This is a genomic window from Pseudomonas sp. 2725, assembly GCF_050434585.1.
In the GTDB taxonomy this organism is placed as follows: Bacteria; Pseudomonadota; Gammaproteobacteria; order Pseudomonadales; family Pseudomonadaceae; genus Aquipseudomonas; species Aquipseudomonas jessenii.
The window spans coordinates 282,430-336,731 of the sequence record NZ_JBNDIV010000008.1 but is presented as its reverse complement, the minus strand read 5'-3'; the positions used below and the strand labels follow the sequence as shown (position 1 = coordinate 336,731).

The window sequence follows — 54,302 nt, the reverse complement described above, 5'->3', positions numbered from 1 at the left end:
AACAACTATCTGTCGCCAATAGCCATGGAGCAAAAAGCGGCATAAACACCGTAACCGGTGTCCGGGATTACTTGACCAGTTCAGCTTGCTCGCGAAGGCGGAGTGCCAGTCGACATCTCTGTTGAATGACACAGCGCTTTCGCGAGCAAGCCCGCTCCTACAGGGGTCGGTCATGGCATTTCCGGCAGTTCCTGTGGCCGCAGGTCAAAGACCAATACTTCAGCATCCACGCCATTGCTCAAGGTCAGTACCTGTTCTTCGCGAACCCGCACACCGTCGCCTTCCTGCAACAACACACCGTTGAGTTCAACGCTGCCCCGAGCCACATGCACATAGGCGTAGCGGTTGGCGGCGAGCTCCAGGGTGGCGCTTTCCTTGCCGTCGATCAGGCCGGCATACACCCGTGCATCCTGACGCACCTTCAGCGAACCCTTGGCGCCGTCCGGCGAGATGATCAGTTGCAGGCGCCCGCGTTTCTTCTGGGGGCTGAAATGCTCTTGCTGATAGCGCGGTTTGGCGCCGCTGACGTCGGGCACGATCCAGATTTGCAGAAAGTGCACCGGCCGGGTTCCGGAGTGGTTGAATTCACTGTGGGCCACACCGCTGCCTGCGCTCATCAGTTGCACGTCGCCGGGGCGGATCACGGAACCTGTGCCCAGGGTGTCCTTGTGTTCCAGGGCACCTTCAAGCACATAGGAGAAAATCTCCATATCGCGGTGCGGGTGCTGGCCGAAGCCTTTGCCGGCGGCGACGCGGTCGTCGTTGATCACCAACAGGTCGGAAAAACCCTGCTCTTTCGGGTTGCGATAGCTGGCGAAGGAAAAGGTATGGAACGACTTCAACCAGCCGTGATTGGCCAGGCCACGATCCGAGGCTTTGCGAAGAGTCAGCATGATGAAATCTCCTTTGGGGACGTGAATTCGTCCGAGTGAGGAGAAGGTTAATGGTTACTGGTTGATTCAATAAGTAGGTTGAAATTGAAATACTGTCTCTTTCAGGTTGACAGTATTCGGGCACGAATCAGTTATTCTTTTCCGATGCCTGGCCTGTGTTTGTCCATAATGCACAGTACCGAAACCTGTGGGAGCGAGCTTGCTCGCGATAGCAATTTTCCAGTCACCTCATCTGTCGAATGTGATACTGCCATCGCGAGCAAGCTCGCTCCCACAAAGGGATAGCGCTCGACAAACCGACCTTATTTGATCCCAGTGAATTCCAATCCATGAAAACCGTGGCAATGGTGCTGTTTCCCGACTTTCTCCTGCTCGACATGGCCGGGCCCATGGAAGTGTTTTCCATCGCCAATCGTTATCTGAAACCCGAAGATCACTATGTGCTGACGACCATCGGCACCGAGCCCGGCGCACTGCGGGCGTCCAACGGGGTGAGCGTGCACGCCGACCGGCACATCGATCAGGCCTGCGAGGGTTTTGATTTGCTGCTGGTGCCCGGTGGTCCCGGTGCCTACAACGAAAAGCATCCGCCATTGCTCGACTGGCTCAGGCACAACGTCAGCCGGTCCGCCGGTTATGGCTCGATCTGCACCGGGGCGTTCGTGTTGGGGCATGCGGGTTTGCTCGACGGCTATCGCGTCACCACCCACTGGCACTACACCGAGCGGCTGATCAAGGGCTTTCCGAAGGCGACCGTCGAGACCGATCAGATCTTCGTTCAGGACCGCAACCTGATCACTTCCGGTGGCGTCACCGCCGGGATCGACCTGGCCTTGTCGGTGGTCGCCCAGGATCATGGCAAAAAAGTCGCCCAGGACGTGGCCAAAGTGTTGCTGGTGGTCATGAAACGCCAGGGCGGGCAAGCGCAGTTCAGCCCGTTGATGGCGGCGGTGGCCCCTCACGAAACGGCGATTACCCGGGTGCAGAACCATGTGCTTGAACATCTCGATGAAACCTACAGCATCGAGCGAATGGCCGGTCTGGCCAACATGAGCCCGCGTCATTTCGCCAGGGTGTTCGCCCGGGAAGTGAACATGACGCCGATGGAGTTTCTGCAAAGCGCGCGTATCGATTGCGCCAGGAACCTGCTGGAAACCACCGAGTTGCCACTCAAGACCGTGGCCTTCAAAAGCGGCTTCGGCAGCGTGCGGCACATGCGTTTTCTGTTCAGTGAAAAGCTCGGCCTGACTCCAACCCAATACCGCGAGCAGTTCAGCTAGCTCGTATGTCCGTCGTGCGCACCGCAATGGCCGTGACGCTCCCCCCGCGGCAGTTGTACCGTCACCGAGGCCTGCCAAGATACCGCTGAACTCATTGCAAGGACGGTGCAGAGCCTGGGCTGGAAGCCAGGCTTGCAGCGAGTGACAGCCCATGAACAGCCTCAGAGATATAAACAGCGAAGCGGTGCTGCAATTCGGGCCCTACGCTTTCCACCTCAGTCAGCGACTGGTGCTGGAGGGCGATCGACCGCTGCGCCTGGGCGGCCGCGCCCTTGACGTGTTGCAGGTGCTGGTCGAACACGCAGGCTCGGTTGTCAGCAAGGAAGAGTTGATTGCGCAGGTCTGGCCGCGCTCCGTGGTCGAAGAGATCAACCTGCGGGTACACATTGCCGCCCTGCGCCGAGCCCTGGGCGACGGCCAGAACGGCCAATGCTACATCGTCAACATTCCCCAGCGCGGTTACAGTTTTGTCGCCCCGGTACAGCATTCGCCGCAGCCCGTCTCGTTCCCGAGCGAGACCGTAAAAAAGCCCCTGCACAACTTGCCGGCGCGGCTCACGCCGATCACCGGGCGCGATGCGGTTGTCGGCAGCCTGGTGCGGCAGTTGCCGGTGCGCCGATTCATGACCCTGGTCGGGCCTTGCGGGATCGGCAAGACCACCGTGGCGCTGCGCGTGGCCGAACTGTTGTTGCAGCACTATCGGCACGGCGTGTGGCTGGTGGACCTGGCGGCGATCGATGACCCGGCGCAAGTGACCGACCACCTCACACGAACCCTTGGGCTGGAGGTCGGCACCACGCTGGAGGCGCTGGCGCAGCGGCATGCCTTGTTGGTTCTGGACAACTGCGAACACCTGCTCGAACGCTGCCAGACGTTGATCGAAACACTGCTGGCTTCGCTGCCTCGTCTGTCGATCCTCGCCACCAGCCGCGAGCCGCTCCAGGCAGCGGGCGAAACCGTATTGCGTCTGCCACCGCTGGCGGTGCCGCCGGTGTCAGCGCTGCGCAGTGTTGACGAGGTCATGGGCTATTCGGCGGTGCAGTTATTCGTCAGCCGTGCCCGGGCTCGTCAGCAAGGGTTCACCCTGCGCGAACAAGACCTCAAGACTGTACGGGAAATCTGCCGGCGCCTCGACGGCCTGCCGCTGGCGATTGAATTGGCGGCGGCGCAAATCGATGCGCTGGCGCTGGTGGGGTTGCAAGCGCAACTCGATAACTGTTTTCAATTGCTGTCCCAGGGCCGCCGCACGGCCGTGCCCCGGCACCAGACGCTCAAGGCGGCGCTGGACTGGAGCTACGAACGTTTGACTGCCGTGGAGCAAACCGTGTTGCAGCGCCTGGCGGTGTTCAAAATGGCCTTCACCCGGGACGCAGCGATTGGCGTGATCTGCTGCGACAGGCTGCCCGCCGCCGACCTGGTCAAGGTGATGGAAAGCCTGGCCCTCAAGTCGCTACTGACCCTGGAGCAGGGGAGGGAAGTGGCCCGTTACCGCTTCCTCAACACCACCCGCACCTATGCGCTGGAAAAACTCGAACTCAGTGGTGATTTGCGCGCCCTTGAAATGCGTTATGCCGGTTACGTCAGTCAAACACGCTGGCCCTCAGGCGGGCAGGTGGCATTGCAGCTCGTCGAGTAGCCGGCGAACGGTCATCAAGTCTGGCGTGGCGAAACCTTCGGTGTAGCGCTGATAGATCGGGGCCAGCAATTGATGCGCCCGCTGGGGATCGCCCTGACGCTGCCACAACTGCGCCAGTGAGGTGGCGCTACGCAGCTCCCAGGCCAGGGCACCCTGGGCCTTTGCCACGTCGAGTGCCTTGAGCAGCATGGTTTCGGCCGTCGCGGTCTGGAGCGGGCAATCGGTTGCCAGCAACGTCCTGGCCCTGGCCCGCAGTATCTCTGCCGTGCTCCAGTCCGAAACACCGCTTTGCGCACGTTCGAGCAAATCATCGTCGACACAGGTTGAATCCAGCGTGACCATGATGTCCTTGATCAAACCGACGCTTTGTCGGCCGATTGGCTGAACATCGGTACCGCCGATCACCCGCGCATAGTGTTGCGCCCAGTCATGGAACAGCAGGACCGAGTGCTTCCGCGCTTGTTGCAGCAGCAGGCGCAGGAGTTTGCGGGCGCTGCGGGTATCGCCGTTGTAGTGGGCGATCAGGCAGCCGGCGAGCGCCAGGGTGTAGCAGATCGACGTGCCGTGGTTGATCTGCAATGCGATGTCCAGCGCCTGGCGGGCAGTGCGCCAGGCCTGTTCCGGCTGGCCTTGCAGCCAGAGGATGCGCGCGTGGAGGGTCAGCGCCGCCACACTCTGGTCGTATTGCACGCCAAAGCCATGGGTGAAACGGTTGAGATGACCGCTGTGGGCCATGCGTTGCAGCACTTGTTCGGCATGCTCCCCTGCCTGATGCTGGTTGCCGGAGAAGTGCAGGGCGAGCACCCGCAATCGATGCATGCTCAGGGACATCAGGGCGTCGTCATGCAGCCCCAGGTGATCGAATTGCCGACTCTGTTCCAGGGCCATCTGGTATTGGCCGCAGCTGAGATTGACCGCCAGGTGCCCGGAAATCGCCCGCAACTGACCGGCCACATCGTTGAGTTGGCTGGCCAGGGCTCTGGCGCTGACGAAGGCGCCAACGGTTTCGCTGCTACCTCCTTGAACGTGATAACAGGCACTGCCCAAAGCCAGCTTGAGGGCCATCTGCAAGCGCGGGCAAGGCTCGGCAGACTGCTCGAGCAAGGCCAGCGCCTTGCGCACATAACCGCCGTGTTCCTTGAGCAGTGACAACTCCTGCCACAGCGGCGTGGACGTCGCGGCCAGGCGTATCGCCAGTGCCTGCGGCCCTTGCCCGTGCAAACCCCAATCGAGGGCTGCACGGATGTCCTCCAGGGCCCGGCCATAGCGTTCGAGCCACAAGCCGGTGGACGTTTTCTCCCAGTCGTCCTGCGCCTGTTGCATCGTTGCCAGGCAACGCTCGGCATGCCGCTCCCGCGTCCCGGGCAGGTCGGTGGTTTGCGCAAGTTTTTCCAGGGCATAGCTGCGGGTGGTATCGAGCAGGCGGTAGTAAACATCCTCGTCGCCCACCTCCACGTTCAACAGGGACTTGGCGACCAGTTGGGTGATCGAGCCGAACACCTCGCGCGGTTCGATGTGTTCGCCGACAATCACCGCCGCTGCGGACTCCAGGGTGAAACCGCCGCGAAACACACTCAGTCGGCGCAGGCAGGTCTTTTCGCAGGCGCTGAGTAGCTCGAAGCTCCAGTCCAGTGTCGCGCGCAGGGTCTGATGACGTGCCGGGGGCGTCTGGCTGGGCTGGGTCAACACCCGGAAGTTGCTTTGCAACTGCGTCAACAAGCCGGGCAATCCGAAGTTGCCCACTTGCGCCGCCGCCAGTTCGATGGCCAGTGGAATGCCGTCCAGTCGGTGGCAGATGTCGATCAACAGCGGCAGTTCATCGTCCGTCAGTTCAAAGCTGTCATGGCTGGCCATGGCCCGCTCGACAAACAGTTGCAGGGCGGAAAAGGTCATCGCCTGGGCGCAGTCGAGGACGGCGATGGGCGGAGGGCAGTCGAGTGATTCCAGGCGCTGGACGAATTCGCCTTCGGCCCGCAGGCTCTCGCGGCTGGTGGCGAGAATATGCACGTGCGGCGCACTGCGCAGAATGGTTTCGCAGAGATGGGCGATGGCGTCGACCAGGTGCTCGCAGTTGTCGATGACCAACAGCATTTGCCTGTCGCGCAGACAGTCGGCAATACCGCTCAGGGGGGCGTCGTTGTGCAGGGCCAGTTCGAGCAACGTCGCCAGATGACCGTCGATCATCAGCGGGCAGTTGATCGGGGCCAGGTCCAGCAGGCGAATGCCGTCCCGGTAGCGACCGATCATTTGTTCGGCGACCCGCAAGGCCACGGTGGTCTTGCCGATGCCGCCGGGACCGACGAGGGTGATGAAGCGCTGGCGTGGCAGTTGCACCACCAGATTGTCGACCAGGGTCTGCCGGCCGATCATTCGCGTGCGGCGCACCGGCAGGTTATGCCGGCTCGGTGCGCAAGCCTCGGGCGCTGGCGGTTGCTCGGCCTGCTCCAGTGAGTGCGGGGCGACGAAGCTGTACCCGCGCTGGGCCACGGTGACGATGTAGCGCTGGCCGGCCTGACCGTCGCCGAGCGCCTTGCGCAACGCGGCCATGTGCACCCGCAGGTTGATGTCTTCGACCACGCTGTTGGGCCAGACCCGGGCGATCAGTTGCTGCTTGCTGACCACGTTGCCGGCGTGCTCAAGCAGGATCAACAGGATGTCCATGGCGCGCCGCCCCAGGCGCAAAGGCTGGTCGGCCTCCATCACCAGGCGTTGTCCGGGGTAGACCCGGTAGGGGCCGAAATGCACAGCCTGTTCGGGGGAAAGGGTCAACGAGTCGCTCCTGCTGCATCCGTCTGGTACGCGGTTTTCGAGCATATTCCTCAGGTTTTTTACGGAGCGCAATGCGTCGCTTGGGTGACTGAAGGGGCAGGCCTTGACTCTAGCGTATCGGCCAGCGGCTGTCGGCCCCGTGATCGTTGGGCGCGACAGATGGACAGCGTCTGCCGGGGCTTTTTGCGCGCCTGGGAAAATTAACAACGTTTAACTCGTCCTGCGTCCGGTCTGCACCCAAAACTATCTTCCTGTAGGAGCGAGCTTGCTCGCGATGGAGTATCAGTCGACACCAATGTGGCTGACACACCATCGCGAGCAAGCTCGCTCCTACAAGGGATTTCAACCCATCTCAAGGACAAACCAATGAGCAACGTGGTGGTGGTCTATCACAGTGGCTACGGGCACACCCGGGTCATGGCCGAAGCCGTGGCCGGTGGCGTGGAACGGCACCTTGGCAGCACCTGCCAGTTGATCCCGGTCGAAGAGGTAGACGAGCACTGGGAGCGGCTGCACAACGCCGACGCTATCATTTTCGGCGCGCCGACCTACATGGGCAGCGCCTCGGCGGCCTTCAAGGCGTTCATGGAGGCCACGGCGGCGTTCTACCTGACCCAGCCCTGGCGCGACAAACTCGCGGCGGGTTTCACCAATTCCGGCTGCCTGTGCGGCGACAAACTCAACACCTTGCTGCAAATGGCGGTGTTCGCCGCCCAGCACTCGATGATCTGGGTCGGCCTCGACCTGCTGCCGGCACGCTCCAGCACCGGCGCGTTCAACGGCCAACTCAATCGCCTGGGCAGCTCACTGGGTGCCATGGCCCAGTCGAATGTCGAGCAATCCCCCGACGATGCCCCTCCGCCCGAGGATCGCTGCACCGCCGCGCACCTGGGCGAGCGAGTGGCGCGCCTGGCCGATCGCCTGCGCCACTGACCCTTTTGATTCACCCCCAACCCTCGTTAAGGAGGCATCACCCATGAGCACTTTCATTACCCGCGATGGCGTCGAGATTTACTACAAGGACTGGGGCACCGGTCAGCCGATTGTCTTCAGTCACGGCTGGCCACTGAACGCCGACAGCTGGGAATCGCAGATGATCTTCCTGGCCTCCAAGGGCTATCGGGTCATCGCCCACGACCGTCGCGGTCATGGGCGTTCCAGCCAGCCGTGGTCGGGCAATGACATGGACCATTACGCCGACGATCTGGCGCAGTTGATCGAGCTGCTCGACCTGCAAAACGCCGTGCTGTTCGGCTTCTCCACCGGCGGTGGCGAGGTGGCGCGTTACATCGGTCGCCACGGCACCGGCCGCGTGGCCAAGGCCGGGCTGATTTCCGCGGTGCCACCGCTGATGCTCAAGACCGAAGCCAACCCCGGCGGCCTGCCGCTGGAAGTGTTCGACGGCATCCGCCAGGCCTCGCTGGCCGACCGTTCGCAGCTGTACATCGACCTCGCCAGCGGCCCGTTCTTCGGCTTCAACAAGCCTGACGCGAAACCGTCCCAGGGCATGATCGACTGGTTCTGGATGCAGGGCATGATGGCCGGCCACAAGAACGCCTATGACTGCATCAAGGCGTTCTCGGAAACCGACTTCACCGAAGACCTGCAGAAGTTCGACGTGCCGACGCTGGTGGTGCATGGCGACGCGGATCAGGTCGTGCCGTATGAAGCGGCGGGCGTCTCCTGCGCCAAACTGGTAAAGGGCTCGACCCTGAAGATTTACCCGGGCGCCCCTCACGGTTTGACGGACACCCATAAGGACCAGCTCAACGCTGACCTGTTGGCGTTCTTGAAAGGTTAAAAAGCCGGATCAAGGGATCGCAGGTTTCGCCAGCGCCTACACGTGCATACCCGTAGGCGCTGGCGAAGGCTGCGATCTTTTGCTTTTAAGGCCATGCACCGCCTGACAGCGCCAGGCAAACGGATTGATGCCTTCGCTGCGGGTGAAGATGTGGCAGAAGTGCGCCTGATCGCAGAAGCCGCATTCGAGGCTGATCTGCGTGAGGCTGAGGTTGGTGTACTGGATCAATTGCTTGGCCAGGGCAATGCGCTGCTGGCGAATCCAGTCCTGTGGCGAGAGGCCGGTGCTGCACTTGAACGCGCGGGAGAAGTGACTGCGCGACAGGGCGCAGGCCTGCGCCAGTTCAGTAACTTCCAGGCTGTCGCCCAGACGTTCGAGGATCAGTTGTTTAACCAGCTTTTCGCGCTGCGGGCTGAGGCAGCCGGTGCTTTTCTTTGGCACCGGCGTGAATGACGCGGGGGCGGCATTTTGCTGAACGTGAGCCATGGCGAATGTCCGTGTCGGTAGGCTTCATTCTTGGACCCGAAGGCTCTGGCTTACGAGTTAATCGTTGTTAATTTCTCGCTCACCGCGGGAAGTCTTGGGTAAAGTCAGACACAATTCTCATCCTCGCGCCCGGCCGAACACACACAAGGAACCTGTGCCTATGAACCGTAACGATCTGCGTCGCGTCGACATGAACCTGCTGGTGATTTTCGAGGCCCTGATGTTCGAAAAGAACCTGACCCGAGTCGCGGAAAAACTGTTCATGGGCCAACCGGCGGTGAGCGCCGCGCTGGGGCGTTTGCGCGATCTGTTCGACGATCCGTTGCTGCTGCGCAACGGACGCGGCATGGAACCGACGGCGCGCGCATTGGCGATTCTCAAGGAATTGCAGCCAGCGATGGACACCATCTCCGGTGCGGTCAGCCGGGCCAAGGAATTCGATCCTGCGACCAGTTGCGATGTGTTTCGCATCGGGTTGTCGGACGATGCCGAGTTCGGTTTGTTTCCACCGTTGCTGCGTCAGTTGCAAGAGGAAGCACCGGGCATCGTCGTGGTCGTGCGGCGGGCCAATTACTTGTTGATGCCAGCGCTGTTGGCGTCGGGGGAAATTTCGGTGGGTGTGAGCTACACCACGGATCTGCCGGCCAATGCCAAGCGCAAGAAGCTGCGCGATATCCCCTGCAAAGTGCTGCGCGGCGACACCCGGCCGGGGACGCTGACCCTGGATGAGTACTGCGAGCGGCCCCATGCGATGGTGTCTTTTTCCGGCGACCTGAGTGGCAACATCGACCTGGATCTGGCGAAGGTCGGGCGTAGTCGTCGTGTGGTGCTGGGGGTGCCGCAGTTCAGTGGGTTGCGGGCGTTGCTCGCCGGGACCGAGATGATTGCCACTGTGCCGGATTATGCGGCGTGTGCGTTGGTCGAGGGCTGTGGCTTGCGCGCTGAGGATCCGCCGTTCGAGATTGAGGCGGCGCAGTTGTCGATGGCCTGGAGCGGGGTGCATGACAATGATCCGGCGGAGCGGTGGTTGCGGTCGCGGATCGGTCAGTTCATGTCTGTGGCTTTGGATGTTTCTTAGGTGTTGACCTTGGCGGCCTCTGGGCCGACCAGGTTCTTTGTTGATTGAGTACATATCCGTTTCTTCGGTAACGGCGGCTGGCGGTTTCGCCCTTACGGCGAGTCCCTTTTGTCAAACGACACAAAAGGAACCAAAAAGTCTCGCCCCTTACGTACGGCCCCTCGCTGAGGCTCGGGGTTCCTTCGCTCCGGCATTCATCCGGGGGCATCGCCCTCCGGTTGGCTTCGCTGGCACCTACATGCGATGTGTTCGACTGCGTCGAACGGCGCTGCGCGCCAATCCCCGGATAAACACCTCCACTCAGCCTGCCGAGGGGGCGGGTGGATCAAGATCAAAAGCTGCAGGCGAGCTAACGCTCGGCCTGATGAGTGGTGAGAAGCGACGCGGTGGTGCGGGATGCTCTGCTTTTTGCTCTTCTGTGGGAGCAAGCTTGCTCGCGATGGCGGCCTGACAGCCGACCACTTTCTTACGAGTGTACCCAGCCCAACTGTAGGGGCGAGCCTGCTCGCGAAGGCGGCCTGCCAGCCAATCAATTTCTTGCTGATGTACACCGATCAAATTGTGGGAGCGAGCTTGCTCGCGAAGGCGACCTGCCAGCCGCCCAATCACTTGCTGATGTACACCGACAAATTGTGGGAGCGGGCTTGCCCGCGAAGGCGACCTGACAGCCGCCCAATTACTTGCAGATGTACACCGATCAAATTGTGGGAGCGAGCTTGCTCGCGATAGCGGTGTATCAGTCCACACCAATGCCGGATGTAATGCCGCCATCGCGAGCAAGCTCGCTCCCACAGGGAATGTGCAGTGTTCTGAAAGCCCTGTTTAAAAGCGGTCAGCCTCTATTCCTGAAAGCCACACCGCCTTGCGTCGTTGCCTACAACTACGCCAGAATCCGCCGGCTTGTGAGTCTTGGCCCTGATCTCTATCGTTCTCCACGTCGCTGCCCATTCAGCGATCGGGTTTAGCAGCTCGGTAAATTTCAAGGCTCGCCAGTGTCACCTTCAGATCAGTTCGATCTGCAATTTGGTGGCTGTGCGTGGGGCACTTCGGTGCGCCGGGTTCCTTGATCCCTGGTCTGCTAACCCGCGTACAGCCGCCACCCAATTCGTTTAGCAGCGACTTGTGGCGGCTCCATTGATCAAGGAGCTTGACCATGTTCAAACCCACCCCCAATCCCCCGAAAGCCCCGGCACCACCACACAATCCCAGCACGATGTTTCTCATCGCCCCCGACATCAACACCGAAACCCTCTTGGCCCACGCCTGCGAATCCCTGGCCTCGGCCAGCATCATGGCCAGCGATCTTGCTGGATTTCTGCAAAGCCCTCATCGCAATGCGCTGCTGGGGATTGCGCAGATCATCATGTTGGGTGAGCTGGCGGTGAATCAGGCGTTGGATAATCTCGACCCGCAAGACTAGTCCAGTAGCAGCAAGCAACGAGTAACCCTGTGGGAGCGAGCTTGCTCGCGATGGACGTCAACGATAACGCGTGTTGACTGATTGATCGCGTTGTTCAGACGTTTTTCGCGAGCAAGCTCGCTCCCACAGGGATCTGTGTCGATGGGCCGTTCTCGGTCCACACCGGCAAACAGAGCACGTACATTCAATTTTTCCTCCCCCCGTCCCGGCACTATCGAATCCTGTCCCGGCGCATCGACGCCGGTGGTTTTTCATTTGTGCGGGTAGGCCATGGACACTTCGCGAAGTGATGATCGGGCGCAAGACTGGGGGCTGCTGTTCCTGCGGGTCAGCGGCGGGTTGTTCCTGTTGTGGGTGCATGGCTTGCCCAAGCTGCTTCACTACAGTGCCGAGCTGCAAAACATCGAAGACCCCTTCCACCTGGGCACGAATCTGACGCTGATGCTGGCGATTTTCGCCGAGGTGGTGTGCCCGCTGCTGATCGTCGCCGGGTTGCTGGCGCGTCTAGCGTGTTTGCCTATTCTGTTTTTGCTGTGGGTGTCGATGTTGATCGTGCATCCGCAGTGGACGCTCTTCGAAGGCCAGTTCGGCTGGCTGCTGCTGATCGTGTTCACCAGCATTTTCATCGCCGGGCCGGGACGCCTGGCACTCAATGTCCGTTTTGTCGGAGCCTTGCGTTATGTCTGAATCCAATCGCCGTGAGCCGGCAAGTCCGGGGCCTGATGAGGTGGTGACCCTGATCGTCAAGCACCGGGTCAAGGCCGGTTTCGAAGTGCCTTATGCAGCCTGGCTGCGCAACATCGTCAAGGTGGCCGCGCAGAACGTCGGGCACTTGGGCGTGGATGTGGTGCGTGGCAAGAATGCCGGCCTGGACACCTACACCTGCGTGCTGCGCTTTTGTTCGACCGAGGCGATGCAGCGCTGGCTCGATTCACCGCAACGCCAGGAACTGGTCGATGAAGCCGCGCCGATGCTGGCCGATGGCGACCAGACCGAAGTCAATCCGGTCAACGAGTTCTGGTTCTCGCCCCAGGCCGAGGCCAGTACGCCATCGCCGCGCTGGAAGCAGGCCGTGGTGACGCTGCTGGTGATCCTGCCGCACACCTTGCTGGTGCCGCTGCTATGGGGGCCGTTGTTGCGGCTCAACGCCTTGCTCTCCAATTACGTGGTGGCCACATTTCTGATCACCCTGACCATCGTGCTGTCGGTGGTTTACATCTTCATGCCCATGGCGACGCGTCTGTTCGCGCCCTGGCTGTCTCCCGCCACATTGCACGAGGAACCGTGATGAACGCCGATCTGATTCTGTTCAATGGTCAATTCCATACCGTTGACCGCACAAAACCGCTCGCCAGCGCCGTGGCGATCAGCGACGGGCGTTTTGTCGTGGTCGGCAACGATGCCGAAGCCATGGCCCTGCGGGGCTCGAACACCCAGGTGATCGACCTCAAGGGGCGTTGCGTGATCCCCGGGCTCAACGACTCACACTTGCACCTGATCCGTGGCGGCTTGAACTACAACCTGGAACTGCGTTGGGAAGGTGTGCCGTCACTGGCCGATGCCTTACGCATGCTCAAGGAGCAGGCCGACCGCACGCCGACCCCGCAGTGGGTGCGGGTGGTCGGTGGCTGGAACGAGTTCCAGTTCGCTGAAAAGCGCATGCCGACCTTGGCGGAGCTCAATCAGGCGGCGCCAGACACGCCGGTTTTCGTGCTGCACCTGTACGACCGCGCCTTGCTCAACCGCGCCGCGTTGCGTGTCGCCGGCTACACCCGTGATACACCGAATCCGCCAGGCGGCGAGATCGTGCGTGACGCCAATGGCGAGCCGACCGGCATGCTGGTGGCGCGGCCCAACGCGATGATTCTGTACTCGACCCTGGCCAAGGGGCCGAAGCTGCCGCTGGAGTATCAGGTCAACTCGACCCGTCAGTTCATGCGCGAACTCAATCGCCTGGGCCTGACCAGTGCCATCGATGCCGGCGGCGGTTTCCAGAATTACCCGGACGATTACCAGGTGATCGAGCAGTTGGCAAAGGACGAGCAACTGACCGTGCGCATCGCCTACAACCTGTTCACCCAGAAACCGAAGGAAGAGTTGACCGACTTCAAGAACTGGACCGGCAGCGTGAAGCTGCACCAGGGCGACGATTTCCTGCGGCACAACGGCGCCGGGGAAATGCTGGTGTTTTCGGCGGCGGACTTCGAAGACTTCCTCGAACCGCGCCCGGACCTGCCGCAAACCATGGAAGCCGAATTGGAACCGGTGGTTCGCCATCTGGTCGAGCAACGCTGGCCGTTCCGTTTGCACGCCACCTACAACGAATCCATCAGCCGCATGCTCGATGTGTTCGAGAAGGTCAATCGCGACATTCCGTTCAACGGCTTGCCGTGGTTTTTCGACCACGCCGAGACCATCACCCCGCAGAACATCGAGCGGGTGAGGGCGCTGGGCGGCGGCATCGCGATTCAGGATCGCATGGCGTTCCAGGGTGAATATTTCGTCGAGCGTTACGGCGCGAAAGCGGCCGAAGCCACGCCACCGATCAAACGCATGCTGGCCGAAGGCGTACCGGTGGGTGCCGGTACCGACGCCACGCGGGTGTCGAGCTACAACCCGTGGACCTCGCTGTACTGGATGGTCAGCGGTCGCACCGTCGGAGGTATGGAATTGCACGCCGAAGGCCTTTCACGCCTGACGGCGCTGGAACTGTTCACCCACGGCAGCGCCTGGTTCTCGTCGGAGCAAGGCAAGAAGGGCCAGATCAAGGTCGGGCAACTGGCTGACGTCGCGGCCCTCAGTGCGGATTTTTTCAGCGTCGATGAAGAGGCGATCAAGTGGATCGAGTCGGTGTTGACCGTGGTCGGCGGCAAGGTGGTGTACGGCGCCGGTGACTTCGAGAAGCTCGGGCCGGCCAGCGTGCCGGTGCTGCCGGACTGGTCGCCGGTGGTGAAGGTGCCGGGCCACTGGCGCCCGACTTCGCCGATGCAGGCCCAGGTTCACCATTGCAGCGGCCCGTGCGCGGTGCATTCCCACAGTCATGAACGGGCGCGCCTGTCGAACGCGCCGGTCAGCGATTTCGCCGGTTTCTGGGGCGCCTTTGGCTGCTCGTGTTTTGCCTTCTGACTCTTTTAAAAAAGCGCCGGCCCAACAGGTCGGCGCTGCCTGCAACAACCATCCACCAAGGAGTTTCCAATGAGCAACGTTCCGTACAAACGCCTGAACAAAGACGATGCTGTGGTATTGCTGGTCGACCACCAGACCGGTCTGATCTCGCTGGTACAGGATTTCTCGCCCAACGAGTTCAAGAACAACGTGCTGGCGCTGGGCGACATCGCCAAGTTCTTCAAACTGCCGACCATCCTCACCACCAGTTTCGACAGCGGTCCGAACGGTCCGATCGTGCCGGAGCTCAAGGCGCAGTTCCCGGACGCGCCGTTCATTGCACGCCCGGGCCAGATCAACGCCTGGGACAACGAAGACTTCGTCAAGGCGATCAAGGCCACCGGTCGCAAGCAACTGATCATTGCCGGTGTGGTGACCGACGTGTGCGTGGCGTTCCCGACACTGTCAGCCATTGCCGAAGGCTTTGAGGTGTTTGTGGTGACCGACGCTTCCGGCACCTTCAACACCACCGTGCAACAAGCGGCCTGGGCGCGCATGTCGGCCGCCGGTGCACAACTGCTGAACTGGTTCTCCGTGGCCTGCGAGCTGCAAGGCGACTGGCGCAACGACATGGAAGGCCTGGCCAACCTGCTGTCCGAACGCCTGCCGAACTATCGCAACCTGATCAACAGCTACACCAAATTTACCGCTAAGTAAGAAGTACACCTGTGGGAGCGAGCTTGCTCGCGATGGCGGCGTATCAGTCGACACACATGTTGACTGACAGAAAGCTATCGCGAGCAAGCTCGCTCCCACAGATTTTTTGTGTGATCACTTGATCAGCGACTCTGCAACCAACTCAAAAACCCACCTTTCCTGACCGCTACCGGTTTGGCCATCAACGCCATCCGGCTGTTCTGCTGGCGCACCGCCTGCAGCTTGTTCAACGCCCGGTCGACTTCCCGTCGTTGCGCCATGCAGTTGCGGGTCAGTGATTTGTCGAGGCGGTAGATGATGCTTGAGGTCATGGCGGTGAACCGTGCCTGGGACGGCGTGTCGGCGAGGATGCTTTGTTCGCCCATGACTTCACTCGGCCCCATGCGCCCGGCTTCGATCTGCGTGCTGCCGTTGGGGACGGTGGCGCTGACCACGCCGGTGGCGATGACGAACAGGCTGTCCGGTACTTCCTCCAGATCCAGCACCACCTCACCGGCCGCGTATTGCTGCGCCACCATGTTCTGGGCCAGGTGATCCCGTTCCTCGGCGCTCAGGGAGCGGAATATTTTCACTTCATCGAGCAAGGCCCGTGCACGGGTCGACGGCTCGATCACGCCATCGGGTTGCCGGGAAATGCCTGCCGCTTCGAGGTGCCGATGGGCCAGGTCGAACAGTTGATTGCGCACTTCACCCTTTTTGCCCAATTCGGCGATGAAGCCGCTGGCCACGTATTCGGACATGGTTTCGCCGGCCTCCTTGAGCACGGCTTTCGGCGCCGGATCGAGCAGCAGACTGCTACTGCCCTGAAGGGTGCGGTCCAGGGCATCGAGTACCCGGCGCGGGCGGATGTGGTTGGGCACCTGAATGCTGATCGACACGCCGTGCATATTGAACGGGCGGCTGAGATTGACGATCTTTGCCTTGGCCGCCACCGAGTTCGGCACCACAGCGGTGCTGCCGGCGCTGGTCAGCAGGTGGGTGGCACGCCAGTCGATGTCCAGCACCTTGCCTTCAATACCGTCGATGGAAACCCGGTCATCGACCTGATACGGCTTGGTGGTATTGAGCACGATGCCGGAGAACACGTCGCTCAAGGTGCTCTGCAATGCCAGACCCACCACGATGGCGACGACGCCGGAGGTCGCCAGCAAACCTTTCACCGGCAGCTCCAGCACGTAGCCGGCGGCGGCCACCACGGCAATCAGGAACACCAGTGCACCGATGACATCCTGCAACAGCCGGCCGCTATGGCCGATGCGCCGCATCAGGGCCAGGCCGATCACTTCGGTCAGCACCCGCGCGGCGTACAGCCACCAGAGAATCCCCAGTGCCGTGGCCCCCAGTTGTGCCACGCGATCATCGGCAAACAACGGCGCCTGCAACGGGCTGACGCCGGCGTTGATGAGCACCGCGCTGAACAGCACAAACAGCGCCAGGCGCACACCGACCCGGCTGACGCGATGCTTGAATGGCGCGAGGTGCCAGAGCAGGGCGTCGATGGCCAGCAGCAGGGTGCTCAGTGAGAGCAGGTGACCGAGGAGAAAGGACATGGGGAAACTCCATTTAAATGCTTGCGGCAAACAGATTGCAGATCCTTCGGGGAAGGTGATTTCAGTGCGGTGAACGAAGATTAATGGTGTGTCAGGAAGAGAAAAAGCGGCTATAACGTGTTTGACTGTCAACCGGGAAGTGACAATGAACCCCTTCGAAGATATGCGTATTTTTTGCCAGGTCATGGACTCCGGCAGCTTCACGGCGGCCGCCGATCAACTGGGGCTGTCCAAGCAGTTTGTCAGCCGCCGCTTGATGCAACTCGAAGAGCGCCTGGGTGTGCGCTTGCTCAATCGTTCGACCCGGCGCCTGGATGTCACGCCGCTGGGGCAGAGCTATTACGAGTCAGCCTTGCGCCTGCTCAGCGAAGTCGAACAAGTGGAGCAGGGCATCGCCGGCCAGACTACCGAGCCACGGGGGACCATTCGTGTGAGTGCGCCGCTGTCGTTCGCGCTGGCGCATCTGGGCTGCCTGTTGCCGGTGTTTTTGCAGCGCTATCGCGACGTGACGGTGGAGATGGATTTGAGCGATCGTCCCGTGGATTTGCTCGGTGAGGGCTACGACCTGGCGCTGCGCATCGGCACACTGGAAGACTCGACACTGATCGCCCGACGCATTGCCTCCATTGAGCGGGTGTACTGCGCAAGCCCGGCGTACCTGACCGAACGCGGCACACCGCTCAAGCCTGAAGATTTGCACGGTCACGACTGCCTGCCGTACGGCCATGGTCGACAGGTGCAATGGCGGTTTGCAGGGCAGGGCAAGCCATTGAGCGTCAATGTCAGCGGGCGGATGCGGGTCAACAACGGTGAATTGCTCAAGGACGCGGCGATTGCCGGGCTGGGGATCACGTATTTGCCGACGTTCATTGTTGGCTCGGCGTTGAAGGATGGACGGCTGGTGGAAGTGCTGGAGGATTTTCGGCCGGAGCCGCTGACGTTGTCGGCGGTCTATCCGCAACACCGGCAGAGTTCGCGGCCGGTGCAGGCGCTGGTTGAGTTCTTGCGCGAGGAACTGGATCAGTCTGAGGGTGGGTTGTAGAGCGGCGGATTGCCTGACTCACATCGGCCACTGTGGGAGCGAGCTTGCTCGCGATGGCGTCCTGTCATCCAACATTGAAGTCGTCTGACACTCCGCCATCGCGAGCAAGCTCGCTCCCACAGGGTTTTGTGTTGCATGGGAATCAGTGGGAATCAGCTCCTTTTGTCATCACCGGGCTCGGCATGGACACCACGGTCATCACCGGGCTCGCCATTGGCATGAACGCCATGATCGTCGCCGACTTCACCGGACCGATGAACGCCATGGTCGTCCCCAGGTTCATCATGGGTGCCGCTGCGTCCTGAGGACGAGACCGATCCGGAGTGGCTCGAACCGCTGTTGGCACTGCCATGGCCACTGTTGCTGCCATGGTCGCCACTGTGGCCGCTGCCGCTGCCGCCGCCGCTGCCGCCGCCGCCGCTGCCGCCACCACCGCTACCACCACCGCCGCCACCGTGACTGCCGCCACCACCACTTCCGCCACCACCGCCACCACTACCCCCATCCTTGGCCTGAGCGCTGGAAACTCCAGACAGACTGTCCGGAATCAATACGGTAGACGCCGACAGAACCGCGCCAATAGCTACTGCCAGTAAAAGCTTATTGATGAGCATGTCGTTCTCCGTCCTGTAATTCAGATTGGAACCTTCATGAACAGTGCAATGTGCTGATTTTTCCCCGTGGGAAGTTGATGAACAGTTCAGCGCACCGATTTATTCGGCGGGAACATTGAAAAAGAGTGCAGCGTTCAGCCGGACCCGCGTCTGAAGGGTCAGCTTCAAAGAGTCAGTGAATGCTCGAGGCCAGCTCGAAAATCGGGATGTACATCAGGATCACGATCACCCCGATCAACAGACCGATGAAGGTCATGAGCAAGGGTTCGAACAGCCGCACGAACCATTCGATCCAGCGGCTGATTTCTTCGTCGTAGAAGTCGGCGCTGCGCTCCATCATCTGCCCGAGGTTGCCGGACTGTTCGCCGGCTCGCAGCAGGCGCAGGGACACGGGGGTCACCAGGTGATTGAGTTCCAGCGCGGCAGAAAGTGATTGCCCCTCGCGCACCCGGTCGCAGGCCTGGTCCAGGCGTGTGCGGGAGGCGACGGTGAGCAGGCCACGGACCATGCCCATGGCGGTGACCAGGGGAATGCCGCCTTGCAGCAGAATCCCCAGTGAACGGTAGAAGCGCGCCAGTTCATACATGAAGATGCGCTGGTGCACCGCAGGGAGTTTTTCGATCAGGTGGTCCAGCCCCCGACGAAAGGCCGGCTGGCGCTGGAGCAGGGTGAGGGCGACGATGATGGCCAGCAAGCCACCGAAGAATTCACCCTGGTGGGCGTGCAGGAACATGCCGCTGCTCATCAGGATCTGCGACATCCAGGGCAGGTTCGACCCCAGCCCTTCAAACACCAGGCTGAAGCGCGGCACGACATACCCCATCAAAAACAAAACCACGCCACCGCCCACCACCAGCAACAGCAAGGGGTAGATCGAAGCGCTGATGATCTTTTGGCGAACCTCGTCCATGCGTTGGCGATAGCTGACATAGCGGCCCAGGGCATCGCCTACGGCGCCAGTCTTTTCACTGGACTGCACCAGCGCCACGTACAGCGGGGGGAACACGGCTGACAGCTGGCTCAGGGCCTGGGAAAACGATTTTCCCTCGTAAAGCAGGCGGACCAACTCGTTCAAGGTCTTGCGGGCCTGTGGCGCGTTTTCCTTTTCCGCCAGGCTTTCCAGGGCATCGATCAACGGCAGGCCGGCATTGAGCAGAGTGGTCAGTTCCTGGCTGAACAACACCAGGTTGAACGTCTCGCGCTTGTGCAGGCGCAATGCGCGCCAATGGCGCTCGGCGTGCAGGCTGACCACTCGCAGGCCCTGGTCTTCGGCGATGCGCCTGGCTTCGCTGTGCCCCGGTGCCTCGACGGTCATCGAGACCACACCGGCCTTGCCGACAGCCTTGAGATGAAAGCGCATGGTCGCCATTCCCGTCAGTTCCAGTTGGTGACTTCGGCGTTCTCGCCTTCGCCACCGGGCTGCCCGTCCTTGCCCATGGACAACAGGTCGTACTCGCTGTTCTCACCGGGATAGCGATAGGCGTAGTTGCGGCCCCAGGGGTCTTGCGGGAGTTTTTTCTGCAGGTACGGGCCGGTCCAGCGCGGTTCGTCGGCGGGGGCGGTGACCAGCGCCTGCAAACCCTGTTCGGTGGACGGGTAATGGCCAACCTCCAGACGGTAAAGGTCCAGTGCCTTGCTCAAGCCTTCTATCTGCGCCTTGGCCACTTTCACTTCGGAGCGGCCCAGTTGGGCGAAATACTTCGGCGCCACGATGCCGGCCAACAGCCCCAGTACCACCAGCACCACCAACAGTTCGAGCAAGGTGAACCCGCCTTGGGTTCGCCGGGCATAACACAGTCGCTGATTCATGATGACCTCATAACAGTCGGCAGCAGAGTTGCCATGTAGTTGCATGCAATTGCCATGCTCACGGTTGCTGACCCTTGCGCGCCCCCCTTGCTACGGGCCTTCTCGCTTACGGCACAGTGCTTGCGTATGGCTGGTGCACGACTGGCCATTGGGGCAATACCCCCAATTTTCGGGGCCGGAAAGGGGAGGTATAACAATGAAGACACTCACCGCCGGATTGCTGGGTTTCCTTGTGTTGGCCAGCGCCGCACAGGCCGATGTGTTTGTTTCCGTGGACGCCAATGGCGGCTACGTCCTGTCCAATGTCCACCGCCCCGGACGCCACTATGAACGGGTGATTCGTGAGCCCGATGCGCCGGTGGTCAGCCTCGATCAGCAACCGCAGATGATCGCCGCGCAACCCTATGCCGAGCTGGTGGCGGCGGCGGCCACGGCCAACGAACTGCCGGCGGCGCTGCTGCACGCAGTGATCAAGACCGAATCGAGCTACAACGCCCGCGCCACCTCACCCAAGGGCGCACGCGGGCTGATGCAATTGATGCCCGCCACCGCCCGCGAAATGGGGGTGACCAATGTCTACGACCCCAAGGCCAACATCCAGGGTGGCGCCCGCTATCTCAAGCGCCTGATGACGATGTTCGACAACGATATCCGGCTCGCCGTGGCGGCCTATAACGCCGGCCCGCAAGCGGTGCTCAGCCGGGGCAACGTGGTCCCGCCGTTCGCCGAAACCCAGCGTTATGTGCCCAGTGTGCTGAACCAATATCGACGTTTGCAGGGGTTGCCCGCGGATGCGCCGCTGTGATCGAACATCCGGGGAAATTTCCCCAATAGTGGGGAATAGTGGCCCCGGCGAAAAAGGGGGGGATTGGGTGGGGAATATCCCCCGGCCTATCAAGTCGTGATCATAACAAGCTGATTAATAACGTATTTTTTTGTGGCATGCGGATTGCTCCGGTCGATTTGTCGAGAAGTGTTCCCCGATAACCCGCAGCGAGGCCCGAGTCCATGATCGGCATATCCCACGCTTGGTCCTTGATTGATTTGCTTACCCCCCCTGTGGGAGCGAGCTTGCTCGCGATGACTGCTTTCCAGTCGCCAACGATGTCGACTGTCAGTCCGCTATCGCGAGCAAGCTCGCTCCCACAACGGGGCGGGTAAGACAGGTACAGATCGGTAAAGAGGAATGTTGCTGAAAACAGGACCAACCCTTGTCCGGCGTCGTGCCGGGATTTCGGGTCAGTCCCGGTGATACCCACTAACGAGGAAACCGACATGGACCGATTCGCGCATTGCGGCCTGCTGACGTTTTGCCTGTTGGCCTTCGGTATCGACCAGGCGCTGGCTCACTCGGCGGACGAGCACACCGGGCACGACACGGCGGCCAGCACCGCCAGCCCGGAGAACGCCCGGATCAGATTTGCCGACGTGGCCTTACTGGACCAGAACGGCAAGGTCGTCAACCTGGAAAAAGACCTGGTCAGCAACAAAATCGTGGTCATGGGTTTCATTTACACCCGTTGCACCACGGTCTGCCCGGTGATGTCCTCGATCATGGGCAGGGTACAGAAACATTTGGGCGCGCGGGTCGGCACCGAGGTGCAATTGGTGTCCATCAGCATCGACCCGCAGCGTGATGATCCCCAACGCCTGAACGACTACGCCCGCACCTTCCAGAAAGGGCCGGGCTGGAGCTGGCTGACCGGTTCGCCGCAGGCGGTCGATGCCACCCTCAAGGGCCTGGGTGTCTACAGCGGCAACTTCGAGAACCACTCGCCACTGATTCTGGTGGGGGACGGCAACAACCGCTACTGGACCCGCTACTACGGTCTCACCGAACCGGCGGAGCTGGCCCGGGCCGTCGAGAGGCTCAGAGGCGAACGCAACGCCCACGCCAAGCACACCGCCATCGCCATGGAGCACCAGCCATGAGCGCCTTCGACAGGAAAACCTGCTTCCCCGACATACCCGTGCAGGACCAGAACGGCAGCACCTTTATCTCCCTTACCAGTGATCCGCTGCGCAACACGCCAGCGGTACTCAAGGCTTGCACCTTGAAACAGGGCATCGATGGGCCCCACTGGTTTTTTCTTACCGAAGACAAGGTGCAAATGGACCTTGTATGGGGGCGCATCGACCAGATCGTGCCGACCCCCTTGCAGCACTCCACACGGTTGATCGTCGGTGACGCGGCGAACAAGCGCTGGAGCAAAATCCGTCCCGCCGCCATTGCCCAGCGCTTACAGTTGCTGACAATGCCCGTGGCCTGTCGTTGAGCCACGGCCATGAATACTGCCCTCGTCCTTGGCCTGCTGCTCTTCGGCAGCATCGCGCTCACCGCCCAGGCGCTGCCGCTGAGTCTCAGCGAAAGTGCCGGTAAACGGTTGTACCACGAAGGTGTGTCGGCCAGCGGCGAACCGATCATGGTCCGGGTCGGCGCAGAGGGCGTGCTGCTGCCGGCCACCCGCCTGCCGTGCGCCAATTGTCATGGCGAGGATGGCCTCGGGCGCCCGGAAGGCGAGGTGCGACCGCCGGACCTGCGCTGGTCGCGACTGGCCAGCAGCCAAGGCCAGCAGCACATCAACGGCCGCAGTTATCCGGCCTACAGCGAAATCACCCTGGCGCGGGCGGTGCAGGAGGGGCGCGACCCGGGCAACAATCGGCTCGATCCGACGATGCCACGGTTCGTGTTGTCGATGATCGATCAACGCAACCTCACGGCGTACCTCAAACACCTGGCCGAAGACCGCGTTCCGGGACTGGCCCCCGACAGTCTGCACCTGGGTACGTTGTTGCCGGGTTCCGGCCCCTTGGGCGAGGAGGGCATCACGGTGGCGGCGGTGCTCAATGGCTGCGTGGCGCGCATCAACGAGGCGGGAGGAATTCATGGCCGGCAGTTGCGCCTGACCATCCTCGACCCCGGCGCCGACCGCGCCAGTGCCGAAAAGGCGCTGGACCGGTTGATCAATGAAGAGCAGGTGTTTGCCCTGATCGCACCGATGGCGCCGGCATTGGACCTGAACTTCGCCATGCGTCTGGAACAGGCCGGCATTCCCCTGATCGGGCCGCTGTCCTTGCAGGGCACGCTCCACACCAGCCCGCAGATATTTGAGCCACTGCCGGGCCTTCGCGACCAATTGATCGCCCTGGCCAACTACGCCAGTGCGAGCCTGCGGGTGCTTCAGGGGCCGACGCTGATCGCCTATCCGGACGAACCCGGCCAACGGCTGGCGGCGCAGGAACTCAGCAAGTACTTGCAGGGGCACGCCTGGCAAAAGGTGCGCCTGCAAGCCTATGACCCGGCCGGGGATGATTTTCCCTTGGGGTCGCGTTCGGTGTTTTACCTGGGCAGCAGCAGCGGCTTCAGTCGTCTGGCCGAGCGCTTGCAAACGGCGGGGCAGGTGCCTTACCTGTTCGCCGCCTCGAACCAGGTGGCGGGCAATCTGATGCAGGTGCCCAGCGGATTTTCCCGACGGGTATTCCTGGCCTATCCGTTCGTGCCAAGCGACTGGACCCAGGCCGGGCGCCTGGCCTTGACCCAGTTGCGCGAACACCAGGGCCTCGGTGGCCAGCATGCGGTGCTGCAAGTGGGCGCGTTCAGTTCGATGATGCTGCTCAGCGAAGGCATGAAGCAGGCCGGGCGCAATGCCAGTCGCGAGAAGCTGGTCAGGGCCCTGGAAGGCTTGCGTGACTTCGATACCGGGCTGACACCGCTGATCAGTTTTGGTCCGGGCCGGCGCCTGGGCTTGAGCGGTGCCCATATCGTCACGGTGGATCTGCCGGACCAGCGTTTCTATCTTGTCGCGCCCTATAAACCCATTGCTGCCACGCCCTGACCGGAGGCCGATCATGAAACTCGATACCGCCCGGTGCAGACGCTTCCACTGGCGAAACCGCAGGGCTACGCTTAACCGGGATGAGGGCGTCGGCGCCATTGCGCTCGCGCAATCGAATCGAACGGATTGCCGATCAATAGGGGGTTTCCCCAACAGTGGGGGGAAAAGTCCAGTGCCAATCACGTCGCTTTCCCCGTTTTTGGGGGATGGAACTGCGCTACGAAAAGGCATTGTTTTTTAAATTCAAGGACATGAAGTCCTCAAATTACCGGTGCCCAGCCTGGCATGAAGTGTGCGTTAGTCCTGTCAGGACGCGCACTCCGTCAGGTTCAAAATCCGGACCTGCGGTTTCAAGGAGTCCACCTTGTTGAATAAAGTACTGGTTGTTGATGACGAACAGTTGCTGGCGCAGAACCTCCAGGATTACCTGCAGGCGCAAGCACTGGAAGTCCGGATTGCCCACGACGGTGCGAAAGGAATCGCTGAAGCCGATGATTTCGCGCCCGATGTGATGGTGTTCGATTACCGCTTGCCCGATATGGAAGGCTTTCAGGTGCTCGATGCCGTCCGCCAGAACAGGAAGTGTCATTTCGTGCTGATCACAGGGCATCCAACCGCAGAGGTTTGCGAGCGGGCCCGGCAACTGGGCGTCAGCCATATCCTGTTCAAACCGTTTCCATTGGCGGAATTGGCCCGTGCCGTGCTTGATCTTCTGGGCAGGCAACGCGAACCCAAAGTGGGGGTGAGCACTTCCGAAGGCTTTGTCGAACGACGCCAGAGCAGGACCGAGAGTTTCCCGCTGCAGTTGTACGACGGTAGCTGGGTGCTGGCAGATCGCCGAAAAAATACATCGGCCTCCAAGGCGCCAGACGACGAACAGTTGCTCACCGGGGAGTAGTGGCGCGACAAGACGTTCCGGCCTCCGCCGAATGGCTCGCCGCGCCGACAGGGCCCAAAGCCCCGGGCGTAGGAGAGCAAGCCATGGACCGTCTATCCTTTGCCGTAGAACCGGCGCAACCGGAATGTTCACCGACTCGTTTTACCAGTGAGCAACTGGCCCAGGCCCGAGCCCTGGCCACCAGTTCCGGCGAGCGGATGCTGGACGCCCTGGGGCGGCTGTGCGCACTAGCTCCCATGCCTTTCATTCAATGCCTCGGCGTAACCCTGCACTACCCGGTGCTCGACACCGACAGCCTGTTCAATTCCACGCCGGTGTTCGACCGGGTGACCCTGGCCCAATGCCTCAAGCGCGAATTCACCCTGTTGCGTCACAACGATGCGGTCATCGGTGTGTTCGCCGACCCCTTCGACAGTGCGCGCCTGGCCTGGATCGATGAGTGCCTGCAAGGCGCGCCGCTGTACCTGGTGCATGCCGATGACCTGAAGGCCTATCTGGCGCGTCACGAAGAAAGCTTCCATGCGGTGGAGTCGCTCAACGCCCAGAGCGACGCCGGCGCCGAAACCGATAACCTGCAAAGCCTGTCCCTGACCAGCATCAGCGAAGATTCCAGCGTCGTGGTCAAACTGGTCAACTCGACCCTGTACGACGCGCTGAAAATGCACGCCAGCGACATCCACCTCGGCACCACCGGCAGCGGCCTGGTGATCAAGTACCGGATCGACGGCGTGCTCAACAACATCAGCAAAATCCAGGGCAGCGAGTTCGCCGAGCAAGTGATTTCCCGGGTCAAGGTCATGGCCGAACTGGACATCGGCGAAAAACGCGTGCCCCAGGATGGTCGCTTCAAGATCGGCATCAGCGGCCGGCAGATCGACTTCCGGGTGTCGATCATGCCGAGCATTTTCGGCGAAGACGCGGTGCTGCGGGTACTCGACAAACAGGACCTGGCGGACAAGGTCTGTGGCGTGCAGTTGCAGGCCCTGGGCTTTGAAGAAGAAACCCTGCGCCAGCTGCGCCGGCTGGCCGCCGAACCCTACGGCATGGTGCTGGTGACCGGGCCGACCGGTAGCGGCAAGACCACTACCCTGTACGCGATGATCACCGAGATCAACCACGGCGTGGACAAGATCATCACCATTGAAGACCCGGTGGAATATCAACTGCCGGGCGTGCTGCAAATCCCCGTCAACGAGAAGAAAGGCCTGACCTTCGCCCGGGGCCTGCGCTCGATCCTGCGCCATGACCCGGACAAGATCATGGTCGGTGAAATCCGCGACCCGGACACCGCACAGATCGCCGTGCAATCGGCGCTCACCGGTCACCTTGTGTTCACCACCATTCACGCCAACAACGTGTTCGACGTCATCGGCCGTTTCACCCAGATGGAAATCGATCCCTACAGCCTGGTCTCGGCACTCAATGCCGTACTGGCCCAGCGTTTGATCCGCCTGGTCTGCACCAGTTGCAGCAGCCCCTACAGCCCGACGCAAGAAGAGCTGGAGGTCTCGGGGCTTGATCCGCAAAAGGTCGCTCACTACCGGTTCGTCCACGGCAAGGGCTGCGGGCATTGTCGGGGTACCGGTTATCGCGGGCGTAGCGCAATTGCCGAGTTGCTGCACCTGGACGACGAATTGCGGCAAATGATCGTCGAGCGCCAACCCATTTCGAAAATCAAGGCGCACGCCTGTAAACGTGGCTTGCGCCTGTTGCGCGAGTCGGCGCTGGAGATGGTGGAACAAGGCCGGACGACTCTCGAGGAGATCAATCGTGTCACTTTTATCTCGTGAGCAATTTGTCGCCGTGCTCGGCGCAAGCGGTGTTGGCCTGGGGCAGCGGCAAGGCGCTGCAACCCACTGGCTGGGCAGCGTCGGCTACATTGACGAAGGCTTCCAGGCCTGGACGGTGGCCCTCGATACCCTCGACCGTTTGTTGGCCGAACACACCGTTGCCAGGGCGGAACTGACGGTGGTGATCTCCGGGCACTTCAGTCGCTATTGCCTGGTGCCCTGGAGTGAGCAGATCAGTAGCCCGGCCGAATTGCTCGGCTTCGCCCAACTGTGTTTCGAAGACCTCTACGGTGCCCCGACACAACCCTGGAGCCTGGTGCTGTCGGCCGAACCCGCCGGTTACGACCGCATCGCCACCGCGCTGCCACAGGACTTGCTCGAACGCCTGCGCGCCCTGGTCAGGGATCGCGGTTTGCGCTTGCGTTCGGTACAGCCGTACCTGATGACGGCGTTCAACCATTTCGATAAAAGCTTTGAGGCCGGGGATTTCCTGTTCGTGGTCGCCGAACCGGTGCGCAGCGTGTTGCTGCTGGCCAGGGAAGGGCGCTGGACCTCGGTGCGATCGGTGGGCAGCAGCGACAGCGATGCGGCGCTGACCGCGTTGATCGGTCGTGAACACCAGTTGCAGGCTTCCAGCAGCGAACGGCCGTTGAATGTCTACCTGCATGCACCGGCGCGCATCGATTCGCCTCCTGACGTGCCTGGTGTGCATCTGCGCACCCTCGAAGAAGACCGGACAGCCGTACGCGATTGCCTGTACCTCATGTCTCGGGCGGTGGCCTGACATGCGCCCCCTGATGCTCGACTTTCAGCCGCGCCGCCGTGCAGGCCCCTTGGGCTGGAGCCTGCTGGCCGGTGGCGTGGTGCTGACACTGACCTGCCTGCTGGTGCAACAGCACCTGAGCCACCAGGCCGAACAACAGCAAGGTCATCTGCAAATCACACAGCGAGTGCTCACCGGCGATACCGGCAGCAAGCTCAGCCTGACCCCGGCGCAAATTCGCGAACAGGCGCATAACCTGGCGGAAATGCGCAAGGTCTCCCAGCAGTTGCGCCGCCCTTGGGAACGCCTGTTCGCCACCCTCGAAGCCATGCCGCGGGACAACATTGCCCTGCTGACCCTGACCCCGGACGCCCGCAAGGGTCAGGTGCGGATCAGCGCCGAGGCGCTGGACCTGGACGCCATGCTCGATTTCCACCGCCGTCTCGAAGCCAGCGACGAGCTGTCCGACGTATCGCTGCTGAGCCACGAAATTGTCGCCAATGTGCCGGAACACCCGGTGCAGTTCAACCTGTCGGCTACCTGGGAGATCGGCGATGCAAATCCATAAATTGATCGTCCACGAATACCTGCAAGGCCTGGGCGTTCCGGGGCTGGCAGGGATGGCCATGCTGGTGCTGGCGCTGAGCTATGGCCTGGTGGGGTTGCTGCCGGACTGGGAGTCGCTGCAAAGCCTCAGCCAGCAGACTCGCGAAGCCACCGAGTACCTGGCCAAGGTCGAAGACGGCAGCGTGGCCGCGCCGGTGGTGCCGCAGCGCCAACTCGACGATTTTCGCAGCAAGTTGCCGTCCCAGCCCCAGGCCACCGTGGCCATCGACAAGATCTACGCCCTGGCCGCCCAGGAACGCATCACCTTGTCCCGGGGTGAATACTCCCTGGGCGTGGACCCCAAGACCCACCTGGCCCGTTATCAGATTCTGCTGCCGGTACGTGGCAGCTATCCGCAACTGCGGCGTTTCCTGCACGCCTTGCTCGGCCAGTTGCCGGCGGTGGTGCTCGAGGATGTGGAGCTACAGCGCAAGAACATCGCCGATACCGACCTGACCGGGCGGATCCGCATGACCCTTTACCTGTCGAGGTCATGATGAATACCAAACGAGTGTCGGGTTGGGTGGCGTTCTTCGGTGTAGCGGCAGCGCTCGCCTGGCTCCCCGAATACTTCAATCAGGCCGGCGACAGCGACCTTGCGGTGGCAACCGTGGCTACGCCAGCCAAGGGCAAGACCCCTGGCGCATCGACGGCTGCATCGAGCGCCGCTGCGCTGGCGCCGATCAAGGACCTGAGCCCGGCAGGCGACCTGTTCGCCGCCCGTAGCTGGATAGCGGCGCCGGCCCTTGGCACCGTCACTGAACAACCGGTAGTCGTTACTCCTGTGGTGCAAGTCCCCACTGCACCACCGTTGCCCTTCCAGTTTGTCGGCAGGCTGGATGACCGTTCCGATCTGCAGGTGTTTTTGCAGAGCGGCGAAAAAATATACGTCGTGCGCAAAGGGGATGTCATCGACGAAACCTGGCGGATCGAGCGGATTTCCGATAAGGAACTGAGCCTGGTCTACCTGCCTCTGCATTTGGCGCAGACCTTGTCTGTGGGGAGTACGGAATGAACAAATCCCGTTTGCTGATGAGCCTTTGTCTCTGCGCGGGGCTGGCCGCATGCAGTTCGGCGCAGGTTGCCAGGGATGAAGCTTCGGCCCTGATCGAATCGGGCCAATATGAAGCCGGTCTGGCGCGCATCGAAGAAGGATTGCGGGAAAACCCTCGCGATACCGAACTGCACATGGCTCTCAACAGCGGACGGGCCCGCGCCGTGACGGCGCTGCTGACCCAGGCCGACATGGACCGCACCCAGCGTAATTTCGCCGGGGCCCGCATGACTTATAGCCGGGTCTTGAACATCGAACCGAACAACCGTCGTGCCCAGGATTCCCTGCGCCAGCTCGACTACCTGCGCAGCATGGATGAGAAACTCGAACTGGCCCGTGGCGACCTGCGTCGCGGTGACATCTACGGTGCCGACCGCCAGGTCAGACAGATTCTCGAACTGGACCCGAAGAACGAAGGCGCCCTGGAACTGCAAGGCAGCATCCGCCTGGTGCAGAGCCGCAACGTGGTGCAGTACCCACAACTGCGCACGCGCCTTGACCGACCGGTGACCCTGGAATTTCGCGATGCCAACCTCAAGACCATTTTTGAAGTGCTGTCCCAGGTCGCCGGCCTGAACTTCATCTTCGACAAGGACCTGCGCCCGGACATGAAAGCCACGATCTTCGTACGTGACGTGCGTATCGAAGACGCCGTGGATCTGCTGCTGCAACAGAACCAGCTGCATCAGAAAGTGGTCAATGAAAACACCGTGCTGATCTACCCGGACTCGCCGCAGAAACTCAAGGATTACCAGGAGCTGGTGATGCGCACCTTCTACCTGACCAGCATCGATGCCAACACGGCGTTGAACATGATCAAGACCATGCTCAAGACCCGCGATGTGTTCGTCGATGAGCGCCTCAACACCCTGACCATGCGCGATACCGGTGACGCGGTGCGCATGGCGGAAAAACTCCTGCAATCGCAGGACCAGTCCAACCCGGAAGTGGTGCTGGAAGTGGAAGTGATGGAAGTCGCCCGCCAACGTATTCTCGACCTTGGCTTGCAATGGCCCAACACCTTCGGCGTGGTCAACAGCGACGGATCGGCGGTGACCCTTCTCGATCAGCTCAAGGGCATCAACTCCGGCCGCATCACGATCTCGCCATCGCCCCAGGCCAAGATCAATGCCCAGGACAAGGACATCAATACCCTGGCCAGCCCCGTGATTCGGGTCAGCAACCGCGAACAGGCGCGCATCCACATCGGTCAGCGCGTGCCGATCATCAGCGCCACCTCGGTGCCTTCGACCCAGGGCCCGGTGATCACCGAAAGCGTGACCTACCTCGACGTCGGTCTGAAGCTCGAAGTGCAGCCCATCGTGCACCTGAACAACGAAGTGGCGATCAAGATCGCGCTGGAAGTCAGTAACGCCACGCCGCTGACACCGACCGCTCAGGGCACCATTCCGGTCCAGGTCGATACCCGCAACGCCCAGACCACCTTGCGTCTGCATGACGGCGAAACCCAGATCCTCGCCGGTCTGGTGCGCGACGACCACGGCGCCACCGGCAACAAGATTCCCGGCCTTGGCGACATTCCCGGCCTGGGTCGCCTGTTCGGCAGCAACAGGGACGACGTCATCAAATCCGAACTGGTGCTGTCGATCACCCCGCGGATCGTGCGCAATCTGCCGTACCAGAGTCCGTCGGACATGGAATTCCCGACCGGTACCGAAACCAGCATGCACATTCAGGCACCGGACCGTTCGATGAGCACCACGGTTCAGGTCAACCCCATGACCGCCCCGATCGCCACCACCGTTACCGTCGGGAAGCCTTGATCATGAACGCCTCGCAACGCGGTTTTACCCTGGTCGAAGTCGTGGTGACGCTCGCCCTGGTCGGCCTGCTGGCCGGCATGGCCGCACCGCTGACCGAGACCGTGGTGCGTCGGGGCAAAGAGCAGGACCTGCGAACCGCGCTGTACCAGATCCGCGATGCCATCGACGCTTACAAACAAGCCTTCGACGCGGGCTACATCGAGAAGTCGCTCGATAGCAGCGGCTACCCGCCGAACCTGCAAGTACTGGTCGAGGGTGTGCGTGACACGCGCAGCGCAAAGGGCGCCAAGTTCTACTTCCTGCGGCGCATCCCCCGTGACCCGCTGGCAGCCGTCAAGCGTGACGACGAGGGCGGCTGGGGCCTGCGTTCCTATGACAGTTCGGCTGAGAACCCGCGCGAGGGCCAGGACGTCTTTGACGTTTACTCCAAGGCCCGCGGCAAGGGCCTCAATGGCATCGCCTACCGAGAGTGGTGAGCATATGCGTCGGCAAAAGGGCTTTACCCTGATTGAACTGATGGTGGTCATGGCAATCATCGCGACCCTGATGACGATCGCCTTGCCACGCTACTTCAGCAGCCTGGAAGCTTCCAAAGAGACCACCTTGCATCAGAGCCTGTCGTCCATGCGCGAGGCGCTGGATCATTACTATGGAGACACCGGGCGTTATCCCGACTCCATCGAACAGCTGGTCGAACTGCGCTACCTGCGCAACCAGCCGCTGGACCCGATTGCCGAGCGCAAGGACACCTGGGTCATAGTCGCGCCACCGGATGGCGTGGCGGGCGGGGTGGCCGATATCAAGAGTGGGGCCAGCGGGAGGGCGCGTGATGGCAGCCTGTATTCCGAGTGGTAAATCTTCGAACCAGGACGGCTTCACCTACCTGGGTGTGCTGTTTCTGGTCGTCGTGCTGGGCATGGGCCTGGCCAGTGCCGGCGAGTTGTGGGCCACCGCTGCGCGCCGTGATCGCGAAAACCAGTTGCTCTGGGTCGGTACGCAATATGCCCAGGCGCTGCGCAGCTATTACCGCAGTTCGCCCGGTATGGCCCAGTATCCAAAAGAACTCAAGGACCTGTTGCAGGACGAGCGTTTTCCGTCGGCCAGGCATCATCTGCGGCAGTTGTACCCGGAGCCGATGACAGGGGGCGAATGGGAGCTGATGCGTGATTTTGACGGGCGGATCAGCGGCGTGTACTGCCCGTCCGAGCAGAAGCCGCTCAAGCAAGAGAATTTTCCCAGCCAGTGGTCGGACTTCAAAGGCATGGCCAGCTACAAGGATTGGCAGTTTGTGGCCGAGAAAGTCTCCTTCGAAGGTACCGACGGGCCGCCGAAAGCACAGTCCACTGAACCTCAGGCATTGCAGCCTTGAACCTTCAGCCAACACATTTCCGCCAAATGTACCCGGTCCAATTGTGGGAGCGGGCTTGCTCGCGAAGGCGGCCTGCCAACCGACCTGAATCTTTGGTCCGTACGCATTTCAAAACTGTGGGAGCGAGCTTGCTCGCGAAGGCGGCCTGACAGCCGACCTGTCTTTTGTTGACCGTGTACATATCCATTGCTGCGGTAACGGCGGCTGGCGGTTTCGCCCTTACGGCGAGTCCCTTTTGTCAAACGACACAAAAGGAACCAAAAAGTCTCGCCCCTTACGTACGGCCCCTCGCTGAGGCTCGGGGTTCCTTCGCTGCGGTATTCATCCGGGGGCATTGCCCTCCGGTCGGCTTCGCTTCGACCTACATGCAATGAGTTCGACTGCGTCGAACGGCGCTGCGCGCCAATCCCCGGATGAACACCTCCGCTCAGCCTGCCGAGGGGGCGGGTGGATCAAGATCAAGAGCTGCAGGCGAGCTAACGCTCGGCCTGATGTTTGGTGAGAAGCAGCGGGTGTACGCTGCTCTGCCTTTGCTCTTCTGTGGGAGCGAGCTTGCTCGCGATGGCGGTCTTACAACCAACGATAATCCTTTGGCTCACACCACAGGAATTTGTGGATGTCAGAGGCGGCTGTAGGACCAGGAGTGAGGCTACACCGCCTTGCGTCGTTGCCTACATCTACGCCAGAATCCGCCGGCTTGTGGGCCTTGGACCCTGATTCTATCGTTGCCGGGTCGCTGCAAATTCAGCGATCGGGTTTCGCAGCCCAGGTTAATCAAGGCGCTCAGCGCCACCGTTTCCTTGCAGTTGGCGCTTTTGTTCGCCCACTGTTTTGCGTTATGGCGGCTGTGCGCGGGAGACTTTCGGGTCTGCCGGGTTCCTTGATTCCCGGTCTGCGAACCCGCGTATGGCCGCCACCTTCTTCGTTTCGCAGCGAATTGTGGCGGCTCCATCAATCAAGGAGCTTCGTCATGGTCAAACCCACGCCAAATCCCCCCGAATCAAAAGCCGATACCAGTCAGCGTGCATCAACTCTCCACCTGAAACCTGCCATCCTCAAAAGCATCGCCCCCCACAATCCCAGCACGATGTTCGTCATCGCCCCGAACATCGACACCGAAACCCTGTTGGCCCACGCCTGTGAATCGCTGGCTTCAGCAAGCGTGATGGCGACTGATTTCGCCACGTTTCTGGACGGCCCCCAGCGCAGCATGCTGCTGGGTATCCAGCAGGTAATCATGCTGGCCGACCTGGCAGTCAACCGCGCTCTGGATAATGTTGCCCCATTGGACTAAACACAGAACCTTTGTGGCGAGGGGGCTTGCCCCCGTTGGGCTGCGCACCGGCCCCAAAATCAGGCAATGCGGTTTTTCAGGCTGACCGCGCTGAGTGGATTTGCGACTGCTGCGCAGCCGAACGGGGGCAAGCCCCCTCGCCACAGGGGTTGTGTTCGCTTGCACGCTTCAGGCGTTTTCCAGCATCGTGATCAACTGCTCCGGCCACACCGTTTCTCGGGTCTCTTGCAGCTCTGCCACCGACCACCATTTATGGTCAGCCATTACCCGGACTTCGTTAGCCGTCCATCCCTCCCGGGACAGGTGTTCACTGTCGGTATGAACCACGAAATAGCGCTCAACGGACAACACCGTTTCGCCGCTTGGCAGCATCATCGGAAAACTGCGTTCTGCAACGCTCGGACCCACCGTGTCGATGCGTAAACCCGTCTCTTCAAACAGTTCACGAACCGCCGCAACCTCAAAGGATTCACCTTGCTCAAGACCTCCACCGGGTGTCGCCCAGTGGCTTTGGCCAGCGAGGGCATCGTTTTTGTGTTGGAAGTGAAACAGCAGAACCTGTTGCGAGGGATTGATCACCAGCAGTCTGGCGGAATTACGTTGGCGCATTTTTTTCTTTCCATAGAGTGCCGCGAACCGCAGCTTTCACTGCGGCTCGCGACGGTAAAGCTCATGTCGGCGTTATTACACCGAAAGGGTTATGCCACCACCCGATAACACGGCACATACGCCGCGCCGCCCGGCAGTTTCATCCGGTGCTGGGCGACGAAGGCTTTGAGCAGCAGGTCCAGCGGTTGCATGATCGCCGCGTCGCCACGGATCTGGTACGGCCCGTGTTCTTCGATCAGGCGGATGCCCTTGTCCTTGACGTTGCCGGCGACGATGCCGGAGAACGCGCGGCGCAGGTTCGCTGCCAGTTCGTGGGACGGCAGGTCGAGGCTCAGTTTCAGGTTGGCCATGTTTTCGTGGGTCGGGTCGAACGGGCGCTGGAAGCCTTCGTCGATTTTCAGCAGCCAGTTGAAGTGGAACGCGTCGTTGCGCTCGCGGCGGAACTGCTTGACCGCCTTGAGGCCCTGGGTCATCTGCCGCGCCACTTCGGCCGGGTCATCGATGATGATCTGGTAGTGCTGCTTGGCGGTTTCGCCCAGGGTCGCACCGACGAATGCGTCCAGTTGTTCCAGGTACGGCGCGGCGTGTTTCGGCCCGGTGAGGATGACCGGGAAGGGCAGGCCTTCATTGCCCGGGTGCATCAGGATGCCCAGCAGGTACAGGAACTCTTCGGCCGTACCGGCGCCGCCCGGGAAGATGATGATGCCGTGGCCGACGCGGACGAAGGCTTCCAGGCGTTTTTCGATGTCCGGCAGGATCACCAGTTCGTTGACGATCGGGTTCGGCGCCTCGGCGGCGATGATTCCGGGTTCGGTCAGGCCCAGGTAGCGGCCGCCGTGGATGCGTTGCTTGGCGTGGGCGATGGTGGCGCCTTTCATCGGGCCTTTCATCACGCCGGGGCCGCAACCGGTGCAGATGTCCAGGCTGCGCAGGCCCAGTTCGTGGCCGACTTTCTTGGTGTATTTGTATTCTTCGGTGTTGATCGAGTGCCCGCCCCAACACACCACGATCTTCGGCTCGACGCCAGGGCGCAGGGTGCGGGCGTTGCGCAGCAGGTGGAAGACGTAATCGCTGATGCCCTGGGAGCTGCTCAGGTCGATGCGTTGGCTGTCGAGTTCGTTTTCGGTGTAGACGATGTCACGCAGGGCGCTGAACAGCATTTCCCGGGTGCTGGCGATCATTTCACCGTCGACGAAGGCGTCGGCCGGGGCGTTCAGCAGTTCCAGGCGCACGCCACGGTCCTGCTGGTGAATGCGGATTTCAAAATCCTTGTAGGCTTCAAGAATGGTCTTGGCGTTGTCGACATGGGCGCCGGTGTTGAGGATGGCCAGGGCGCACTGGCGGAAGAGGGTGTAGGTGCTGCCGGAACCGGCTTCGCTCAATTGCTGGACTTCCCGTTGCGAGAGTGTTTCCAGGCTGCCTTTGGGACTGACGGAGGCGTTGATAACTTGGCGTTGGGTCATTCAATGATCCTTAAAACGATGTCATTCACACAACAACAACGAATGGCATCCGAATAATGTGTACTCATGAAAGAAGATGGCACGAACTGCGCAGTCTCGCCATGTCCCCGCTTGACGATGAAAAGATGAAAAGGAGCCCCAGCATAGCTAAATCCCGCGCAGAGGCGATAATGGCCCGCAGTCTTTTTGCCTCAGACCCCTTTTTACCATTGAAGCTCAGGAAACCCGACGCAATGTTCGAAATCCAGCCGATGAACGCCGATACCTACCGGCAACAGACCCGGCGCAGCACGGTCATCATTGCCCTGATCTTTCTGGCGCTGGCGATGGTGCTGTCCACGGCGGCGGTGGCTCTGTTCGGCACGCCGGGAGGCGACAATCTGCGCTTCAATGCCGGTGGCGTGTTCGTTGCGGTGCTGGCGATGGCAGCGTTGATGCGCAAGGTGTTCTGGCGCCAGGAATGGATGGCGCCGGCGGTCTACAGTTGGCAACTCAAGCGCAGCCTGATGAGCGTTACCAATGTCATGCATCATGTAACGACGGCCGTGGAAAAGGGCGATCCGGTTGCGATGAAGCTGTTGCGTTTCTACCATTTGGGGTTGAACCAGATGCATCAACTCGATGGCAACTCCAGCGACCACGGCCAGTTACTCCGCGAAATGGATCAGCACAAGGAACGAATGCAAGCGCTGGGCATCGACACCGAACAGACGCGGCTGGATCCGGCGTGGCTGGAGGCGGTAAAGCAGGCGTCGCGCTAACATCATTGCGAGCCTGTATCAGGCATAGTCAGCAAAAGAGGCGATCAGGAAGAATCGCCCTGTCACAGACAATCAGGGAGCAGCATGGTACATCCATCGATCAACGATCATATTGAAATGCTCCGGCCAGCGGTGCCCCGGCTCAAGGTTCGCTCGGCGGTGATCCTGCTGCTCGCAGTGTGCCTGTCGATGGTGGCTATCGTGATCTGGGAAGCCTGGAGCTCGCGCCAGTACTACCTGCATGACAAGGAAGTGACGATGTCCAACCTTGCGCAGACCCTGGCATCGCAAGCGCAGGCAACGATCAAGCAGGCCGACACACTGTTGTTCACCCTGGTCGATCGGCTGGAGCACGAGGGTGTGGATCAATCCCGGCTGCCGGCATTGCTCAATGCCCAGCGCAGTGAGTTGAGTCAGCTCCATGGCGTGTTCGTTTTCGACGAAAAAGGGCAATGGATCGCCAATTCCAACGGCGCCGGCCAAACCGGCGTCAACAATTCCGACCGCGAATACTTCACCTTCCATCGCGATAACCCCAGCCGTGGGCCGCACATCGGGCCGTCGATCAAGAGCCGTTCGAGCGGTGAATGGATCATGACGGTTTCGCGCCGGTTCAATCATCCCGACGGCAGCTTTGCCGGGGTGGCGGTGGCGACGATTTACCTCAGCCATTTCCTGCAGCTCTACGACAGCATCGACATGGGCAGTAACGGCGTGATCAACCTGATCGGCGACAATGCCCGCATTGTCATTCGCAGGCCCTTCAAGGAAGCGGAGATCGGTTCCAGCCTCGCCAAGAGCCCGTTGTTCAACGAGTTGTTGCCCAAGGGCGACGCAGGTACCGCCACGCTCAGGTCGATCGTTGACGGTGTTGAGCGGGTGACTGGCTATCGCCGGGTCGAGGGTTATCCGCTGATCGTTTTTACCGCGGTGAACAAGGATGAAGTGCTCGGCAGCTGGCGCAAGGAGACGCTGCTCAGCGCCGGTATCGTCACGCTGTTGCTGGGTTTTCTCGGGGTACTGGGGTTTCGGCTTATCAAGCTGATGAGGCAGCAGAATCTGGTGCAGGTCGAGTTGCTGGACACCCAGGACAAGCTCCTGGAGGTCAATCGCAACCTCGAAGGCCTGGCCCTCAAGGACGCGCTGACGGGACTGGCCAACCGCCGTCAGCTCGACGCTTTCATCGATGCCGAAATGGGCCGTGCCCGACGCAGCCAGTCCGAATTGGCGCTGTTGATGATTGATGTCGACCATTTCAAACCGTTCAACGACTGCTACGGCCACCTGGCCGGTGACGAGTGTTTGCGCAAGGTCAGTGCGATCATCACGAACAGCATCAAGCGTCCCGGTGACCTGGCCGCCCGCTATGGTGGCGAAGAGTTTGCCGTGGTGCTGCCCGGCAGCGACTACGTGGGGGCATTTCTGGTGGCGGAGAAAATCCGCCGTGCGGTACTGCAGGCCGACATTGCCCACAGTGACAGCCCGGAAGGCATCGTGACCGTCAGTGTCGGCGTCTGTGCCAGCAATGCCGCGTCCCAGGTCCGCCCCGAAGACCTGATTGGTGCGGCAGACAAGGCGCTGTACGTGGCCAAGGCCAGTGGGCGGAACATGAGCGTGATTGCCAACTGAACGTCGGGCTGGTTGAAGATCAGGCAGCCCATCGCTTGATCAACCGAAGATAGATCAGCACGTTGATCAGCAACACCACGGCGCCCAATCCCAACTGAATGCCGGGCGTCAGGCCCGCCGGGTAAATCACCGGCCAAATGTAATGCTCGATGAATCCTCCGCCATAGCCGGTTTGCCCGGCTTCATGGCGCATGCGGTTTTCCCAGTCGGTCAGCGGGCAGGGCAGGTGGAAGAACTCCACCGCCATACCCCACAGCGCGGCCGGCGGGTGCCACCAGATCAGGTGGCGCCATTTGAGCACCAGCAACCCGCCGAACAACACAAATACGATGAACAGCAAGTGAAACAGCATCAGCCCGTCGGCGGCGATTCGGTACAGCATGTCGGTGCCCCTGAAGGCTGAACGAATCGCTCCATGTTACTCGGGCCGCAGGCCGTTGCTCTATCGATTGTCGCGGCCCAATGCGCTGAGCACACCCTTCAAACGCTCGGTCATCGGTTCACTGCTGCGTTGCATGGGCGCGCGCAGTTCGTCACCGATCAAGCCTTGCAGGGCCAGCGCGGTTTTCACCGGGGCCGGGTTGGGCTCCAGGAACAGGCTGTTGATCAGTGGCAGCAAACGGAAAAACGTGGCGCGGCCCTCGGCCAATTGGTTGTCGCGGATCTGTCGGTGTAGTTGTACGAACAGTTCGGGACGGACATGCGCCGACGCGGCAATCGCACCTTTGGCGCCCAGGCACAGGGCATTGAAGATCTGGTTGTCTTCGCCGCACAGCACGTCGACAAGGCCGCTGTTGAGCAAGGCGAGGGTGTTGGAAAAATTACCGCCGCAATCCTTGATGGCGACGATCCGCTCGTGGGCGACGATGTTGAGCAGGGTCGCCTGTTCGAAGGCCACGCCGGTACGGTATGGGATGTCGTAGAGAATCAGCGGTACGCTGGAGGCATCGGCGACCGTGCGGAAAAACGCTTCGAGGCCGGCCTGGGAAGGGCGGATGTAATACGGTGCCGGCACCAGCAGGCCAGCCACCGGGCGCTTGAGGATCTCGCTCTGGAACTGCAACAACTCGGTCAGGTTGTTACCGGCCAGGCCCATGACCACCTGTTGCGCCGGCACCAGTTCCAGCACCGCATCGAGCACCGCCAGTTGCTCATGCTTGCCCATCGCCGCCGGTTCGCCGGTGGTGCCGCAAACGATGAGTCCGTCGACACCTTTTTCCAGCAGATGGCTGACCAGCCGGCGCAAGCCGACAAAATCGATGGCGCCGTTGTGGAAGGGTGTGACCAGTGGAACCCAGATACCTTGAAACGCTGACATGCACTTTCTCCTGATGGTTGACCGATTTCGTCACCGTCAGGGGCATGGAAGGAGAGTAAGCAAGGGGAGGGTGGTCCGTCGCGCTCAATGTCCTGTCAGCTCATCTGACGGGACAGCGCGCCCCGGTCACATGAGCGACTGTTTCTTCGATTTGAGGGCGTGCGCAACGCAACCTTGCGCCTTGGCAATCAAGCCAATGACGGAAGAGTCGAGATTGAAGGTTGCGGACATACTTGCTTACACCCTGAGTGAGGCGCTCAGTTTTAAAAGCCGGCGCGCCGTTTGTCAATCACGAAAATCAGCGTACTCGGCGCGCATTCGGCCATTGTGCTTGGCCTTGTACAGCAAATGATCGACCTGTTCGACGAATTCCAGGGCCGTCGCGTGCATCGACGCCAGGGTGGTGCCGACGCCGAGGCTGATACTCAGCAGCTTCGACACGTTCGAGAATTCATGGGGGATCTGCTGCTGACGAATCAGGTGCAGGCACTTGTGCGCCACCAGCCGCGCTGACTCGGCATCGGTTTCCGGCAGCAGCCAGACAAACTCTTCACCGCCGATCCGCGCAATGAAATCCCGTGGCCGGTTCGCCGCCAGGGACAAGGTTTGCGCAACGCGGCGCAGGCATTCGTCGCCCTTGATGTGGCCGTAATGGTCGTTGTACTGCTTGAAGTAGTCGATATCCAGCACGATCACCGACAATGGCAAGCCGGTGCGCTGGGCATTGTTCCACTCGCGCTCCAGCACGGTGTCGAACATGCGCCGGTTGGCGATGCAGGTCAGGCCGTCCTGGAAGGAATACTCTTCAAGCTGCTTTTGCAGGCGGACCAGGTGCTCTTCGGTTTTCTTGCGCTCGCTGATATCGAACATGAAACCTACCAGCGCCTCGACTTCGCCGTCCTTGCGCACCACATGCACCACATCGCGGATCCAGACGTACTCACCGCTTTCGGTGAGTGCGCGATAGTCGGCCTCGTGATCGATACCGGCGCGCGATTGCGAGACGCAGAAGTCCATCACGTAGTCGCGGTCATCCGGATGCATGCGCTCGACCCAGTCATTGACCGACGCCCAGCTGTGCTGTTTCCAGCCCAGCAGTTCTTCGATCTGTGGCCCGATGTAGCTGAACGTCATGGTTTTCCAGTCGATGCGCCAGGGAATCGCCCGGGTCGATTCAAGCAGGGTTTTATAAACGTCGCTGTCGGTTTCCACTGAACTCATGAAGGGCCTGCCTCGATGAAAATGCAGGGCCATCATGTTGCTAGCACTTTGGCGAATCAAGCGGGCAGCCGATGAATGGCACGCCACGTATCAGTGAGCAAGATTGTTCAAGCCTTCGGCCGCGACTGCTGGCACAGTCTGGGGTCTATCCCTGTCTGTAGAACGTTATGTCCAACTCAATCATGCCGCGCAGTGCCTTTTTGCGCGGCGCAGCGGCGATCATGCCGTTGTCCCTGGCCACCGCGCCCTGGGGCTTGCTGGCCGGTTCCATGGCCATCGAAGCCAACCTCACGCCCCTGCAAGGCCAGGGCCTGTCGAGCATTGTGTTTGCCGGTGCCGCGCAACTGGTGGCCATCGGCATGCTCAAGGGCGGTGCCGGGATTTTTTCGATCTTGCTGACCACACTGCTGCTGACCTCCCAGCATTTGCTCTACGGGATGAGCATGCGCTCGGTGATTTCGCCATTGCCGGGGCGCTGGCGCGCGGGCCTGGGGTTCTTGCTCACCGATGAGTTGTTCGCCCTGACCAGCCAGCACGACAAACAGCAGTTCAACCGCTGGTACGCCCTGGGCGTGGGCCTGACGTTCTACATCGCCTGGAACCTGTTCACCCTGGCGGGCATTGTGCTCGGCAGCAGCATTCCCGGCCTTGAACACCTGGGCCTGGATTTCTCCATCGCGGCGACCTTCATCGCCCTGATCACCCCGGTGGTGCGCAATGTGCCGACCGTGGTGTGCGTGGCGGTGTCGCTGTTCTGCTCGGTGCTGTTCAGCTACTGGCAATGGGGCTCGGCGCTGGTGCTGTCGGGGCTGGCGGGCATGACCGCCGGGTTTGTCTGCAATAAATTCTACGGTGGACGCACATGATGGTCTGGGCAGTGATTATCGGAATGGGCGTGTTGGTGTTCCTCAACCGCTATGTTTTTCTGGAACCGCGACTGCCGCTACGCTTGAGCAGCAATGCCCGGCAGTTCCTCGGGTTTGCCGTACCGGGCATGTTGACCGCCATCTGCGGGCCGATTGTGTTCATGCCGGAAAAACAGCTGAATCTGCACTGGGACAATCCCTATCTGATCAGCTCGCTGGTGGCGGTCGGGCTGGTGCTCTACACGCGCAATACGTTGCTCAGCATGCTGTTGAGCATGGGCTTCTTCTTTTTGCTGCGCTGGTGGCTCTGAGCGGGGCAGGGGAACTGATCTAAGCTTAAGTTGATGACCGATCCCTTCAGGAAGAGAGGTGAACATGGCCAATGAACCCAAGCAACCGGACCCGGAAGAAGATGAGGACGAACCCACGGAAGAAGAGATTGAGCAGCAGAAACGTTCGGTACCGGACTGGAAGCATCCTGACGACGGTAAGGAACTGTCAGAGCCTGACCGCAAGTTCTGAGCAGCACGGGAATACAACGAAGCCCCTCCATTGAGCGTAATGCTGCTGTAGGAGCGAGCTTGCTCGCGATGGTCGTTAACGATTACGCGTGTTTACTGGCTAAACGCGGCGCTCTTGAGTCCATCGCGAGCAAGCTCGCTCCTACAGCTGTTGATCAGTTCATGGGACTTCCTTGATCAGCGTGGCGCCCTGGTTCCTGACGTTGCCAACGGCCCTGTCGACCTTGTACCACTCGAATACATCGCTGGCCTCGCCCTGGGATAACGCCATTTCTTCGGCTCGCTCCTTGGGCGTGGCCGGGTCCAGCCATTCCCGCGCCAGTTCGGGCGAGAACACCACCGGTCGGCGGTCATGCACGTCAAGCATGCCGCCCGCGCTGTCGGCCGTCAGAATGACGAAACCGTCGTGCTCCCTGTGGGGCGCTCCACCGATGGGGTACTGGCCGATGGCCGCGCAGAAAACCGGGGCGCGGTCCCGTCGCCGGATCAGCCACGGTTGTTTGTTGGCCTCGCCGGTGTCGACCCATTCGAACCAGTTATCAATAGGGCAGATCGCGCGATGGGGCCAGATCGCCCGAAAGTACGGGCCGTGGGCGACTTTCTCGACCCGGGCATTGACCGGCTCCACGCGATCCGTCGCCCAGTGCGGTCGCCAACCCCAACGCACGGCGTCGGCGTGCAGCCGCTCGTTCTCCAGGTGCAGCAGGGCGAGTTGCGTGGTGGGGGCGGCGTTATAGTGCCCCAGGGGTTCGTTGCCGACGCGATTGATCAGCGCGTCGGGGATGCTCAGCACCGCTACGAAGTCGTGGATTCCACGGTATTGCGACAGTCGTCCGCACATGGCCTGACACTCCGGTTAAGACGCTCCGACCGAAGCTTTGAGTTTAGTTGCTCGTGGCGAAACGGGCCTGGCAAGCACCGGAACCAAACCCTGTGTACCCTATCCAACCTCGGCCCGTCGTCTCGATGCGGCCCGTCGTCTCGATGCGGGCCGACGACGGATGAGCGGGCGAAGGATCCTTGCCCATTGAAGTATCGACCGTGATGGTCTGGCCCAAGGCAAAAGATGAAACGATTGTTCAAGTGTTTAACGGTGTGCGCCCTGGCAGTGGGTTTGTTCGGCTGTATCGCCGCACCCATCGAAATGACTCCGCGGACCGAGCAGCGTTTGCAGGCGCAACCCCCCATCCGGTTTCTGCTGACCTTCGATGACGGCCCCAGTGCATCGAGCTGGTGGAATCCGACCGTCACTGTATTGGAGAGCCTGGCGCAAAACCCGCTGCAATCGGACATCAAGGCCGTGTTCTTCGTGCAAACCCGCGCTCCGCGAGCCGGTGGCAGCGAATTGGGCCGGGACATCATGCGTCGTGAACATGCCGAAGGTCATATCCTGGGCTTTCACACGGCAACACCCCGGCACACCAATCATCGCTCCCTTGACCCACCGGTGTTGGAGCAGGCCCTCACCGATGGCAGCGCCGACATCGCCGCGATTACCGGCGCTGCGCCAACCCTGTTGCGCCCGCCATTCTGGAACTACGACAAACGCACCTTCGCCGCTTATCAGCGGCATGGCCTGCATGTACTGCTCACCGACTTGAGCGCCAATGACGGCAAGATCTGGGGCTTCAACGCCAGCCCCCGGCGCCGGTCGCACATGCTGCGCTCGATGTCCGAAGTTCGCGAGCGCATTGCCCGCGGCGAGTTGCCGGTGGTCGATGGCGTGATTCCGGTGGTGGTGACCTTCCACGACCTCAACCGCTATACCGCCCGGCATACCCGCGAATACCTGCAGATTCTGCTCGACAGCGCCCGGGAGACCGGAGTGAAAACCGCCGACAAGCCGTTTTACGACGATCAGGCTGCGTTACAGCGGGCGGCCATGGCGCGCACCGTGCGTGACGGTTCGCAGCCAGTCGAATTGCCGGGGTTCTGGAACTGGATCTGGGGCGGGAACACCCGTTAGACGCTTGCAGAAATGAGAACTGGATCGCACTCATTGCGAATTTCACCGGGCGGGTTGCGGGCTGACCCAGGTTCCCAGTGAACACTGACCTGTGGCGAGGGGGCTTGCCCCCGTTCGGCGGCGCAGCCGTCGCAAGCTCAGATGGTTTTAGGGCCGCTGCGCGCCCCAACGGGGGCAAGCCCCCTCGCCACAGGTGATTATCGCCTGTTCTATTGCCTTACGCTGCTGGTGGCAGCAGCTCATCAATCATCCGCAAACAATGGTTCAACCCCGGCGATACATCGCCCACCCGTCGGCTGAGAATGATCGGCGAGGTGGCGTTGTCTTCCAGCAGCGGGGTGAAGCCGATGTCGTCGCGGTGCAGCAACTGCACCGAGGCCGGTACCAGCGTGACGCCGATTCCCGCCCCCACCAACCCGATCGCCGTTTGCAGCTCGTTGGTCCATTGCGCGACGTGGATGCTCACGCCGTAGGACTCGAACAGGGCAATCACATGGTCGGCGTAACTCGGCCTTGGATTGCCGGGGTACAGCACAAAGGGTTCCTTGGCCAGTTCCCGCAAACTGATGGGCCCTGCGAGCAACGGATGCCCGGCGGGCAGGGCGGCGACCAGGCGGTCTTCGGTGAGCACGGTCTGGACGATGGCCGGGTCGTCGATACGGATTCGACCGAAACCGATATCGATGCGCCCGGCCTTCAACGCCTGCACCTGTTGCAGGGTGGTCATTTCAGAAAGCCCCAGCTCCAGCTCCAGCGGCTCGCCACTGCGTAACCGGCGGATCAGTTCCGGCAGCACGCCATACAGTGTCGACGGCGCAAAGCCGATACCCAGCCAGGTTTTCTCACCCAACCCGATGCGCCGGGTGTTGTCGCAGACCTTGTTCAGATGTTCGAGCAGGGCGGTGGAGTGCTCGTGGAAAAACCGCCCGGCGTCGGTCAACTTCAGCGGTCGGCCGCGCTCGAGCAGCATCACCCCCAGTTCGTCCTCCAGTTGCTGGATCTGCCGACTCAAGGGCGGCTGGGCGATGTGCAGCAACTCGGCCGCGCGGGTGAAGTTGAGGGTTTGAGCCAATACCTGGAAGTAACGCAGGTGCCGCAGTTCCATGGGGCCTCCAGTCAATCAGTTGCATACCTTTAAGGTATCAAGTCAGACCAATTCTATATTGGCTTCAGGAAAAAAGCCGTACGAGAATCGATTCCAGAACTTCAAGAACCTGACGGGTATCGAAATGCTTGCAACAGCCATTGAGTCGATCGAGACGATCATCGTCGATCTGCCGACCATCCGCCCGCACAAGCTGGCGATGCACACCATGCAGAACCAGACCCTGGTGATCATCCGCGTGCGTTGCGCCGACGGCATCGAAGGCATCGGCGAATCCACCACCATCGGTGGTCTGGCTTACGGCAATGAAAGCCCGGACAGCATCAAGACCAACATCGACGCGCACTTCGCGCCACTGTTGATCGGCCAGGACAGCAACAACGTCAACGCTGCCATGTTGCGCCTGGAGCGCAGCATTCGCGGCAACACCTTCGCCAAATCCGGTATTGAAACCGCACTGCTCGATGCCTTGGGCAAACGCCTCGGCCTGCCGGTCAGCGAATTGCTTGGCGGCCGTGTTCGCGACGCGCTGCCCGTGGCCTGGACCCTGGCCAGCGGCGACACCGAGAAGGACATCGCCGAAGCGGAAAAAATGCTCGACCTGCGTCGCCACCGCATCTTCAAACTGAAGATCGGCGCCGGGGAGGTCAACCGCGACCTGGCCCACGTCATCGCTATCAAGAAGGCCTTGGGCGACCGCGCCAGCGTGCGGGTCGACGTCAATCAGGCCTGGGACGAAGCGGTGGCGCTGCGGGCCTGCAGGATCCTCGGCACCAATGGCATCGACCTGATCGAACAGCCGATCTCGCGTAACAACCGCGCCGGCATGGCTCGCCTCAACGCGATGAGCCCGGCGCCGATCATGGCCGACGAATCCATCGAATGCGTGGAAGATGCGTTCAACCTGGCCCGCGAAGGCGCAGCTTCGGTGTTCGCCCTGAAGATCGCCAAAAACGGTGGCCCACGTGCCGTATTGCGCACCGCCTCGATCGCTGAAGCGGCCGGTATTGCCCTGTACGGCGGCACCATGCTTGAAGGTGGCCTGGGCACCATGGCCTCGGCCCATGCCTTCGTCACCCTGAACAAGCTGGCGTGGGACACCGAACTGTTCGGCCCGTTGCTGCTGACCGAAGACATTCTCAGCGAACCGCTGGTGTATCGCGATTTTGAACTGCACGTGCCGAAAACGCCGGGCCTGGGCCTGAGCCTGGATGAAGAGCGCCTGGCGTTCTTCCGCCGCGACAAGACATCCACCGCCATTCATCAAGCCTGAGGAGAGCATTATGCTGTTCCACGTAAAAATGACCGTGAATCTGCCGGTCGACATGAATCCCGAAGCGGCAGCCAAACTCAAGGCTGACGAGAAAGCCCTGGCCCAGCGCCTGCAAGAGCAGGGCAAGTGGCGCCACCTGTGGCGCATCGCCGGGCACTACGCCAACTACAGCGTGTTCGATGTCGACAGCGTTCAGGAACTGCATGACCTGCTGATGCAATTACCGCTGTTCCCGTACATGGCCATCGAAATCGACGCGATGTGCCGGCATCCTTCTTCCATCCGTGACGATGACCGCTGAGCCCAGCCTGTTCAGCGCGCTACGCTAATAATTACAAGATGAGGAACCCTTCAAAATGAACGTCAAGATTTCCCACACTGCCGAAGTCCAGAAATTTCTCGAAGAGGCCAGCGGCCTGCTCAACGACGCCGGCAACCCACGGACCAAAGCGCTGGTGTACCGCATCCTGCGTGATTCGGTGAACATCATCGAAGACCTGGCCGTGACCCCGGAAGAGTTCTGGAAAGCCGTCAACTACCTCAACGTGCTGGGCGCTCGCCAGGAAGCCGGGCTGGTGGTGGCCGGTCTCGGTCTGGAGCACTACCTCGACCTGCTGATGGACGCCGAAGACGAGCAGGCCGGCAAGTCCGGTGGCACCCCGCGCACCATCGAAGGCCCGCTGTACGTGGCGGGTGCGCCGCTGTCGCAAGGCGAAGCGCGTCTGGACGACGGCGTCGATCCGGGTGTGACCCTGTTCATGCAAGGCCGCGTGTTCAACACCGCTGGCGAACCCCTGGCCGGTGCCGTGGTGGATGTCTGGCACGCCAATACCGGTGGCACCTACTCGTACTTCGACACCACGCAATCGGAATTCAACCTGCGTCGCCGTATCGTGACCGACGCCGAAGGCCGCTATCGTTTCCGCAGCATCGTGCCGTCGGGCTATGGCTGCCCACCGGACGGTCCGACCCAGCAACTGCTCGATCAACTGGGTCGTCATGGCCAGCGTCCGGCGCACGTGCACTTCTTCATTTCCGCGCCGGATCATCGCCACCTGACCACCCAGATCAACCTTGACGGCGATCAGTACCTGCACGACGATTTCGCCTACGCCACCCGTGACGAACTGATCGCCAAAATCACCTTCAGCGACGATCAGCAGCGCGCGGCGGCCCATGGTGTCAGCGGTCGCTTTGCCGAAATTGACTTCGATTTCACCCTGCAGTCCTCGGCCCAGCCTGAAGAACAGCAGCGCCACGAGCGGGTTCGCGCACTGGAAGACTGATAGCACGACCCTGTGGGATCACCACTCTGTGGGAGCGAGCTTGCTCGCGATAGCGGTTTTACATTCAACATCCATGTTGACTGGCACTCCGTCATCGCGAGCAAGTTCGCTCCCACAAGGGTTTCGGCTAACTGTCTGGAAAATCTCAAGGGACTGATGCAGTGTTCTAGAATGCCCCGACGCAACCTATAACAACAACGAGAGTGACCCGATGATGCAAGCTCAACTGTTGAGTCAGCGCAGCAGAGTATTCGACCATGCTGACCCCTATGCGGTGTCGGGCTACGTCAATCAGCATGTCGGTAACCACTGCATTCTCATGCCCCGTGCCGGCAGCCCGCTGGCCAGTCTCGACCATCGCAAGTTCGCCAGCCTCGACCTGTGTCGCATCAGCTACGGTGCCAGTGTGCGGGTGACGTCCGGTGCGCTGGACAGCATCTATCACCTGCAAGTGCTGCTGCGCGGCAATTGCCTGTGGCGTGGCCACGGCCAGGAGCATTACTTCGCTCCCGGCGAATTGCTGCTGATCAATCCTGACGATCCGGTGGACCTGACGTACTCCGCCGATTGCGAAAAATTCATCCTCAAAGTCCCGACCCGCTTGTTTGAATCGGTCTGCGATGAGCAGCGCTGGCGCTATCCGGGGCAGGGCGTGCGGTTTCTGGAAAACCGTTATCAGCTCGATGAACTGGAAGGCTTCGTCAACCTGTTGGCGATGATCTGCCAGGAGGCCGAATCCACCGAGCAGATCCCCAGGGTCCAGGAGCATTACACGCAGATCATCGTCAGCAAGATGCTCAGCTTGATGAAAACCAACGTCAGCCGCCTCGAACTGGGCTCGCAGACGGCCACGTTCGAGGCGATTGCCGACTACATCGCCAATAACCTCAAGCAGGACATCGACAGCGAAGAGCTGGCACGCCAGGCCCACATGAGCCTGCGCTCGTTGTACGGATTGTTCGAGCGAAATGCCGGCCTTACGCCGAAAAACTATCTACGCCAGAAACGCCTGGAACGCATCAACGCCTGCCTCAGCGATCCGACCTGCAACGTGCGCAACGTCACCGAAGTGGCAATGGATTACGGCTTCCTGCACCTGGGCCGGTTCTCCGACAGCTACCGCAAGCAGTTCGGCGAATTGCCGTCCGATACCCTCAAGCGCCGGCATTGAGGCGCCAGCAATGGCGCCCGATCTACTGTAGGAGCGAGCCTGCTCGCGATGGAGGTCAACGATGACGCGGGGAACCTGACACCCCGCAGTGCTCTCAGGTTTTTCGCGAGCAAGCTCGCTCCTACAAAAAACACACTGCACAAAACGGATAAAGATCTGCACTGCGCGGATATTCCAGCCTGACCCCCCGTCCTAGCATGACCCCTGCCTGAACAATAACAATGGAGGCGGTGGCCATGACCCTGCGACCCGAATATTTGCATTCCCTGCTTGAAGACGATCCCGAGCAAGGCCTCTATCGCTGCAAGCGCGAGATGTTCACCGACCCCCGGTTGTTCGATCTGGAGATGGAACACATCTTCGAAGGCAACTGGCTGTATCTGGCCCACGAAAGCCAGATCCCCAACATCAACGATTTCTACACCACTACCATGGGGCGCCAGTCGATCTTCATCGCGCGCAACAAGGACGGTGTGCTCAACGCCTTTATCAACGCCTGCAGCCATCGCGGCGCGACCCTGTGCCGGCACAAGTCCGGCAACAAGACCTCCTATACCTGCCCGTTCCACGGCTGGACTTTCAACAACTCCGGCAAGCTGCTCAAGGTCAAGGACCCGGCCAACGCCGGATACCCGTCGAGTTTCAACTGCGAAGGCTCCCACGACCTGACCAAGGTTGCGCGGTTCGAGTCCTATCGCGGCTTCCTGTTCGGCAGCCTGAAAGCCGATGTGCTGCCATTGGTCGAACACCTGGGCGAGTCGGCGAAGATCATCGACATGATCGTCGACCAGTCCGCCGATGGCCTGGAGGTGCTGCGTGGCTCCTCCAGCTACATCTACGAAGGCAACTGGAAACTCACCGCCGAGAACGGCGCCGATGGCTACCACGTCAGCTCCGTGCACTGGAACTACGCGGCCACCCAGAACCAGCGCAAGCAGCGCGAAGCCGGCGACACCAACCCGACCATGAGCGCCGGCAGCTGGGCCAAGCAGGGCGGTGGTTTCTATTCCTTCGACAAGGGCCACATGCTGCTCTGGACCCGTTGGGCCAACCCCGAGGACCGTCCACTGTACGAGCGCCGCGATGAGCTGGCGCAAGACTTCGGCAAGGCCCGCGCCGACTGGATGATCGAGAACTCGCGCAACCTGTGCCTGTACCCGAACGTGTACCTGATGGACCAGTTCAGCTCGCAGATCCGCATTGCCCGGCCGATCTCGGTCAACCGCACGGAAATCACCATCTACTGCATCGCCCCCAAAGGCGAGAGCGACCACGCCCGTTCCAGCCGGATTCGCCAGTACGAGGATTTCTTCAACGTCAGCGGCATGGCCACGCCCGACGATCTGGAAGAGTTCCGCTCCTGCCAGACCAGCTACCAGGGCAGCGTCACCACCTGGAACGACATGTCCCGTGGCGCCGAACACTGGATTGAAGGTGCTGACGAGGCTGCAAAAGAAATCGACCTGCATCCGCTGCTCAGCGGCGTGCGCACCGAAGACGAGGGCCTGTTCGTGCTGCAACACAAGTACTGGCAGCAGACCATGCTCAAGGCATTGGCTGCCGAACAGTCGAAGCTGATCGCCGTGGAGGACGTGTAATGACCATTTCTTACGATGACGTGCGCGATTTCCTCTACCGCGAGGCGCGCTACCTCGACGACCGCCAGTGGGACGAGTGGCTGGAGCTGTACGCCCCCGACGCGACATTCTGGATGCCGTCCTGGGACGACAACGACGAATTGACCGAAGACCCGCAGCGGGAAATCTCGCTGATCTGGTACGGCAACCGCACGGGCCTTGAAGACCGCGTCTTCCGCATCAAGACCGAGCGCTCCAGCGCCAGCGTGCCGGACACCCGCACCTCCCACAACATCAGCAACATCGAGCTGCTCGAACAGGCCGACGGACTGTGCAAGGTGCGCTTCAACTGGCACACCCTGAGTTTTCGCTACAAGACCGTCGACAGCTATTTCGGCAGCAGTTTCTACACCCTCGACGTGCGCGGTGAAAACCCGCTGATCCTGGCCAAGAAAGTGATTCTGAAGAACGATTACGTTCGCCAGGTCATCGATGTCTACCACTTGTGAGACTGCCGTCATGACCCATTCCATTGCGTTCAATTTTGAAGACGGCGTCACCCGGTTCATCGACGCCAACGTCGGCGAAACCGTGGCCGATGCCGCGTACCGCCAGGGAATCAACATCCCGCTGGACTGCCGCGACGGTGCTTGCGGAACCTGCAAGTGTTTTGCCGAAGCCGGCACCTACGATCTGGGCGAGGAGTACATCGAAGACGCCCTCAGCCCTGAAGAGGCCGAGCAGGGTTTTGTCCTGACCTGCCAGATGCGTGCCCAGAGCGATTGCGTGGTGCGGGTGCCGACGTCCTCCGAGGTTTGCCGCACCCGTCAGGCCAGCTACGACGCGACCATCAGTGCCGTGCGCCAACTGTCCGACAGCACTATCGCGCTGTCGATCAAGGGCGAATCCCTGAGCAAACTGGCGTTCCTGCCGGGGCAATACGTGAACCTGGGGATTCCCGGCAGCGAGCAGACCCGTGCCTATTCGTTCAGCTCGTTGCAGCGCGACGGTGAGGTCAGTTTCCTGATCCGCAACGTGCCGGGTGGCCTGATGAGCAGCTTCCTCACCGGCATGGCCAAGGCCGGCGACTGCATGAGTCTGGCCGGTCCCTTGGGCAGCTTCTACCTGCGCGACATCCGTCGGCCGTTGTTGCTGCTGGCCGGTGGCACCGGGCTGGCGCCGTTCACCGCGATGCTGGAGAAGATCGCCGAGCAGGGCAGCGATCACCCGCTGCATCTGATCTACGGCGTGACCCACGATTTCGACCTGGTGGAACTCGACCGCCTCGAAGCCTTTGCCGCGCGCATCCCCAACTTCACCTTCAGCGCCTGCGTCGCCAGCCCCGAGAGCCAACACCCGCTCAAGGGCTATGTGACCCAGCACATCGAGCCCAGGCATTTGAACGATGGCGACGTCGACGTCTACCTGTGCGGCCCGCCGCCGATGGTCGAAGCCGTCAGCCGGTACATTGGCGAGCAAGGCATCAAACCGGCGAATTTCTACTACGAAAAATTTGCTGCCAGCGCGGCGTGAGTCGCAGGCGATTTCCCTTGCTTGGTAAATACCCCCTGTGGGAGCGAGCTTGCTCGCGATAGCGGTCTGGCAGTCACCAGATATGTCGACTGGAAGGACCTCTTCGCGAGCAAGCTCGCTCCCACAGTTGAACGGCAACCTTCTTCATGAGGTACACATGAACAGATTTCACGAAAAAGTCGCCCTGATCACCGGTGCCGCCCAAGGTATCGGGCGGCGGGTGGCTGAGCGTATGGCCGCCGAAGGGGCGAAGCTGATCCTGGTGGATCGCTCCGACCTGGTGTTCGAAGTCCAGCAACAGTTGGCGCCAACCACCCAGGTACTGGCCCTGACCGCCGACCTTGAGCAATACGAGGAATGCAGTCGGGTGATGCAAACCGCCGTCGAGCGCTTCAGTCGCCTCGATGTGCTGGTCAATAACGTCGGCGGGACGATCTGGGCCAAGCCGTTCGAGCACTATGAAGCGTCACAGATCGAGGCCGAGGTTCGCCGTTCGCTGTTCCCGACCTTGTGGTGTTGCCATGCCGCGCTGCCGTTCATGTTGCAGCAGGGCAGCGGTGCGATCGTCAACGTTTCCTCCATCGCCACCCGCAGCCTCAACCGCGTGCCCTACGGTGCGGCAAAGGGTGGGGTCAATGCCTTGACCGCTTGTCTGGCATTCGAAACCGCCGGTCGCGGCGTGCGAGTCAATGCGACGGCGCCTGGTGGCACCGAAGCACCGCCGCGACGCATACCCCGCAATGGTGCCGAGCAGAGTGAGCAGGAAAAACTCTGGTACCAGCAGATTGTCGACCAGACCCTCGACAGCAGTTTGATGAAACGCTACGGCACCCTGGATGAGCAGGCGGGGGCTATTCTGTTTCTGGCCAGCGACGACGCGTCCTATATCACCGGCATGGTCATGCCCGTGGGCGGCGGCGATCAGGGCTGAGGCGAACGACAGACAACCCCATCGGCAAACGGAGTCATGGTGATGAGTGATAAACCCACGATCGTGCTGGTCCATGGTTTTTGGGGCGGCGCTGCCCACTGGAACAAGGTCATCGTTAAATTGGTCAGCCGGGGTGACACGCGCATTCGTGCCGTCGAGTTGCCACTGACTTCGCTGGCCGATGATGCCGAGCGTACGCGCAAGATGGTCGCCCAGGTGCCCGGTCCGGTGCTGCTGGTGGGGCATTCCTATGGCGGCGCGGTGATCACCGAAGCGGGTGATTTGCCGAATGTGGTGGGCCTGGTGTACATCGCCGCGTTCGCACCGGACGCCGGTGAAAGCCCCGGTGGCATCACGCAAAGGCATCTACCAGCGGCGGCGGCCAACCTGGCTCCCGACAGCGACGGATACCTGTGGGTCAAGCCTGAGCTCTACCACGAAAGCTTCTGTCAGGACCTGCCGGCGACCGAAGGGTTGGTCATGGGTATCACCCAGAAAGCGCCGCTGGCGAGTACCTTCGGTGACACGATTGGAACGGTGGCCTGGAAGAAAAAGCCATCGTGGTATCAGATTTCGACCGCAGACCGGATGATCGCGCCACAGAACCAGCAATGGATGGCGGAGCGGCTCAACGCCAGGGAGATCCTGACCTTGAATGCCAGCCACGCGTCATTGGCGTCGATGCCCGCCGAAGTGGCGGCTTTGATCGACAGGGCTGCGACGGCGTTGGCCAAAGGCTAGGGCCTACAAGCGGCGCACAAAGGTGCTGACAATACTGCGCATGGCGTCGCTGATGTTCAGGTTGTGTAGCGCATCAAGCGGGTGCCAGATGCAATCGGTGATTTCGTTCAGCGGTCGCAATTGCTCCAGATTCAGCACCGACACCTCGAATACGTGGTGTCGGGTGCCGCCCGACTCCAGTTCCAGCACGTATATCAACTCGTCGACCCGCAGGCCGGTTTCCTCCAGCAGCTCGCGAACGGCGGCATCGGCTGCGCTTTCACCCCGTTCGAGCTTGCCGCCGGGCAGCGTCCAGCGTCCTCCTCGCTTGCGTACCAGCAGTACATGCCTTTCCTGCTCGAAGATGATCGTTGCGCGTACTTTCATTGATTACCTAATGGCTGGTTGAGATGGTGCAGGCATTGAAATGCAGCATTCGGGCCAGGGCCGATTGAGCACTTTACGAGTAATTCGAGGGGGCAATGCGAGGAAAAGTGCAATCGATTTCGGGAATTTCCATGGCGACGTCTGGTCGGTATTTTGGACAAGGGTGGGTGTAAGGTAGGCAAGTCAACCTGAGATCACTGCCCGAGAGGAGGTGACTATGAGCGTTCCGATGTTGAACAAGATGCACATGAATGGTTATGACGTACTCAGCGTGAACAACGGCCCCTGGCGGGTATGTACCCAGGGTGACCGGCTTGGCTCGTTTGCCAGTCGGGAAGAAGCGCTGGCATTTGCCGCATCGCTGCCCGGCT

57 protein-coding genes and 1 pseudogene (1 of these 58 running past the window's edge) are annotated in these 54,302 nt (G+C 61.1%); 42 read left to right on the top strand and 16 right to left on the bottom strand.

The window, feature by feature from the left end; all coding sequences use genetic code 11:
* Positions 1-170: 170 nt before the first annotated feature.
* On the bottom strand, positions 171-893 hold the full coding sequence (locus ABIE16_RS23785; RefSeq protein ID WP_057715517.1) for a pirin family protein: 723 nt from the start codon (positions 891-893) through the stop codon (positions 171-173).
* A 329-nt stretch (positions 894-1,222) separates the two neighbouring features.
* On the opposite strand from ABIE16_RS23785, the gene ABIE16_RS23780 reads away from it, so the two are divergent.
* Together ABIE16_RS23780 and ABIE16_RS23775 are read left to right on the top strand one after the other, a co-directional pair.
* Positions 1,223-2,173, top strand: coding sequence for a GlxA family transcriptional regulator (locus tag ABIE16_RS23780; protein ID WP_090454681.1), 951 nt, complete (start codon positions 1,223-1,225; stop codon positions 2,171-2,173).
* Between the two features lie 151 nt (positions 2,174-2,324).
* Entirely contained in the window at positions 2,325-3,809 is a 1,485-nt protein-coding gene (locus ABIE16_RS23775; protein ID WP_429522074.1) for an ATP-binding protein, read from the top strand.
* Here ABIE16_RS23775 and ABIE16_RS23770 read toward each other — a convergent pair.
* On the bottom strand, positions 3,774-6,578 hold the full coding sequence (locus tag ABIE16_RS23770) for an ATP-binding protein (protein ID WP_429522073.1): 2,805 nt from the start codon (positions 6,576-6,578) through the stop codon (positions 3,774-3,776). The genes ABIE16_RS23775 and ABIE16_RS23770 overlap by 36 nt on opposite strands.
* A 366-nt stretch (positions 6,579-6,944) precedes the next feature.
* On the opposite strand from ABIE16_RS23770, the gene ABIE16_RS23765 reads away from it, so the two are divergent.
* Positions 6,945-7,511, top strand: coding sequence for a flavodoxin family protein (locus ABIE16_RS23765; protein WP_218498350.1), 567 nt, complete (start codon positions 6,945-6,947; stop codon positions 7,509-7,511).
* Positions 7,512-7,554: 43 nt separating this feature from the next.
* Positions 7,555-8,379, top strand: coding sequence for an alpha/beta fold hydrolase (locus ABIE16_RS23760; protein WP_218498349.1), 825 nt, complete (start codon positions 7,555-7,557; stop codon positions 8,377-8,379).
* A gap of 36 nt (positions 8,380-8,415) precedes the next feature.
* On the opposite strand, the gene ABIE16_RS23755 is transcribed toward ABIE16_RS23760, so the two are convergent.
* The gene (locus tag ABIE16_RS23755; RefSeq protein WP_218498348.1) at positions 8,416-8,865 is read right to left on the bottom strand and encodes a helix-turn-helix domain-containing protein; all 450 of its coding nucleotides are present in this window, start codon (positions 8,863-8,865) and stop codon (positions 8,416-8,418) included.
* 160 nt (positions 8,866-9,025) lie between these two features.
* Here ABIE16_RS23755 and ABIE16_RS23750 point away from each other — a divergent pair, with 160 nt between their 5' ends.
* From ABIE16_RS23750 to ycaC, 6 genes are all read left to right on the top strand, one after another.
* Complete coding sequence (locus ABIE16_RS23750) at positions 9,026-9,943, top strand: LysR family transcriptional regulator (protein WP_057715510.1); 918 nt, start codon at positions 9,026-9,028, stop codon at positions 9,941-9,943.
* A gap of 1,153 nt (positions 9,944-11,096) precedes the next feature.
* Positions 11,097-11,363, top strand: a complete 267-nt coding sequence (locus ABIE16_RS23745) for a DUF6124 family protein (protein ID WP_429522072.1) — start codon at positions 11,097-11,099, stop codon at positions 11,361-11,363.
* 270 nt (positions 11,364-11,633) lie between these two features.
* The gene (locus tag ABIE16_RS23740; protein WP_429522071.1) at positions 11,634-12,050 is read left to right on the top strand and encodes a DoxX family protein; all 417 of its coding nucleotides are present in this window, start codon (positions 11,634-11,636) and stop codon (positions 12,048-12,050) included.
* Positions 12,043-12,651, top strand: coding sequence for an antibiotic biosynthesis monooxygenase (locus ABIE16_RS23735; protein WP_429522070.1), 609 nt, complete (start codon positions 12,043-12,045; stop codon positions 12,649-12,651). Before ABIE16_RS23740 ends, ABIE16_RS23735 begins: the two co-directional genes overlap by 8 nt.
* Positions 12,651-14,489: an amidohydrolase gene (locus ABIE16_RS23730; RefSeq protein WP_429522069.1), complete on the top strand. Its 1,839-nt coding sequence runs from the start codon at positions 12,651-12,653 to the stop codon at positions 14,487-14,489. The genes ABIE16_RS23735 and ABIE16_RS23730 overlap by 1 nt, the downstream gene beginning before the upstream one ends.
* Positions 14,490-14,558: 69 nt before the next feature.
* Positions 14,559-15,185: an isochorismate family cysteine hydrolase YcaC gene (ycaC, locus tag ABIE16_RS23725; RefSeq protein WP_008004800.1), complete on the top strand. Its 627-nt coding sequence runs from the start codon at positions 14,559-14,561 to the stop codon at positions 15,183-15,185.
* A gap of 122 nt (positions 15,186-15,307) precedes the next feature.
* On the opposite strand, the gene ABIE16_RS23720 is transcribed toward ycaC, so the two are convergent.
* Positions 15,308-16,735, bottom strand: coding sequence for a mechanosensitive ion channel domain-containing protein (locus tag ABIE16_RS23720; RefSeq protein ID WP_429522068.1), 1,428 nt, complete (start codon positions 16,733-16,735; stop codon positions 15,308-15,310).
* A 145-nt stretch (positions 16,736-16,880) separates the two neighbouring features.
* Here ABIE16_RS23720 and ABIE16_RS23715 point away from each other — a divergent pair, with 145 nt between their 5' ends.
* Positions 16,881-17,777, top strand: coding sequence for a LysR family transcriptional regulator (locus ABIE16_RS23715; protein WP_218498343.1), 897 nt, complete (start codon positions 16,881-16,883; stop codon positions 17,775-17,777).
* A 152-nt stretch (positions 17,778-17,929) separates the two neighbouring features.
* On the opposite strand, the gene ABIE16_RS23710 is transcribed toward ABIE16_RS23715, so the two are convergent.
* From ABIE16_RS23710 to gspG, 3 genes are all read right to left on the bottom strand, one after another.
* Entirely contained in the window at positions 17,930-18,391 is a 462-nt protein-coding gene (locus tag ABIE16_RS23710; protein ID WP_429522067.1) for a hypothetical protein, read from the bottom strand.
* Between the two features lie 172 nt (positions 18,392-18,563).
* Complete coding sequence (locus ABIE16_RS23705) at positions 18,564-19,751, bottom strand: type II secretion system F family protein (RefSeq protein WP_154862394.1); 1,188 nt, start codon at positions 19,749-19,751, stop codon at positions 18,564-18,566.
* A 14-nt stretch (positions 19,752-19,765) separates the two neighbouring features.
* Entirely contained in the window at positions 19,766-20,200 is a 435-nt protein-coding gene (gspG, locus tag ABIE16_RS23700; RefSeq protein ID WP_102672816.1) for a type II secretion system major pseudopilin GspG, read from the bottom strand.
* Between the two features lie 196 nt (positions 20,201-20,396).
* Here gspG and ABIE16_RS23695 point away from each other — a divergent pair, with 196 nt between their 5' ends.
* Positions 20,397-21,005 (top strand): transglycosylase SLT domain-containing protein, encoded by a 609-nt coding sequence (locus ABIE16_RS23695; RefSeq protein WP_154862395.1) that lies wholly within the window; start codon positions 20,397-20,399, stop codon positions 21,003-21,005.
* A gap of 100 nt (positions 21,006-21,105) precedes the next feature.
* Here the strand turns inward: ABIE16_RS23695 and ABIE16_RS23690 are convergent, their stop codons facing one another.
* Positions 21,106-21,477 (bottom strand): hypothetical protein, encoded by a 372-nt coding sequence (locus tag ABIE16_RS23690; protein ID WP_218498340.1) that lies wholly within the window; start codon positions 21,475-21,477, stop codon positions 21,106-21,108.
* Here ABIE16_RS23690 and ABIE16_RS23685 point away from each other — a divergent pair.
* From ABIE16_RS23685 to ABIE16_RS23620, 14 genes and pseudogenes are all read left to right on the top strand, one after another.
* Positions 21,476-22,132 carry an SCO family protein gene (locus tag ABIE16_RS23685; protein WP_340315508.1) on the top strand — a complete coding sequence of 219 codons (657 nt, stop codon included), beginning with the start codon at positions 21,476-21,478 and terminating at the stop codon, positions 22,130-22,132. The two genes, ABIE16_RS23690 and ABIE16_RS23685, sit on opposite strands and share 2 nt — an antisense overlap.
* Positions 22,123-22,476 (top strand): annotated as a pseudogene (locus ABIE16_RS23680) (hypothetical protein); the annotation flags it as partial. The gene ABIE16_RS23685 and the pseudogene ABIE16_RS23680, both read left to right, overlap by 10 nt.
* A 9-nt stretch (positions 22,477-22,485) precedes the next feature.
* Positions 22,486-24,036: an ABC transporter substrate-binding protein gene (locus ABIE16_RS23675; protein WP_349736060.1), complete on the top strand. Its 1,551-nt coding sequence runs from the start codon at positions 22,486-22,488 to the stop codon at positions 24,034-24,036.
* Between the two features lie 364 nt (positions 24,037-24,400).
* Positions 24,401-24,934 (top strand): response regulator, encoded by a 534-nt coding sequence (locus tag ABIE16_RS23670; protein ID WP_429522066.1) that lies wholly within the window; start codon positions 24,401-24,403, stop codon positions 24,932-24,934.
* An 83-nt stretch (positions 24,935-25,017) separates the two neighbouring features.
* Positions 25,018-26,724 carry a GspE/PulE family protein gene (locus ABIE16_RS23665; protein ID WP_150814697.1) on the top strand — a complete coding sequence of 569 codons (1,707 nt, stop codon included), beginning with the start codon at positions 25,018-25,020 and terminating at the stop codon, positions 26,722-26,724.
* The gene (locus tag ABIE16_RS23660; RefSeq protein ID WP_429522065.1) at positions 26,705-27,508 is read left to right on the top strand and encodes a hypothetical protein; all 804 of its coding nucleotides are present in this window, start codon (positions 26,705-26,707) and stop codon (positions 27,506-27,508) included. The genes ABIE16_RS23665 and ABIE16_RS23660 overlap by 20 nt, the downstream gene beginning before the upstream one ends.
* Position 27,509: 1 nt before the next feature.
* Positions 27,510-28,055, top strand: coding sequence for a PilN domain-containing protein (locus tag ABIE16_RS23655; protein ID WP_340315515.1), 546 nt, complete (start codon positions 27,510-27,512; stop codon positions 28,053-28,055).
* On the top strand, positions 28,042-28,590 hold the full coding sequence (locus ABIE16_RS23650; RefSeq protein WP_150814696.1) for a GspMb/PilO family protein: 549 nt from the start codon (positions 28,042-28,044) through the stop codon (positions 28,588-28,590). Before ABIE16_RS23655 ends, ABIE16_RS23650 begins: the two co-directional genes overlap by 14 nt.
* A complete protein-coding gene (locus tag ABIE16_RS23645; RefSeq protein ID WP_057715490.1) occupies positions 28,590-29,108 on the top strand; it encodes a hypothetical protein in 519 nt (172 codons plus the stop codon). Before ABIE16_RS23650 ends, ABIE16_RS23645 begins: the two co-directional genes overlap by 1 nt.
* Entirely contained in the window at positions 29,105-30,931 is a 1,827-nt protein-coding gene (locus ABIE16_RS23640; RefSeq protein WP_090454713.1) for a secretin N-terminal domain-containing protein, read from the top strand. The genes ABIE16_RS23645 and ABIE16_RS23640 overlap by 4 nt, the downstream gene beginning before the upstream one ends.
* Positions 30,932-30,933: 2 nt before the next feature.
* Positions 30,934-31,407 (top strand): type II secretion system protein, encoded by a 474-nt coding sequence (locus tag ABIE16_RS23635; RefSeq protein WP_090454714.1) that lies wholly within the window; start codon positions 30,934-30,936, stop codon positions 31,405-31,407.
* A gap of 4 nt (positions 31,408-31,411) precedes the next feature.
* Positions 31,412-31,786, top strand: a complete 375-nt coding sequence (locus ABIE16_RS23630; RefSeq protein WP_057715487.1) for a type II secretion system protein — start codon at positions 31,412-31,414, stop codon at positions 31,784-31,786.
* Positions 31,761-32,300 (top strand): type II secretion system protein, encoded by a 540-nt coding sequence (locus tag ABIE16_RS23625; RefSeq protein WP_429522064.1) that lies wholly within the window; start codon positions 31,761-31,763, stop codon positions 32,298-32,300. The genes ABIE16_RS23630 and ABIE16_RS23625 overlap by 26 nt, the downstream gene beginning before the upstream one ends.
* A 970-nt stretch (positions 32,301-33,270) precedes the next feature.
* Positions 33,271-33,594 (top strand): DUF6124 family protein, encoded by a 324-nt coding sequence (locus ABIE16_RS23620; protein WP_057715485.1) that lies wholly within the window; start codon positions 33,271-33,273, stop codon positions 33,592-33,594.
* Positions 33,595-33,762: 168 nt separating this feature from the next.
* Here ABIE16_RS23620 and ABIE16_RS23615 read toward each other — a convergent pair whose 3' ends face one another.
* Both ABIE16_RS23615 and ppnN read right to left on the bottom strand, forming a co-directional pair.
* Positions 33,763-34,203, bottom strand: coding sequence for an NUDIX hydrolase (locus tag ABIE16_RS23615; RefSeq protein ID WP_150814692.1), 441 nt, complete (start codon positions 34,201-34,203; stop codon positions 33,763-33,765).
* A gap of 89 nt (positions 34,204-34,292) precedes the next feature.
* Positions 34,293-35,666, bottom strand: a complete 1,374-nt coding sequence (gene ppnN, locus ABIE16_RS23610; protein WP_057715483.1) for a nucleotide 5'-monophosphate nucleosidase PpnN — start codon at positions 35,664-35,666, stop codon at positions 34,293-34,295.
* Between the two features lie 233 nt (positions 35,667-35,899).
* On the opposite strand from ppnN, the gene ABIE16_RS23605 reads away from it, so the two are divergent.
* Together ABIE16_RS23605 and ABIE16_RS23600 are read left to right on the top strand one after the other, a co-directional pair.
* Positions 35,900-36,427, top strand: coding sequence for a DUF3087 family protein (locus tag ABIE16_RS23605; protein ID WP_218498333.1), 528 nt, complete (start codon positions 35,900-35,902; stop codon positions 36,425-36,427).
* An 84-nt stretch (positions 36,428-36,511) separates the two neighbouring features.
* Entirely contained in the window at positions 36,512-38,056 is a 1,545-nt protein-coding gene (locus ABIE16_RS23600; protein ID WP_429522063.1) for a sensor domain-containing diguanylate cyclase, read from the top strand.
* A gap of 19 nt (positions 38,057-38,075) precedes the next feature.
* Here ABIE16_RS23600 and ABIE16_RS23595 read toward each other — a convergent pair whose 3' ends face one another.
* From ABIE16_RS23595 to ABIE16_RS23585, 3 genes are all read right to left on the bottom strand, one after another.
* Positions 38,076-38,438 (bottom strand): DUF2784 domain-containing protein, encoded by a 363-nt coding sequence (locus tag ABIE16_RS23595; protein WP_090454727.1) that lies wholly within the window; start codon positions 38,436-38,438, stop codon positions 38,076-38,078.
* Between the two features lie 60 nt (positions 38,439-38,498).
* Positions 38,499-39,374: a 4-hydroxy-tetrahydrodipicolinate synthase gene (gene dapA, locus ABIE16_RS23590; protein WP_429522062.1), complete on the bottom strand. Its 876-nt coding sequence runs from the start codon at positions 39,372-39,374 to the stop codon at positions 38,499-38,501.
* A 285-nt stretch (positions 39,375-39,659) separates the two neighbouring features.
* Positions 39,660-40,595, bottom strand: coding sequence for a diguanylate cyclase domain-containing protein (locus ABIE16_RS23585; protein WP_429522061.1), 936 nt, complete (start codon positions 40,593-40,595; stop codon positions 39,660-39,662).
* A gap of 167 nt (positions 40,596-40,762) precedes the next feature.
* Between ABIE16_RS23585 and ABIE16_RS23580 the strand changes: the two genes are divergently transcribed.
* The 3 genes from ABIE16_RS23580 (at position 40,763) to ABIE16_RS23570 (ending at position 41,983) form a co-directional block, all read left to right on the top strand.
* A complete protein-coding gene (locus ABIE16_RS23580; RefSeq protein WP_007978998.1) occupies positions 40,763-41,461 on the top strand; it encodes an AzlC family ABC transporter permease in 699 nt (232 codons plus the stop codon).
* Entirely contained in the window at positions 41,461-41,772 is a 312-nt protein-coding gene (locus ABIE16_RS23575; RefSeq protein ID WP_167362889.1) for an AzlD domain-containing protein, read from the top strand. Before ABIE16_RS23580 ends, ABIE16_RS23575 begins: the two co-directional genes overlap by 1 nt.
* Positions 41,773-41,836: 64 nt before the next feature.
* Positions 41,837-41,983 (top strand): hypothetical protein, encoded by a 147-nt coding sequence (locus tag ABIE16_RS23570; RefSeq protein ID WP_167362858.1) that lies wholly within the window; start codon positions 41,837-41,839, stop codon positions 41,981-41,983.
* 159 nt (positions 41,984-42,142) lie between these two features.
* On the opposite strand, the gene ABIE16_RS23565 is transcribed toward ABIE16_RS23570, so the two are convergent.
* On the bottom strand, positions 42,143-42,823 hold the full coding sequence (locus tag ABIE16_RS23565) for an SOS response-associated peptidase family protein (RefSeq protein WP_090454732.1): 681 nt from the start codon (positions 42,821-42,823) through the stop codon (positions 42,143-42,145).
* A 225-nt stretch (positions 42,824-43,048) separates the two neighbouring features.
* Between ABIE16_RS23565 and ABIE16_RS23560 the strand changes: the two genes are divergently transcribed.
* Positions 43,049-43,948: a polysaccharide deacetylase family protein gene (locus tag ABIE16_RS23560; RefSeq protein ID WP_057715475.1), complete on the top strand. Its 900-nt coding sequence runs from the start codon at positions 43,049-43,051 to the stop codon at positions 43,946-43,948.
* Positions 43,949-44,165: 217 nt separating this feature from the next.
* Here ABIE16_RS23560 and ABIE16_RS23555 read toward each other — a convergent pair whose 3' ends face one another.
* On the bottom strand, positions 44,166-45,053 hold the full coding sequence (locus ABIE16_RS23555; RefSeq protein WP_429522060.1) for a LysR family transcriptional regulator: 888 nt from the start codon (positions 45,051-45,053) through the stop codon (positions 44,166-44,168).
* Positions 45,054-45,177: 124 nt separating this feature from the next.
* On the opposite strand from ABIE16_RS23555, the gene ABIE16_RS23550 reads away from it, so the two are divergent.
* The 9 genes from ABIE16_RS23550 (at position 45,178) to ABIE16_RS23510 (ending at position 53,565) form a co-directional block, all read left to right on the top strand.
* Entirely contained in the window at positions 45,178-46,326 is a 1,149-nt protein-coding gene (locus tag ABIE16_RS23550; RefSeq protein WP_167362859.1) for a muconate cycloisomerase family protein, read from the top strand.
* A 10-nt stretch (positions 46,327-46,336) separates the two neighbouring features.
* Entirely contained in the window at positions 46,337-46,627 is a 291-nt protein-coding gene (catC, locus tag ABIE16_RS23545; RefSeq protein ID WP_008053771.1) for a muconolactone Delta-isomerase, read from the top strand.
* Positions 46,628-46,682: 55 nt separating this feature from the next.
* Positions 46,683-47,612, top strand: coding sequence for a catechol 1,2-dioxygenase (gene catA / locus ABIE16_RS23540; protein ID WP_057715471.1), 930 nt, complete (start codon positions 46,683-46,685; stop codon positions 47,610-47,612).
* Between the two features lie 211 nt (positions 47,613-47,823).
* Positions 47,824-48,783: an AraC family transcriptional regulator gene (locus tag ABIE16_RS23535; RefSeq protein WP_057715470.1), complete on the top strand. Its 960-nt coding sequence runs from the start codon at positions 47,824-47,826 to the stop codon at positions 48,781-48,783.
* Positions 48,784-49,019: 236 nt separating this feature from the next.
* Positions 49,020-50,381, top strand: a complete 1,362-nt coding sequence (gene benA, locus ABIE16_RS23530) for a benzoate 1,2-dioxygenase large subunit (RefSeq protein WP_429522059.1) — start codon at positions 49,020-49,022, stop codon at positions 50,379-50,381.
* Positions 50,381-50,869, top strand: a complete 489-nt coding sequence (benB, locus tag ABIE16_RS23525; protein ID WP_407516105.1) for a benzoate 1,2-dioxygenase small subunit — start codon at positions 50,381-50,383, stop codon at positions 50,867-50,869. The genes benA and benB overlap by 1 nt, the downstream gene beginning before the upstream one ends.
* 10 nt (positions 50,870-50,879) lie before the next feature.
* Positions 50,880-51,893, top strand: a complete 1,014-nt coding sequence (gene benC / locus ABIE16_RS23520) for a benzoate 1,2-dioxygenase electron transfer component BenC (protein ID WP_057715467.1) — start codon at positions 50,880-50,882, stop codon at positions 51,891-51,893.
* A 157-nt stretch (positions 51,894-52,050) separates the two neighbouring features.
* The gene (locus ABIE16_RS23515; RefSeq protein WP_090454739.1) at positions 52,051-52,824 is read left to right on the top strand and encodes a 1,6-dihydroxycyclohexa-2,4-diene-1-carboxylate dehydrogenase; all 774 of its coding nucleotides are present in this window, start codon (positions 52,051-52,053) and stop codon (positions 52,822-52,824) included.
* Positions 52,825-52,866: 42 nt separating this feature from the next.
* The gene (locus ABIE16_RS23510) at positions 52,867-53,565 is read left to right on the top strand and encodes an alpha/beta hydrolase (RefSeq protein ID WP_218498326.1); all 699 of its coding nucleotides are present in this window, start codon (positions 52,867-52,869) and stop codon (positions 53,563-53,565) included.
* Positions 53,566-53,568: 3 nt separating this feature from the next.
* On the opposite strand, the gene ABIE16_RS23505 is transcribed toward ABIE16_RS23510, so the two are convergent.
* Entirely contained in the window at positions 53,569-53,931 is a 363-nt protein-coding gene (locus tag ABIE16_RS23505) for an NUDIX hydrolase (RefSeq protein WP_429522058.1), read from the bottom strand.
* 217 nt (positions 53,932-54,148) lie between these two features.
* Here ABIE16_RS23505 and ABIE16_RS23500 point away from each other — a divergent pair, with 217 nt between their 5' ends.
* Positions 54,149-54,302, top strand: the 5' portion of a protein-coding gene (locus tag ABIE16_RS23500) for an SPOR domain-containing protein (RefSeq protein ID WP_150814965.1). The gene runs 35 nt beyond the window's last position; 154 of the gene's 189 nt are visible here — the first part of the coding sequence; the start codon lies at positions 54,149-54,151; the stop codon falls past the right edge of the window.

Excerpts from the sequence above, each read along its gene's own strand:
- ABIE16_RS23710 (WP_429522067.1), bottom strand. The coding sequence starts at position 18,391 with ATGCTCATCAATAAGCTTTTACTGGCAGTAGCTATTGGCGCGGTTCTG.
- ABIE16_RS23685 (WP_340315508.1), top strand. The coding sequence starts at position 21,476 with ATGGACCGATTCGCGCATTGCGGCCTGCTGACGTTTTGCCTGTTGGCC.
- ABIE16_RS23665 (WP_150814697.1), top strand. The coding sequence starts at position 25,018 with ATGGACCGTCTATCCTTTGCCGTAGAACCGGCGCAACCGGAATGTTCA.
- ABIE16_RS23720 (WP_429522068.1), bottom strand. The coding sequence starts at position 16,735 with ATGTCCTTTCTCCTCGGTCACCTGCTCTCACTGAGCACCCTGCTGCTG.
- ABIE16_RS23535 (WP_057715470.1), top strand. The coding sequence starts at position 47,824 with ATGATGCAAGCTCAACTGTTGAGTCAGCGCAGCAGAGTATTCGACCAT.
- ABIE16_RS23715 (WP_218498343.1), top strand. The coding sequence starts at position 16,881 with ATGAACCCCTTCGAAGATATGCGTATTTTTTGCCAGGTCATGGACTCC.
- ABIE16_RS23620 (WP_057715485.1), top strand. The coding sequence starts at position 33,271 with ATGGTCAAACCCACGCCAAATCCCCCCGAATCAAAAGCCGATACCAGT.
- ABIE16_RS23655 (WP_340315515.1), top strand. The coding sequence starts at position 27,510 with ATGCGCCCCCTGATGCTCGACTTTCAGCCGCGCCGCCGTGCAGGCCCC.
- ABIE16_RS23580 (WP_007978998.1), top strand. The coding sequence starts at position 40,763 with ATGTCCAACTCAATCATGCCGCGCAGTGCCTTTTTGCGCGGCGCAGCG.
- ABIE16_RS23690 (WP_218498340.1), bottom strand. The coding sequence starts at position 21,477 with ATGTCGGTTTCCTCGTTAGTGGGTATCACCGGGACTGACCCGAAATCC.
- ABIE16_RS23775 (WP_429522074.1), top strand. The coding sequence starts at position 2,325 with ATGAACAGCCTCAGAGATATAAACAGCGAAGCGGTGCTGCAATTCGGG.
- ycaC (WP_008004800.1), top strand. The coding sequence starts at position 14,559 with ATGAGCAACGTTCCGTACAAACGCCTGAACAAAGACGATGCTGTGGTA.
- ppnN (WP_057715483.1), bottom strand. The coding sequence starts at position 35,666 with ATGACCCAACGCCAAGTTATCAACGCCTCCGTCAGTCCCAAAGGCAGC.
- ABIE16_RS23780 (WP_090454681.1), top strand. The coding sequence starts at position 1,223 with ATGAAAACCGTGGCAATGGTGCTGTTTCCCGACTTTCTCCTGCTCGAC.
- ABIE16_RS23555 (WP_429522060.1), bottom strand. The coding sequence starts at position 45,053 with ATGGAACTGCGGCACCTGCGTTACTTCCAGGTATTGGCTCAAACCCTC.
- dapA (WP_429522062.1), bottom strand. The coding sequence starts at position 39,374 with ATGTCAGCGTTTCAAGGTATCTGGGTTCCACTGGTCACACCCTTCCAC.
- ABIE16_RS23740 (WP_429522071.1), top strand. The coding sequence starts at position 11,634 with ATGGACACTTCGCGAAGTGATGATCGGGCGCAAGACTGGGGGCTGCTG.
- ABIE16_RS23730 (WP_429522069.1), top strand. The coding sequence starts at position 12,651 with ATGAACGCCGATCTGATTCTGTTCAATGGTCAATTCCATACCGTTGAC.
- ABIE16_RS23675 (WP_349736060.1), top strand. The coding sequence starts at position 22,486 with ATGAATACTGCCCTCGTCCTTGGCCTGCTGCTCTTCGGCAGCATCGCG.
- ABIE16_RS23705 (WP_154862394.1), bottom strand. The coding sequence starts at position 19,751 with ATGCGCTTTCATCTCAAGGCTGTCGGCAAGGCCGGTGTGGTCTCGATG.
- ABIE16_RS23650 (WP_150814696.1), top strand. The coding sequence starts at position 28,042 with ATGCAAATCCATAAATTGATCGTCCACGAATACCTGCAAGGCCTGGGC.
- ABIE16_RS23635 (WP_090454714.1), top strand. The coding sequence starts at position 30,934 with ATGAACGCCTCGCAACGCGGTTTTACCCTGGTCGAAGTCGTGGTGACG.
- ABIE16_RS23600 (WP_429522063.1), top strand. The coding sequence starts at position 36,512 with ATGGTACATCCATCGATCAACGATCATATTGAAATGCTCCGGCCAGCG.
- ABIE16_RS23765 (WP_218498350.1), top strand. The coding sequence starts at position 6,945 with ATGAGCAACGTGGTGGTGGTCTATCACAGTGGCTACGGGCACACCCGG.
- catA (WP_057715471.1), top strand. The coding sequence starts at position 46,683 with ATGAACGTCAAGATTTCCCACACTGCCGAAGTCCAGAAATTTCTCGAA.
- benB (WP_407516105.1), top strand. The coding sequence starts at position 50,381 with ATGACCATTTCTTACGATGACGTGCGCGATTTCCTCTACCGCGAGGCG.
- ABIE16_RS23695 (WP_154862395.1), top strand. The coding sequence starts at position 20,397 with ATGAAGACACTCACCGCCGGATTGCTGGGTTTCCTTGTGTTGGCCAGC.
- ABIE16_RS23760 (WP_218498349.1), top strand. The coding sequence starts at position 7,555 with ATGAGCACTTTCATTACCCGCGATGGCGTCGAGATTTACTACAAGGAC.
- ABIE16_RS23625 (WP_429522064.1), top strand. The coding sequence starts at position 31,761 with ATGGCAGCCTGTATTCCGAGTGGTAAATCTTCGAACCAGGACGGCTTC.
- ABIE16_RS23575 (WP_167362889.1), top strand. The coding sequence starts at position 41,461 with ATGGTCTGGGCAGTGATTATCGGAATGGGCGTGTTGGTGTTCCTCAAC.
- benA (WP_429522059.1), top strand. The coding sequence starts at position 49,020 with ATGACCCTGCGACCCGAATATTTGCATTCCCTGCTTGAAGACGATCCC.
- ABIE16_RS23640 (WP_090454713.1), top strand. The coding sequence starts at position 29,105 with ATGAACAAATCCCGTTTGCTGATGAGCCTTTGTCTCTGCGCGGGGCTG.
- ABIE16_RS23630 (WP_057715487.1), top strand. The coding sequence starts at position 31,412 with ATGCGTCGGCAAAAGGGCTTTACCCTGATTGAACTGATGGTGGTCATG.
- ABIE16_RS23510 (WP_218498326.1), top strand. The coding sequence starts at position 52,867 with ATGAGTGATAAACCCACGATCGTGCTGGTCCATGGTTTTTGGGGCGGC.
- ABIE16_RS23735 (WP_429522070.1), top strand. The coding sequence starts at position 12,043 with ATGTCTGAATCCAATCGCCGTGAGCCGGCAAGTCCGGGGCCTGATGAG.
- catC (WP_008053771.1), top strand. The coding sequence starts at position 46,337 with ATGCTGTTCCACGTAAAAATGACCGTGAATCTGCCGGTCGACATGAAT.
- ABIE16_RS23550 (WP_167362859.1), top strand. The coding sequence starts at position 45,178 with ATGCTTGCAACAGCCATTGAGTCGATCGAGACGATCATCGTCGATCTG.
- ABIE16_RS23505 (WP_429522058.1), bottom strand. The coding sequence starts at position 53,931 with ATGAAAGTACGCGCAACGATCATCTTCGAGCAGGAAAGGCATGTACTG.
- ABIE16_RS23615 (WP_150814692.1), bottom strand. The coding sequence starts at position 34,203 with ATGCGCCAACGTAATTCCGCCAGACTGCTGGTGATCAATCCCTCGCAA.
- ABIE16_RS23595 (WP_090454727.1), bottom strand. The coding sequence starts at position 38,438 with ATGCTGTACCGAATCGCCGCCGACGGGCTGATGCTGTTTCACTTGCTG.
- benC (WP_057715467.1), top strand. The coding sequence starts at position 50,880 with ATGACCCATTCCATTGCGTTCAATTTTGAAGACGGCGTCACCCGGTTC.
- ABIE16_RS23570 (WP_167362858.1), top strand. The coding sequence starts at position 41,837 with ATGGCCAATGAACCCAAGCAACCGGACCCGGAAGAAGATGAGGACGAA.
- ABIE16_RS23750 (WP_057715510.1), top strand. The coding sequence starts at position 9,026 with ATGAACCGTAACGATCTGCGTCGCGTCGACATGAACCTGCTGGTGATT.
- ABIE16_RS23585 (WP_429522061.1), bottom strand. The coding sequence starts at position 40,595 with ATGAGTTCAGTGGAAACCGACAGCGACGTTTATAAAACCCTGCTTGAA.
- ABIE16_RS23605 (WP_218498333.1), top strand. The coding sequence starts at position 35,900 with ATGTTCGAAATCCAGCCGATGAACGCCGATACCTACCGGCAACAGACC.
- ABIE16_RS23755 (WP_218498348.1), bottom strand. The coding sequence starts at position 8,865 with ATGGCTCACGTTCAGCAAAATGCCGCCCCCGCGTCATTCACGCCGGTG.
- ABIE16_RS23745 (WP_429522072.1), top strand. The coding sequence starts at position 11,097 with ATGTTCAAACCCACCCCCAATCCCCCGAAAGCCCCGGCACCACCACAC.
- gspG (WP_102672816.1), bottom strand. The coding sequence starts at position 20,200 with ATGAATCAGCGACTGTGTTATGCCCGGCGAACCCAAGGCGGGTTCACC.
- ABIE16_RS23565 (WP_090454732.1), bottom strand. The coding sequence starts at position 42,823 with ATGTGCGGACGACTGTCGCAATACCGTGGAATCCACGACTTCGTAGCG.
- ABIE16_RS23785 (WP_057715517.1), bottom strand. The coding sequence starts at position 893 with ATGCTGACTCTTCGCAAAGCCTCGGATCGTGGCCTGGCCAATCACGGC.
- ABIE16_RS23560 (WP_057715475.1), top strand. The coding sequence starts at position 43,049 with ATGAAACGATTGTTCAAGTGTTTAACGGTGTGCGCCCTGGCAGTGGGT.
- ABIE16_RS23645 (WP_057715490.1), top strand. The coding sequence starts at position 28,590 with ATGAATACCAAACGAGTGTCGGGTTGGGTGGCGTTCTTCGGTGTAGCG.
- ABIE16_RS23515 (WP_090454739.1), top strand. The coding sequence starts at position 52,051 with ATGAACAGATTTCACGAAAAAGTCGCCCTGATCACCGGTGCCGCCCAA.